Here is a 50,745-nt window from a genome sequence, read left to right on the forward strand (position 1 = left end):
GCCGTACCCCCACCCAGACCTACCGGGTTCCCCGCCACCCACTCGGTAAACCATGAAAAACGTGCTGACACGGGGAGAAAATAACAATTACTATGTAAGAATACCGTAGCGCTGTTCGGTTTGAGGGGCCAATGGCGGAAGGGATGAGCGAGGCGGAAGCCACGCGGCGCGCGTTGGAGGCGTTGCCGGAGGGCCTTCGGGTGCGCTGGGTCCAGGAGGGCCGCGGGGCCTGGGTGCTGGGCTGCCAGGACTCGAGGCCGAACCTGCACGCGCCCCGGGGCGAGGACGTGCTCATCCAGGGCGAGCTGTGGCTCTTGGGCGCGCGCTACGTGGAGGGCGCGGTGCCGCGAGGCGCCCTGCAGGTGTGGCTGCTGGAGGGCCCCGTGCGGCACGTGCTGGCCTCGCGCGTGGCGGTGGGCGGCGAGGACCTGACGCTGGGGCTGGGGCCTCCCGGGGCGCGGGTGCCGTCGGCGCGCGTGGTGTGTCAGCGCGTGGAGTGGCGGCCGTACTCGGTCGCGAACGCGGCGCCGCTGGCGGCGGCCTTCGTAGACCTGTGGCGGAGCCTGGGCCGGGGCTCGCGGCTGGAGCGGCTGGGGCTGGAGGTGGACGGCACGGTGGAGGGCTGCGCGCGCGTGTCCCCCTTCGTGGAGGTGGAGCCGGACCGCAAGGGCAACCGCCGCTCCGCGACGCGCCACCCGCTGCCCTCCTTCGAGGCCACCACGGCGGACGTGCTGCGCGACTGCCGCCTGTGGCTGCGCGCGACGGCGCATGCGCTGACCCGCGAGCCGCCCTTCCTGCGCGAGGTGTACCTGCCCTCCGGTGACGGCGAACCCCGGGCGCTCCAGGCCACGGCCGTGAGCGAATCCCTGAGCGCGCTGCTGGAGCGCCGGCTGCGCTGGGCGGAAGGGTGGCTGTCCCCGTCCGCGCTTCTGGAACTGGAGGTGTCGCGCACGGTGCCCGAGGGCGTGGGCGCCGGGGCCTGCTGGCTCACCGCGCGCTTCGAGCAGGCGCAGACGGGCGGAGCGTCCACCACCGTCACGCTGGTCGACACGCCTGGCTTCTCCTCGGAGGTGCTGGCGCTGCTGCGCGGCTGGGCCCAGGCCACGGCGCAGGGGCGCGGCGCGGTGGTGCGCGGCCTGTTGCCCGTGGAGTGACACGGGTTTCATCCCGCGGGGCTCGCGCCCGGGGGTGGGGCGCTCAGCCAGGCGGCCCTGGCATCAGGCTTCCGCGTCCACACCTTGCTCCCGTCAAACTTTCATCCGCGAAGGCGGGGGAGGCAGGGCCCATGAGCAAGGCGAATTGGAAGGCGCGGGCGGTGACGGCGGCGGTCATGACGGGGCTGTTGGGCTTCTCCGCCCACGCCAACGACGAGGAGAAGCAGCAGAAACACGAGATGAAGCAGGGCAAGGCCGTGGGTGAGGCGGCCGCCAAGCGCGTGCAGTACGTGGGCAAGCTGGCCGCCTTCAACAACCGCCAGATCAAGCTGGCGCGGCTCGCGGAGCAGCAGGCGACGGATCCGCAGGTGAAGGAGTTCGCCACCAAGCTGCGCGAGGACCATGAGAACAGCCAGAGCCAGCTGCGCACCTGGGCCGAGCAGAAGAAGATGCAGATCAGCGCCCTCAGCGACAGCAATGTCACCTCCGAGGACCAGACGGGCACGGGCGGCTCCGGCGTGCAGCAGGGCTACCAGGAGAAGATGAAGGGCACCGGCGAGAAGCTGGGCAAGGCCATCGACCAGTCGAACGAGGAGATCACCAAGCTCCAGGAGAAGGAGGGCCCCGAGTTCGACAAGGCCTTCCTGACGCGCATCGCGGAGGACCAGAAGAAGGGCAAGGAGGTCCTCAAGGAGGGCCGCAAGGAGTACAAGAACGACGCCACCTTCCTGGCGCTCCTGAGCGACACGGAGCGCGTCGTCAGCGGTAACGAGACGCAGGCGAAGGAGCTCGAGAAGCAGATGAAGAAGAAGTAGTGACCGCGTGTGTAGCGCGGTGGGCGTCGGGCCGACGGGCCGGTTGACTCGGCCGGGTCCGGCGCCTATCCCCTCGCGGATGCGTACCGCACTCGCGGCGATGGGAGTGACATTCGGGGGACTGCTGAGCGCGTGTCTGGCGTCCGCGCCAGTGGCCCACGCGGTCCCCTCCGAGGGCGTGACGCCCGCGGGCCCCTTCGTCGACGACGCGCGCACCCTCTTCGAGGGCTGTGTCCCCGTCCCGGACAGCGCCGCGTCGCGCACGTACCGCTGCGGCGCGCTCTCCGTGTGGCTGCACGAACAGCCCGGGAAGAGCGAGGCGCAGGCCGTGGACTCCGGCCGTGCCCGAGTGCATGCCCGGCTGGGCCCGGGCCTCACGGAAGCCCGGGGCGAGCTGCCGCTTGGTGGACAGCCGCACCCGTCCCTGCGCTTCGAACGGTGCTCCGGTGAGAACGCCTGCACGGTGGGCGGCTACGTCACGGCGGTGACGCCCACCGCGGGCCACGTGCGGCAGCTGGGCTGCGTGGTGCGCGACGACGTCCGCGCGGGGCTGGGCCGGTGCCTGGAGCTGTTCGCGTACCTGGCCACGCGGGGCAACCCGGAGGGCGACACGCTGTCGCCGTCAGCGCTCATCACACCGCCCCGGCTGCCGTGGCGCGTGCTGTACCTGCCGGAGGGCTGCGAGGTCGCGGACTCGACGACGCGCGCGGGGAGGATCCGCTGTGCCACGTCCACCTTCTCCTGGAGCGTCTTCGTTCCGGTGCTGCCGGGCACGGGCCAGGTGGAGCGCTGGCGCGACCGGAGCACGGAGGAGCTGCGCGACGCGCTCCCGGGCGCCAGCACGGTGGAGGTACGCGACTGCTACGTGGAGGGCCTGGCCACGCGCTGCGTCCGCTTCACCGCGCCCGGACAGGAGGGGGGCGAGGACGTCCAGGTCTGGACCGGCGGCGTGAACTACAAGGGCTGGGGCCTGTTCGCGGCGTGCAGCCTCCCGGCGAGTGCGCCCTTCCCCTTTCCGACCATCTGCAACGGCGTGTTCGCCCCGCGCTGAAGGGACGTGGCGTTCGTGTTCCTCCTGGAAGGAGTGTCCAAGCGCTTCGGTGCAGCGCAGGCCCTGCACCCGCTGGACTTGAGCCTGCCCAAGGGCGCCACCACGGTGCTCATCGGTCCCAGTGGCTGCGGGAAGTCCACGCTGCTGCGGCTGCTCAACGGTCTGCTGCGGCCCGACACAGGACGCGTCCTCTTCGACGGACAGCCCCTGCCGGAGGATGGGGACGCATTGCTCGCCGTACGCCAACGCGTGGGCTACGCGCTCCAGGGAGGAGGCCTGTTCCCGCACCTCACCGGCGCGCGGAACGTCACGCTGATGGCGCGGCACCTGCGCTGGCCGGAGGCGCGGATCCGCGAGCGATTGGCGCGGCTGATGGACCTGACGCGCTTCCCGGCGGAGGCGCTGGAGCGCTTGCCGGGCGAGCTCTCCGGAGGTCAGCGTCAGCGCGTGGCGCTGATGCGCGCGCTGATGCTGGACCCGGACGTGCTGCTGCTGGATGAGCCCCTGGGCGCGTTGGATCCGCTGGTGCGCCATGACCTCCAGACGGACCTGCGAGGCATCTTCGAGCGGCTGGGCAAGACGGTGGTGCTCGTCACGCACGACCTGGCGGAGGCCGCCTTCCTGGGGGACGGCATCGTGCTGATGCGCGAGGGCCAGGTGGTGCAGCAGGGCACGCTGGGCGACCTGGAGGCACGTCCCACGGATCCGTTCGTCACGCGGTTCATCCAGGCGCAGCGCCCGTTGCCCCTGCGGAGGCAGGGATGATGCGGGCGCTGTCGTTGGCGTGGCTGCTGCTGCTCACCGTCGCGTGCACGAGCACCGAAGGAGGCGGCGGGCCCCAGGTGCGCGTGGGGTCCAAGAAGTTCACCGAGTCCGTCATCCTCGGGGAGATGGTGACGCAGGTGGCGAACGACGCGGGCGCGCGGGCGTCGCACCGCCGCGAGCTGGGCGGCACCACGGTGCTGTGGGAGGCGCTGCGCCGGGGCGAGCTGGACGTCTATCCCGAGTACACCGGCACGCTGCGGCAGGAGCTGCTCGTGGGCCGCGCGCTGCCTGACGACGACGCGCTGAGGAAGGCGCTCGCGGACGAAGGCCTGCGGATGAGCGCGTCGCTGGGCTTCAACAACACGTACGCGCTGGGCATGAAGGAAGCGGAGGCCGAGCGGCTGGGCATCCGCCGCATCTCCGACCTGAAGGCGCATCCGGAGCTGCGCGTGGGCTTCAGCAACGAGTTCATGCAGCGGGGCGACGGCTGGCCCGCGCTGCGCGACGCGTACGGCCTGCCCCAGCGCGACGTGCGCGGCCTGGACCACGACCTGGCGTACCGGGGCATGGAGAGCGGCGCCATCCAGCTCACGGACCTGTACTCCACGGACGCGGAGATCGCCGCCTACGGGCTGCGCGTGTTGGAGGACGACCGGCACCACTTCCCCGCGTACGACGCCGTGCTCCTCTACCGCGCGGACCTGGAGACGCGAGCGCCCCGGGGGGTCAAGGCGCTGCACCGGCTGGAGGGCTCGCTGACGGAGGCGGAGATGGTGGGGCTCAACGCCCGCGCGCGGCTGGAGCACGTGCCGGAGGCTCGGGTGGCGGCGGACTTCCTCCAGGCTTCGTTCGGCCTGACCACGGAGGTGCGCACGGACGGGAGGGGTGCGCGCATCTGGCAGCGCACGCGCGAGCACCTGTTCCTCGTGGGGCTGTCGCTGGTGGCGGCCATCGCGCTGGCCATCCCGCTGGGCGTGGTGGCCGCGCGCCGTCCGCGCCTGGGGCAGGGCGTGCTGGGCCTCTCCAGCGTCATCCAGACGGTGCCGTCGCTGGCGCTGCTGGTGTTCATGATTCCGCTCCTGGGCATCGGCTCGAAGCCGGCCATCGCGGCGCTGTTCCTCTACAGCCTGTTGCCCATCGTGCGGAACACGGCGGCGGGGCTCCAGGGCATCCCGTGGGAGGTGCGCGAATCCGCGGAGGCATTGGGCCTGCCGTCCGGCGCGAGGCTGTGGCGCATCGAGCTGCCCATGGCGGCGGCGTCCATCCTCGCGGGCATCCAGACGGCGGCGGTCATCAACGTGGGCACCGCCACGCTGGGCGCGCTGGTGGGCGCGGGCGGCTACGGCCAGCCCATCCTCACCGGCATCCGGCTGGATGACGTGGGGCTCATCTTGGAAGGCGCGGTGCCCGCAGCGGTGCTCGCGCTCGCGGTCAGCGGCCTCTTCGAGGCGGTGGCGCGCGTGCTGGTGCCCCGGGGGCTGCGCGGCTGAGCGCTACACCGGCTCCACGCGGGATGCGGGCCCGGTCGCGGGCTCCAGGCGCGGCGCGTCCTCCGCGAGCCCCGCCGCGCACAGCCGCACCACGCACATCCACACGCAGTCCGCGAGCAGCAGGTGCACCAGCTGCATCGCCACCGGCGCCAGCAGCACCAGGTTGATGATGCCCGCGCACAGCTGCGCGACGTACATGCCGGTGAGCCACGCGGACGCGCGCCGCACCTCCGGCGAGGGCCGCAGCCGCGCCACCTGACGGCCGCCGAACACCAGCAGCGCGCCCATGGCCACCGCGATGGCCGGGTGGAACACGCGCAGGCGCAAGAGCACGTGCGCCGTCTCCGACAGGTCCTGCTCGAAGCCGTGCGTGAGGCTGGTGGCGGGGAAGAGCGTGTCGCCCAGCGCGGCCACCGCGCCGCTGACGCCCAGCACCAGCATGCCGGCGATGCTCCCGCCCAGGAGCGCGCCCACGGCGCCCTGGCCCTGGAACACCATGCGCGCGCGTCCCTTGGATGACCACACCACCAGCGTCTGCGCGCCCACCAGGAGGAAGGTGTTGGTCAGGTGCACGCCCATCCACACCGCGCGTCCCAGGCGCGCGTCCTGCGCCACGTACTTGAGCAGCACGATGCCCGCGCCCACCAGTCCTTCGGTGAGCATGAACACCAGCGCCCAGAACGCCGCCTTGCGGCCCGGGTGGCCCTTGGGGAACTCGCGGCGGCCCCAGACGTAGAGCGCGACGGCGAGCACCGTGGCCAGACCGCTGGTGAGGCGGTGGGTGTACTCGATGAGGGTCTGGATGGAGGGGGCGCGGGGGATCACCTCGCCGTTGCACACGGGCCAGTGGTCACCGCAGCCCGCGCCGGAGCCGGTGGCGCGCACGAACGCGCCCCAGAGGATGACGCCCAGGGTGTAGAGGAGCACGCCCTGGCTGAACCACTGGAAGCGGCGGGTGGCGGCGGTGGGAAGGGTCATCGTGCCCTCCCAGTACCGCATCCGTTCACAGGGGACCACCGCGCGCCCGTGTCCGCCTGGCCGCCGCGCGCCAATGGCTCAACACCTGCGCTTATGGGGCCACCCACGACAGTCCCCAACCCCGGGGGAAGTTGTTAGCGTCACCTCGTGCCCCGAGACCGCGAAGCGCCCCCTGCCTCCTCGCCCCCTCACGACGCGGCCGAACGCCTGCGTCGGCTGGAGGCGGCCATCGAGGAGGGACGCGCGCGCAAGGACGCGGCCCTGGAGGCGTGGGTGCGCCGGATGGGCCGCCTGCCCACCGAGAAGGAGCGCGACCGCTGGGAGCGGGAGTGGGAGCGCGGCGCGGAGCGGGAGCGCCAGCGGTGGGAGAAGCAGTGGGAGCGCGAGTCGAAGGACGCCCTGCGCCGCGCGGAGCGGCAGGCCAAACGGGACGCGTACCTCGCGCAGCAGCAGGCGCACCGGGAGGCGAAGCGCGCGGAGAAGGCGGCGCGGGAGGAGGCCTCGCGCAACCCGGTGGTGGGCGTGGGGCAGCTCGTCGTCGCGCTGGCGTGCGTGGCCACGGTGGTGCGTTTCCCGCATCAGTACTGGTGGCTGCTGTTCGTGGCGCTCGGCTTCTTCTCGGGGGCCGCGAAGCACCTGCGCCCGCGCAACAACCCCCTGCTGACGCGCGTGGAGGAGCCGCCCGCGCCGGTGCTGCCCCAGGCGAAGGTGCCGGAGGCGCCGGTGGATCCGCGCCTGACGCGCGTGGACGCCGTCTGCGAGAAGCTGCTCTCGGAGCTGCGAGCGGGGAGGGGCGTGTTGCAGGAGATGGTGCGCTCGCCGGAGCGCACCGTGCAGGACCTGCGCAAGAGCTGCCACGAACTCATCCGCCGCGAGCGCGAGCTGCGCACGGTGGCGCCGCCGGAGGACGTGCAGCGGCTGGCGGACGAGCGCAAGAAGCTGGAGACGCGCTGGGCCGCGGAGGAGGACGTGGTGGTGCGCGACCGGCTGCGCGCGGCGTTGCAGGTGCTGGATGAGCAGGTGCGCCAGCGCGCGGAGCTGACCCGGGCGGCGGACCGGCTGGAGGCCGAGTTCACGCGGCTGGCGTACACGCTGGAGAACCTCTACGCCCAGGTGCTGCGGGTGCGCTCGGCGGACGCGGCGGACGCGGACGTGGCCGGCGCGGGCCTGCGACACAGCGTGGAGCAGCTGGGCGCGGAGGTGGACGCGGTGACGTCCGCCCTGGAAGAGGTGCACGGCGCGCCCGTGGATGGCCGGGTGCGCACGCGCTGACTATTCGCCCGCGTGCTTCGACGGCGGCGGGGCGCCGGACGCGCTGGTGATGCGGACGGTCTTCGCGTTGACGAACTCGCGGATGCCCAGGTCGGCCAGCTCGCGGCCGTGGCCGGAGTGCTTCACGCCGCCGAAGGGCAGGCGCGCGTCGGAGGCGACGAGCGCGTTGACGAACACCATGCCGGCCTCGATGCCGTCGATGAGGCGGCGCTGCTCGTTGGCGTCCTGGGTCCACACGCTGGCGCCCAGGCCGAAGGGCGTCGCGTTGGCCAGCTCGATGGCGTGCTCCAGGTCGCGGGCGCGCAGCAGCGTGGCCACGGGGCCGAAGAGCTCGTCATGGAACGCGGGGGCCTTGGGCGGCGGATCCGCCAGGACGGTGGGCGGGTAGAAGTTGCCGGGGCCTCCCTGGGGCTTGCCGCCCAGCAGCAGCCGGGTGCCGGCCTTCACGCTCTCCTGCACCTGGGCGTGCAGCCCTTCGAGGATGCCGGGCGTGGCGAGCGGACCGACGTCGGTCTTTGGGTCCATGGGGTCACCGACCACCATGGTCTTCATGCGTTCGACGAAGCGGCGTTCGAATTCCTGGGCGATGGGCTCGGCGATGATGAAGCGCTTGGCGGCGATGCAGGACTGGCCGTTGTTGATGAGGCGCGCGGACACGGCGGTGTGCACGGCCTTGTCCAGGTCCGCGCTGGGCATGACGATGAACGGATCGCTTCCGCCCAGCTCCAGGACGACCTTCTTGATGGCACGGCCCGCGGCGGCGCCGACAGCGCGGCCGGCGCCCTCGCTGCCGGTGAGGGTGACGGCCTTCACGCGAGGGTCTTCGATGACGCGGTTTACTTCCGACGTCTCGATGAACAGCGATTGGAAGGCGCCTTCAGGGAAGCCGGCGGTGCGGAAGATTTCTTCGAGCGCGATGGCGCACTGGGGCACGTTGCTGGCGTGCTTGAGGAGGCCCACGTTGCCGGCCATGAGGGCGGGGGCGGCGAAGCGCACGACCTGCCAGAACGGGAAGTTCCACGGCATGATGGCGAGGACGGGGCCCAGGGGCTGGTAGCGCACGAAGGCGGTGTCGCCATCCACATCGATGGGCGTGTCGCGCAGGAGCTTCTCGGCGCGGGTGACGTAGTAGCGGCACGCGGTGGCGCTCTTGATGGACTCGGCCTTGGCGGCCTCCAGGGGCTTGCCCATCTCCTCCGTCATCATGCGGCCGAAGCGGCCTGCCTCGACTTCAAGGATTTCAGCGGCGCGGCGCATCCAGCGGGCGCGGTCGGCGAAGGACGTCTCGCGGTAGGAGCGGAACGTCTCCGCGGCCCGTTGCAGCTTGCGCTCCAGCTCCTCGGACGAGAGCACGTCGAACGTGCGCAGCATCTTGCCGGTGGTGGGGCTGATGGTGGCGATGGCCATGTGCGGGTGCCTCCCGGGGTGCGAACGTCACCGGGTGATAACAGGCCCCACACCCCTGACAATGCCTCCGGGGTCGGAGCGTCCAGGGGCGTACGCCGCTCAGGACTCCAGCAGGGTGGGCGACAGCGCATCCGACTGAAGCGCCGAGATGAAGGTGTCGAGGTCTTCCGCCAGGAAGTGGACGCTGGCCGTGCCCGGCCGGGCATGCGCGTCCCAGTAGAACACCTGGCCCGTCACGGACAGACACACCTTGTCCGCGCCCTCTGTCGTCGCGATGGGGAGCAGACCTGGAGGGATGCGATCCCGGAAGACCTCCAGGTTCCAGTCCAGGTTGCAGGACTCGACGGGGTCGTTGAGTCCGAAGAAGAAGTGGATCCGGCCGATGGGATTCCCCGGCAGCCCCTGGAGCTTGAAGAGGTCGCGCTCCGGCCGGCCTCCGTGGGTGGCGAGCAGGAATTCACGAAGTGGCAGTGGGAGCGCGAGCTCGAACCGCTGCTCGAACGCATCCAGGTCCGCGTTGCTCAGGAGTGGTCCACTCTCGGTCGTCCGCATGACCTCGGCCCCGCTTCAGCGTTCTCTCTTCTGCTCCAGTATCCTGTCGGAGGAACCATGACCTATCAGAACGAGTGGCGGCCACGATTCCCCGTTCCGCCACATACGGCCAGATACCTCGTGGAGGGCTGCCCGGTGTTGGTGGACGCCTTGCGCGTGCGCACAATGAACTTCGGCCAGCATTGGCGCACCCCGGGCGTTGTCGAAGTTCGTTACGAGGTCGTCCTGCCTGGCGCCTACGCCGTGGCGCTGCTCGAACAGGACTGGGCTGATTGGATCGAGGACTATCAGCGCTTCCCCGAGCCGAATAACCCATTGGAACAGGCGCTGCGGGCTCTGGGTTGGCCTGGACCGGCACAAGCGCTCGCTGATCCGGTGGTGGCCCCGCTGGTCCTCGACTTCGATGCTCACGAGCTGCTGCTGCGCTGGTTTGACGACGGCGTTCCCTCACTCCCTGGCTTCGTGCTCAACACCGTCGATGAGGTACGCATGGTCGGTACCGACGTATGGCTCGCGGGCCAGGCACGCCCCGAGCTCCCCGACGTGAGCTATGCCTATCAGGACTGAGGTGCGACGCATCCAGCCTGTCCGGCGCCGGTGACCGAGCCATGACCGAACCACCGGGTGCCCACGGCCAACGGCATCCCGGCCCCGTGGTTCGACTCATAGGGAGGCTGTGCATGGGAATGGCCGTGGGCGGCAGGGGCGGAGTGAAGGCGGACATCAACGTCACACCCCGGTCGACGTGGTGCTGGCGCTGCTGATCATCTTCAGGGTGGTCCGTGGAGATGGAAAAGGAGTTGGAGCAGTTCCGTCAGGCGGCGCAGTGGCTCGTTGCCGTTCCCCGAGGCGCTGCGCGCCTTCGCTACGAATGGCGCAAGGGACGCCCCGCGGGTCGCCCCCGTCCATCAGCATGTCGCCGACACGTCGCCGACGTGTCGCCGACACACCCGCCGCGCCGGGAAGAGAGGCGCTCCCCTGTGTCCGGCGCCGTGCCGGGCCGCGGGCGGAGGCGGCACGTCGCTTGCTCAAGCCCCCGGGCGCAGAGCCGGCACCGCTGCCGAACCCCTTTTCACAGGAGCCTCCCATGTCGAGAACCGCCGCCGCCCTCCGTACCCGCGTGATGGATGCCACCCAGCCCCGGCTGTTGCAGTGGCAGGACGTGCCCACGAGCCAGCTCGCCCCCTACGCCCCCTCGGACGCGTCGCTGCCGATGGTGCAGTACGCCATGCAGACCGTCATGGCCTGGGCGAAGACGCAGAGCGGCTGCATCGGCGCGATTCCGACGTGGGAGGTGGGTCAGGCCACGTGGGGCGTCATCCTCCTCCTGGAGCACCCGGCCATCTCCGTTGTCGACATCCCGAAGTCCCAGCTTCCGCCCGTCGTGCCGGAGAACCCCATCGAGGACTGGGGCGTGACGGTGATGCGCTGGGCGGTGGCCCAGGGCTACCAGCTCGGCATTCCCACGTTCTCGGAGACGGCGGACACGCGCACGGCACTGCTCTTCTCCAAGGACTACCCGGGGCTGACCTTCGTGGACGCGGACAACGCCGACCTGTTCGAGGTGATGTTCCAGCCGCGCTCGCTGATTGACTTGAGCGACACGGCCGTCTGGGCCCAGAGCGTCATGCGGCTGGCGTCCTCGCGCGGGTGGAGCGCGGGCTGGCCCACGTGGGAGTACACGACGAAGCGCGGGCTCATCGCGATGTCCGAGTTCGCGACGCCGGCGCTGCCGGACCCGACCGACGCCAACGTGGACCTGGTGCTCGCCATCCTGAAGCAGACGAACCAGTCGCTGAAGAACGTGCGGGATGACCTGCAGGGGAGCATCGTCGGCGTCTTCGACACGTTCAACGCGCCGGCGGTGACCGACCCGGCGTTGCAGATTGGCCTCGACTGCCTCTTCGGCGTCATCAACGTCGTCCTCAACGCGATTCCGGAGGTGGGCGGCTCGCTCGCGGCCCTCTTCGACACGGCGCTCACCGCGGCGCAGGACAGCGAGGCCGCGAAGGGGGCCAACGGGTCCATGACGCTCGAGGCCTACCAGAGCAACCTGGAGTCCGCGTTCGACGCGTCCCTCAACGCCGTCGGCGACCTCCACGACGCGCTGCTCAACGCGCGGGGCACCAGCGGGCTCGACGCCGTCTGGCAGCAGCTCTACACCAGCCCCCTCACGGGGATGCCGGCGCAGCTCGGGCTGCTCGCGCTCGCCTCGCCCAAGCTGCCCGACGACGAGACCTACTGGAACAACGCGGAGGAGTCGATGGCCTCCTCGTTCCTGGTCAACCTCAAGCGCCGCTTCGTCGAGCAGCTCTACCTCGCCGCGCACCGCACCTACCAGAACGCGCCGGCGGGCAAGCAGTGGTGGTACGGCACCATCGCGTCCGTCACGGCGGCGGATGGAGACCTGGCGAAGTACATCGCCGACCGCGCGGATGACCTGTCGTGCTGGTTCACCGACTTCAGCCAGCAGCCGGGCCACGCGCGCGGCCCGTACGTGACGACGACCGAGTTCTGGCTCCAGAGTAACGAGAGCGGCGGGCTGGCCGCGTACCCGCCGACGGAGCTCGTCTACAGCCTGTTCTCCAGCGATGGGTTCGGCAATACGCAGGGCTGGACCGGCCCGTACGACAAGTCCACGGTCTACAACCAGTGGTCCATCGACTGCATCGAGTTCGGCAGCGCGTCGTACCAGCAGAACTGGACCTACTCGGCCACCGGCGAACTCGTCGTCGCGACGGTGCAGTACAACGGCAATGACGTCCCGCAGCAGGCCACGGCCGGCAGCACGGATGCGTACGGCCAGCTCACGCTCAACTCGTCGAACCCCATCGTGCAGGGTGGGGCCTCGACGAGCGGCTTCCAGCAGCGGGTGATTCGCAACGACCTCTCGCCGCTGAAGTGAGCCGCTGGCTCGGTGGCGACGCAGTTCGTCCCGCGAAATGCCCAACCGCGCCGCCACCTTCACCCGCGACTCTCCGCGCTTCAGCGTATGAGGCCGGCGCGGAGGAACTGGGCGTGTCCGTGGACCCTCCCTGAGCACCTGGAGCCTGTCCGACACTCGCCGCGAAAAGCCCATGGCCAGCCCGCACCCGCTGTCTTAAGTCACGGCCATGTCACGAGGGCCATGGCGGTGGGTGTCGGGTTGGGACGTGATGGTGACGCGGCCCCTGGGGCTGCTCTTGCTCGTGGTCGCGTGCGTCCTGGGCTTCGTCGTCCTGTCCGACGAGGTCCATGAAGGCGACACGCAGGACATCGACGAGCGCATCGTCCGCTCCCTGCGCCGTGACGAGGACCCCGCGCTCCCCCGAGGCCCGTGGTGGCTCTCGGAGACCGCTCGCGACGTGACGTCCCTGGGCGGCTTCCCCGTCCTGGCGCTCCTCACCGCGGCCGTGTGCGGCTTCCTCGTGGTGGCCCGCCGCTACCGCACCAGCCTCTTCGTGCTGTCCTCCATCGTCGGAGGGTGGATCCTCAACGCGGCGCTCAAGAACCTGTTCCACCGCCCGCGCCCCTCGGTGGTGCCCCACCTCACCGAGACCATGTCCACCAGCTTCCCCAGCGGCCACGCCATGCTGTCCGCCATCACCTACCTCACGCTGGGCGCGCTCCTGGCCCAGTTCGCCGAGCACCGCCGCGTGAAGGTCTACCTCCTCGCCGTGGCCCTGGTGCTCTCCGTCCTCGTGGGCTGCACCCGCGTGTACCTGGGCGTGCACTACCCCACGGACGTGCTCGGCGGCTGGGTGGCCGGGCTCGCGTGGGCCCTGTTCGTCACCGTCGCCGCCCGTACCGTGCGCCGCCGCAGCCCCGCCCTGCGGGAAGAGGCCCAGCGCCCCGTGGAATGAGCCTTGCGCCCACGGCCCCCACGCAGGATGAAGGGGCCACCACCCATTTCGACCCGCTCCCTGTGTCCATCGTCCCCGTGAACATCCGCCACTCCCTGCCACCCGCGAGGCGCGGATGATTCAAGCGTGGCTGTGGAAGCTGGGCCTGGGACGCGGCCGGGTGCACGTCTTCTACGACGAGGCCTACCGCCTGCCCCTCAGCGGCATCGAGTCCTCCGTGGGCGTCGAGCCGCGCGGCACCGACTTCACCACCTGGTACCTGCTGGAGGCCGGCGTGGTGCGCGCCGCGGACGTGCGCCACCCCGTGCCCGTGTCCTACGCGCAGCTCGCGCGCGTGCATGGCGCCCGCTACCTGGAGTCCCTCTCCGACCCCGCGACCCTCGCGCGCATCTACGCCACCGACCCGTCCGAGGTCCCCGTGGACGCGCTCCTGGACAGCGTGCGGCTCGTGTGCGGCGGGACGCTGGGCGCGGCCCGGCTGGCGCTCGCGCGGCAGGGGCCCGTGGTCAACATGGCCGGCGGCTTCCACCACGCGCGCCCGGACAAGGGCGGCGGCTTCTGCACCGTCAACGACATCGCCGTGGCCGTGGCGGACCTGCGCGCCTCCGGCTTCGACGGCTCCGTGGCCGTGCTGGACCTGGACGCGCACCCTCCGGACGGCACCGCCGCGTGCCTCGCCGGACAGCCGAAGGTGTGGATCGGCTCCGTGTCCGGCAGCGACTGGGGCGTGCTGCCCCCCGGCGTGGATGAAACACGCGTGCCGGACGGCTGCGACGACATCACCTACGTGCAGAAGGTGAAGGACCTGCTCGCGCGGATGCCCCATTCGGACATCACCTTCGTCATCGCTGGCGGGGACGTGCTGTCCGGGGACCGCTTCGGGCGCGTGGGCATCACGCTCCAGGGCGCGCGCAAGCGCGACGTGGCCATCGCCGCCGCGCTGCGGGGAAAGGCCAGCGTGTGGCTGCCCGGTGGCGGCTACCATGCGGAGTCCTGGAAGCTGTTCGCGGGCACCGTGCTGGTGCTCGCGGGCCTGGGCCACCAGCGCATCACCGCGCGCTACGACCCGCTGAGCGCGCGCTTCCAGCGCATCGCGCACCTGTTGGATCCAGAGAAGGCCAACACCGCCGGGAAGGCGCCGCACTGGGAGCCCTTCTCGCTGGAGGACCTGGAGGGCCCGCTGCGGCTGGGGCCGGAGGTGCAGCCGCGCGTCCTGGGCCACTACACCGCGCAGGGCATCGAGTACGCGCTCTTCCGCTACGGCCTGCTGTCGTACGTGGAGCGCCTGGGCTACAGCCGCCTGCGCGTGCAGGTGGCCTCCACCGGCGGCACCGGCGACCGCATCATGGTGCTGGGCCACGCGGGGGGCCGCGAGCACCTGCTGTCGGACGCGGTGGTGGAGAAGAAGGTGCTCCAGGGCGAGACCTTCCTCTTCGCCAACTGGCTGTCCCTGCGCCACCCCCGCGCGCGCTTCAGCGACACGCGCCCGCAGCTGCCCGGCCAGGAGGTGCCCGGCCTGGGCCTGTCGCGCGAGACGACGGAGGTGCTGCTCGCCATGGCCCAGCGCCTGGGCCTGGCCGGCGTGGCCTTCCGGCCCATGTGGTACCACCTGGCCGTCGTCGCGCGAGGCCGCTTCCACTTCTCCACCCCGGAGCGCCAGGGCCGCTTCGAGGCGCTGATGCGCGACCTGTCCTCGCTGTCGCTCGTGGACGCGACGCGCGCCGTGGCCGAAGGGCGCGTGCGCCTGGACGGCCAGCCGTACCCGTGGGAGCCGGACGACATGCTCTGCCACCTGTCCCCCGTGTCCCTGGACGCGGAGGCCGTGGCGAAGGAGCGCGAGCGCTGCCACTTCACCGTGGAGCCCGCCGCGGCGCCGGAGCCCGCGTCCGGTTGAAGCCGGGCCCGTGGTAGTCAGGGCCCGTGGACCTGGACGCGCAACGCCGTGAACAACACAAGCTGCGGCTGTCGTGGATGCCGTGGCTCTACTTCAGCCTCAAGCCGCGCCACCGCGAGTGGGCGGAGGCCTGGCAGCGCGAGGTGCAGGACCGCCTGCGCGCGCTGGAGACAGTTGATATCGCCGAAGGATGTTTCATTGCTCCGGAGGCACGCATCTTCGCGGAGCCCGGCCGCACCGTGCGCATCGGGCCGGGGTGCAGCATTGGCGCGGACGCCTTCGTGCACGGACCGGTCGTGCTGGGGCCGCGCGTCAGCCTCAACGCGCGCGTCAGCCTGGACGGCGGCGCGTGCGGCATCCGCATCGGCGAGGGCAGCCGCATCGCCACCGGCGCCACGCTCTACGCCTTCGACCACGGGCTCGCGCCGGACCGCCCCGTGCGCGAGCAGCCCGTCACCTCGAAGGGCATCGTGATTGGCCAGGACGTCTGGGTGGGCGCCAACGCGGGTATCACTGACGGTGTGACCGTGGGCGACCATGCGGTGATTGGCATGGGCGCCGTCGTCACCCGCGACGTGCCCCCGTGGGCCATCGTGGGTGGCGTGCCTGCACGCCTGCTCGGGGATCGCCGTCAACGCCCACGATCCGGAATTCCCGGGGGGTGGGAGCCTCCAGACTCCGAGGGAAACCCTTGAGTCCCCGGTGGGTCCATTGACTTTGAAACATTCGAGCGCCCTATGCTTCGGGCCGCGGTGAGACGGGAAGAGGGTCGGGCCCGGACGCACCGGGCGGGTTTCCCTCCAATCCAGATTTCATTCCGTTTCATCCGTGATGAAGGAGGCCGCGGTGACGCAGGAGCAACGCGAAACGGGGAGCGCCGCTGCTCTGGGGCAGTCATCCGTGGCGAGCGACCTCGTGGACACGCGTCGCTTCCAGCGCGCCGGATCGCTGCTGCGCGAGGCGCTCTTCGAACTGGACGCGGCGGGCCGCCTCGTCCTGGCGACCCCCGCCTGGGAGCGCCTGGTCGGAGCGCCCGTGCACGCGTGGCTGGGCCGCTCGCTGGTGGAGCTGTTCCACCCGGAGGACCGGGACCAGGCGCGCGTGCTGCTGCGCACGGCGCTGGCGCGCACGGACGTGCCCTCGCGACTGGAGCTGCGCCTGTCGGGCACCCCGCAACCGCGCTGGGTGGAGCTGTCCGCGACAGGGGACCCGGAGCACCTGGGCGGCGTGCTGGGCACGCTGGTGGACGTCACCCCGCGCCGTCTGGCGGAGGAGGCCGCCGCCACGCGCGAGCGCTACCTGGGCGCGATGGTGGAGGTGCAGCGGCAGCTGCTCGCGCCGGAGGCCTCCGGGGATGTGTACAGCTCCATCCTGGAGCCCTTGGGCCGCGTCGCGGGCGCCAGCCGCGCCTACGTCTTCGAGTTCCACCGCGACGCGTCCGGCCGCATGCTCCAGTCCCAGCGCGCGGAGTGGTGCGCGCCCGGCATCTCGCGTGAGCTGGACAACCCGGACACGCAGGCGTGGCCCATTGATCAGGCCTTCACGCTGTCCCAGCTGGAGCAGCTCCATCGGGGCGAGGCCGTGCAGGGCTCGCCGGAGGACTTCGGCGCGGACAACGCGCCGGTGCTCCTGGCGCAGGGCATCCGTTCGCTGCTGGTGCTGCCCCTGGTGGTGCACGGGGAGCCGTTCGGTTTCATCGGCTTCGACAACTGCGACGACTCGCGGCCCTGGTCGCACGTGGAGGTGAATCTGCTCTCCGGCGCGGCTGGCGCGCTGTCGCTGGCGCTGGAGCAGCACACCACGGACGCGCTGCGCATGCGCACGGAGACGGCGCTGCGCCGCACGGAGGCCGGCTTCCACCTGCTCATCGAAGGGTTCCCGGACCCCGTGGTGGTGCACACCACGGACGGCATGCTCCTGTCGGTGAACCCGGCCATGGCCAACTACCTGGGCTACCAGGACCCCGCGCAGCTGCTGGGCCGGCACCTGCTGGGCCTGGTGCGGCGCGAGGACCAGGAGGTCGCGCGCCGCCACCTGGAGGAGGCACAGGACGGGGCGCTGGCGGCCCGCTCGCATGAAGTGCCGCTGGTGCGCCGCGACGGGCAGGTGGTGAGCGCGGACCTGGTGACGCTGGGCGTGCTCTTCGACGGCGTGCCCGCCCGCGTGACGGTGGCGCGCGACTTCACCGAGCGCAAGCACATGCAGGCGCAGCTCATGCTGGGGGACCGGCTGGCCTCCATGGGCATGCTGGCCGCGGGCATCGCGCACGAACTGAACAACCCGCTGTCCTACGTGCTCTCCAACCTGGAGTTCCTGCACCGCGCGCTGGGCCCCATGCCCCGGCCCCTGGGCGCCGAGGAGCTGCTGGAGTACCAGCAGGTGCTGGACGACGCGCGCGAGGGCTCCGAGCGGATGCGGCAGATCGTCCGCCAGCTCAAGGTCTTCTCCCGCGTGGACGACGCGCACGAGGAGGCGGTGGACCTGCACCGCGTGCTGGACTCCGTCGCGCAGATGGCGGCCAGTGAAATCCGGCCGCGCGCCCGGCTGGTGAAGCAGTACGGCGTCGTGCCGACGGTGCGTGCCAACGAGGGCAAGCTGTTCCAGGTCTTCCTCAACCTGGTCATCAACGCCGCGCACGCGATTCCGGAAGGCTTCACGGACGAGCACGAAATCCGGCTCATCACCCGCGTGGACGACGACGGCCGGGTGGTGGTGGAGGTGCGCGACACGGGCCGGGGCATCGCGCCGGAGCTGCTGCGCCGCATCTTCGACCCCTTCTTCACCACCAAGGCGCCGGGCCAGGGCACCGGCCTGGGCCTGTCCATCTGCGACACCATCGTGCGCGCGCTGGGCGGCACCATCGCCGCGGAGTCCACGCCGGGCCACGGCGCCACCTTCCGCGTCACCCTGCACGTCTCCGCGCGGCCCGCGCGCGTGGCCTGAGCGGGCCCGCCTTCCGCGTCCATGCGGCGGAGCGGGCAGCCCGTCCGCTGCCGCGAAATGGACTGAATCCGCCGCGCTCCCGTGTTCGAGTGTGGAGCGTCGGACGGCCGCCCTCGCGTGCGCTGCCCTCCCGGGGGTAACGGAGACACGCTGGGGTCCCGCCGCCGCCGGGGGCCTTCCCTTCTAGAAGGCCGTGGAGGATGCCATGCGCACGCTGACCGCCCGCCTCGCTCCCGTGCTCGGGTTGCTGCTGGGCTGCGTGCTGGCGCTGGGGCCGGGCGCTTCCAGCGCGCAGGAGGGAACGCCGCGGGCCCCGGCTCCAGTGGAGGCTCCGGCGAACGGGTGCGCGGGCTCGGCGAACTTCCTCATCGGCGCGGCGCGCTCGGACATCACCGGCCCCGCGGCGGAGGTGGGGATGATGGGCTACGGGCAGGTGGGCCAGAAGACGGAGGGCATCCACCTGCGGCTGTTCTCGCGGGCGTTCGTCATCGCCTCGCCCTGCAACGGCCGCCGCGTGGCCTTCGTCAGCGCGGACCTGGGCATGGTGTTCCAGGCGGTGAAGCAGCAGGTGGTGGAGCGGCTGCGCTCGAAGCTGGGCGACACGTTCTCCGACGACAACGTGCTGCTCAGCGCCACGCACACGCACTCCGGGCCGGGCGGCTTCAGCCATTACACGTTCTACAACCTGACCACCTTCGGCTTCGTGCCCCAGAACTTCGAGGCCATCGTCTCCGGCATCACGGACTCCATCATCCGCGCCAACGCGCGCCTGGCGGAAGGGTCGCTGCGGCTGTCCTCGGGCGACCTGCACGGCGCCAGCATCAACCGCTCACCGGAGGCCTACCTGCGCAACCCGGAGTCCGAGCGCGCCCGCTACCCCGACAACGTGGACACCCGCATGACGCTGCTCCGGATGACCGCCGCGGATGGGCGCGAGCTGGGGCTCGTCAACTGGTTCGCCGTGCACGCCACGTCCTTCGGAAACACGAACACGTACATCACCGGCGACAACAAGGGGCTCGCGGCGCACACGTTCGAGGTGGAGAAGGGAGGACGGACGCCCGGAGGCCCGGACACCTTCGTCGCGGCGTTCGCGAACTCGAATGAGGGTGACGTCACGCCCAACATCCTGGGCGGCACGAACGGCGGCGGCGCGAACGACTTCGAGGACGCGGCCCTGTCCGCGAAGAAGCAGTACGACTTCGCCGCGCACCTGTGGTCCACCGCCGGGATGCCCGTGATGGGCGGCGTGGACTACCGGCACGCCTACGTGAAGATGGACGCGGTGGATGTCTCGCCCGCGTTCGCGGACGGCAGCGCGCACCGCACCTGCCCCGCGGCCATCGGCCTGTCCATGTTGGCGGGCGCGGAGGACGGGCCCGGCTTCGGTTCGGAAGGGGCCACGTGCGAGAACGTGCACGACGTGTGGAGCCAGTTCACCTGCGCCGCCGTCACCACGCCCTGCCAGGGGGAGAAGCCCATCGTCCTGGAGATGGGCACCATGAAGCCCTACCCGTGGTCCCCGGAGGTGCTGCCGCTTCAGGTTGTGACGGTGGGGCCGCTGGCGCTGGTGGCGGTGCCCTTCGAGATGACCACCATGGCGGGCCGCCGGCTGCGCGACACGGTGCGCGCGCAGCTCCAAGGCGCGGGCGTGACGGACGTGGTCATCGCGGGGCCGGCCAACGCCTACTCGGGCTATGTGGCCACGCGCGAGGAGTACGCGCGCCAGGACTATGAGGGCGCGTCCACGCACTTCGGCCCATGGACGCTGGCGGCGTTGCAGCAGTCCTTCGCGGGGCTCGCGGGCAGCTTGCGCGAAGGGACGTCGGTGGCGCCCGGCCCCACGCCGCGCGACCTGCGCAAGGCGGTGGTGGGGCTGCAGCCTGGCGTGGTGTTCGACGACAAGCTGCTCTGGGTGGACTTCGGCGCCGTCGCGGAGGAGGCGAAGGCGTCCTACGCGCGGGGCGACACGGCGAGCGTCACCTTCTGGGGCGGCCACCCGCGCAATGACCTGAAGCTGGGCGGCACCTTCCTGCGCGTGCAGCGGCGGGAGGCGGATGGCACGTGGCGGGACGTGGCGAACGACGGGGACGGCGTCGCGCTGTACCACTGGCAGCGCGAGTACTGCGTGCCCACGCTCGCGTGCTCACAGGTGCGAATCACGTGGCCCATTCCCCGGGACACGCAGCCGGGCATGTACCGGCTGGTGCACGAGGGAAACTGGAAGTCCGGCTGGGACGGGCGCATCCATCCGTACTCGGGAAGCTCGCGCCCGTTCACCGTGAAGTAGCGCGTCGTCAGTCGCAGGAACCGTCCGGGTTGCAGCGCTTGTCGCACTTCTTGCAGGCCTCGCCGCCCCTGCCGCACTGGTTCTTGTTGGGTGCGGGGATGCAGCTGTTGCCATCACAGCAGCCGTTGCAGGTGGACGGGTCACAGCGGCAGAAGCCGTTGATGCACGCCAGGCCCGGGCCGCACGCGATGCCACTGAGGCCGCAGACGCACTTGCCCCCGGCGCAGCGGTTGGCGTTGAGGTCGCAGGCCGGGCCGGTGCCGCAGCCGCAGGTGCCGCGGTTGGTGCAGGTGTCGGCGCGGTCCGAGTCGCAGATTTCGCAGGCGACGCCGCCCACGCCGCAGGTGCGGAAGGTGCGGGACGTGCACACGCCGTCGCGGCAGCAGCCGTCCGGGCAGTCCACGCAGAAGGTGCCGCCGTTCGAGGCGGTCAGCCGCACGGTGACCTCCACCTCGTAGCCGTCGCGCACGGTGGCGGAGGCCTCGCCGGTGGCGACCGTGGCGTCGTTGCGCAGGCCGTCCACGCGCACGGTGGCCTGGGTGCCGTCGGCCGCGCCGTCCAGGAGGACGCGGAACGTCTCACCGTTCACGAGCGCGCGGCTGGAGTCCTCGGGCAGCAGCGAGGTGGGCACGGTGGCGCCGTCCGCGGTGGCGGCGATGCGCAGCCGGGTGAGGTTGAGGGCGGGTTCGAACTCGGCGGTGACGAAGAGCGCGGTGCCGGCCGCGGCGGCGGGGTCACGGCATGCGGACAGGGACACCAGCGCGAGCAGGCCGCTGCACAGAAGGAGCCGGGCGAGCGTCCGGCCGAGGGGTGCTCCCACGGAAGTCATGATGGCGCGAGAGGGTAGCGGTTCCGCGCCGCGACGTGGAAAGCATGGAGGGGACGGGCCCTGCGGCGTTGGACATCGGACGCTCACGCCCGGTGGGGCACCGGCCGTGTTTCTCGCATGGCACCTGGGGCGGGAAGGCCGCAGCATGGAGGAGCGCGCGAGACCCGAGGGAGGCGGCAACGGCATGGTGGTCATCGTCATGGGCGTTTCAGGCACCGGGAAGTCCACGGTGGGCCGGGCGCTCGCGGACCGGCTGGGGTGGACGTTCGTGGACGCGGACGACCTGCACTCGGTGGAGAACCGCCGGAAGATGGCCGCGGGCACGCCGCTGACGGACGTGGACCGGCAGCCCTGGCTGGAGCTCTTGCGCGCGAGGATGGAGAAGGCGCTGGAGACGGACGAGGACCTGGTGCTGGCGTTCTCCGGCCTCAAGGCCTTCTACCGGGCGAGGCTCACCGTGGACCCCGCGCGCGAGCGCTGGGTGTACCTGCACGCGCCCGCGTCCGTCATCCTCGAGCGGATCCAGAAGCGCGTGGGGCACTTCATGCCGGCGTCGCTGCTCCAGAGCCAGCTGGAGACGCTGGAGGTCCCCGACGGCGCGTTCACCGTGGACGTGACGCCGCCGCCCGGAGAAATCGTCGACCACATCGTGGCGGGGCTGGCGTTGAAGCCCCGGGCGTAGGGCTTCTTCAGCGCACGGGCTCGACGGTGGCGCCCAGGCGCTCCAGCAGCTCGCGGTACCAGGTGAAGGCGCGCTCGGTGTGCCCCTTCAGCTCCTTCGTGCCCCACAGCAGCGTGAGCGTGCGGCGCGTGGTGGCGTCCGTCTTGGTGCGCTGGGCGTCCTTCACCGCGTTGGCGCACGGGCCCTGCGCGTCGAAGAGGCACAAGAGGCCCTCCAGGTCGATGGTCTGCCCGGAGGCGTTGAAGACGTAGCGGTCGCCCTGGATGGCGGTGGAGACGCGGAACGGGGCCTGGGCCTTGTCCAGGTCCACCACGCTGATGGGCAGGCCGCTGTGCAGCGACACGGCGTTGCAGGCGTCCACCGCGGCGTTGATGGTGCCCAGGGTGCCGTCGCCGGAGGCTCGCACCAGGTACTCGGACGCGGGCTTGCCCCGGCCCGTGGGCTTGTAGCCGCCGTGGCGGAGCAGGTCGCGCACGGCGCCCCGGACGGCGTCGTCACTCTGGAGGGGCGCGGTGGCGCCGGGCTTCAGCAGGGCCTGCAGCCATTCGGGCGCGGGCAGGTCCCCCAGGGGAGCGGGAAAGGAGGAGGTGAAGGCGATGAGGTCGAGGAGGGGATGGGGGTCGACGGTCAGCACGGCGGCACTCTACGCCACACACTGATAGGGTAGGGATTGCCGCTTTTCCCTTCATCCCGCCTGGAGCCTTTGCATGCCCACCCTCATCCAGAAGCCCATCCGTGTGACGGCGGTGGGCAACAAGCCGAAGCTCATTGACGAGTACGTGGGCCGGGTGAACTCCAAGACGTCCAACATCAGCGTGGCCCACATGCGCAGCCCGGGTGGGTGGGAGGAGCCGGGCCAGACGCCCGAGTTCCGTGAAATCACCCTGGTGCTCGCGGGCACGCTGCGGGTGGAGCACAAGGGCGGGATGATGGACGTCCACGCCGGCCAGTCGGTGGTGTGCGAGCCCGGCGAGTGGGTCCGCTACAGCACCCCCGACGAAGAGGGCGCGGAGTACGTGGCCATCTGCACCCCGGCGTTCTCTCCGGGCACGGTGCACCGGGACGACTGAGGCCCGCGTTCCAAGCCGGGCGGAATCCCGGGCAGGGGCCTGCCTGCCCGGCCGCGTGGAAGGACCGGAAGCCGTTGGGGGTTCGGAAGCATCCCTCCGGCGGGCGGCTCGTGGCATAAGGGCGCGCCGCCTGATTCCCCGGGCCTTTTCGGTACGCACATGATCCGTCTCGACAACATCGGCAAGCAACACGGTCAGCAGATCCTCTTCATCGAGGCGTCGGCCGCGCTCCACAAGGGCGAAAAGGTGGGCCTCGTGGGCCCGAACGGCGCGGGCAAGACGACGCTGTTCCGGATGATGACCGGCCAGGAGTACCCGGACGAAGGACAGGTCTCCATCGACCGCGGCGTCACCATTGGCTACTTCAGCCAGGACGTCGGTGAGATGGACGGCCGCAGCGCGGTGTCCGAGGTCATGGACGGCGCGGGCCCGGTGAGCACCGTCGCGGCGGAGATGAAGCATCTGGAAGCCGCCATGGGTGACCCGGACCAGGCGGACAACATGGAGAAGCTCGTCGAGCGCTACGGCGTCGTGCAGGGCCGGTTCGAGGAGCTGGGCGGGTACGCGCTGGAGGGCCGCGCGCGGGAGATCCTCGCGGGCCTGGGCTTCAGCGAAGAGATGATGGACGGCGACGTGGGCAAGCTGTCGGGCGGCTGGAAGATGCGCGTGGCGCTGGCGCGCATCCTCCTGATGCGGCCGGACGCGATGTTCCTGGACGAGCCCTCCAACCACCTGGACCTGGAGTCGCTCATCTGGCTGGAGGGCTTCCTCAAGGGGTACGAGGGCGCGCTCTTGATGACGTCGCACGATCGCGAGTTCATGAACCGCATCGTGACGAAGGTGGTGGAGATCGACGGCGGTTCGCTGACGACGTACTCGGGCAACTACGACTTCTACGAAGGCCAGCGCGCGCAGAACGAGGCGCAGCAGCAGGCGCAGTACGAGCGTCAGCAGGCGATGCTCGCGAAGGAGATCAAGTTCATCGAGCGGTTCAAGGCCCGCGCGTCGCACGCGGCGCAGGTGCAGAGCCGGGTGAAGAAGCTGGAGAAGATCGAGAAGGTGGAGCCGCCGAAGCGCCGCTCCACGGTGCTCTTCGAGTTCCAGCCGCCGCCGCGTTCCGGTGACGACGTGGTGAACCTGAAGAACGTGAGCAAGGGCTACGGCAAGCGGACCATCTACGACGGCCTGGACTTCCTGGTGCGCCGCGCGGAGCGCTGGTGCGTGATGGGCGTGAACGGCGCGGGCAAGTCCACGTTGCTGAAGCTGGTGACGGGCACGACGCAGCCGGATGAAGGCACGGTGGCGCTGGGTGGCAGCGTGAAGATGGGTTACTTCGCGCAGCACGCCATGGACCTGCTGGACGGAGAGAAGACGGTCTTCGAGCAGCTGTCGGACGCGTTCCCCAGGGCGGGGCAGGGCTCGTTAAGGGCGTTGGCGGGCTGCTTCGGCTTCAGCGGCGACGAGGTGGAGAAGAAGTGCCGGGTGCTGTCGGGTGGAGAGAAGGCGCGTCTGGTGATGGCGCAGATGCTCTACGACCCGCCGAACTTCCTGGTGCTGGACGAGCCCACGAACCACTTGGACATGAGCACGAAGGAGATGCTGATCACGGCGCTGTCGCGCTACGAGGGCACGATGCTGTTCGTGTCCCACGACCGGCACTTCCTGGGAGCGCTCTCCAACCGCGTGCTGGAGCTGACGCCGGACGGCATCCACAAGTACGGCGGCGGCTACACGGAGTACGTCGCGCGCACCGGCCAGGAAGCCCCGGGCCTGCGCAGCTAAAGAAGCACCGGACGCCCAGAGCGTGGAGACGCTCTGGGCGTCTTTGTTTCAATGGAACCCGTCTCCGAGGTCGAGCTTCTCTTGAGGAGAGAAGGATCTGATCGCGGTCAGGAGCATCCAGCCTGTTCCTCCGTCCGCAGGGCTGGCGTGTCTGCAGCAGATGCGAAGCGCTGAGTCACTGAGGGTCCAGTCTTCGCACTGCTTACCTTCCACCACGCGGTTTGAAGAGGTGGGAGCGCCAAGAGCGGAAACTGCCTCATCGTGGAGGGCCTTGAACGCCGTTGCGCAGCCCGCTTCCCGGCGAAAGGCTGAGATCCCGAAGTTCTCAAGTTGATCGTTGGGGGAGAACTCGTAGGTCACCTTCGCCGGGTATCCGCCCAGTGTGGCGCCTTGTCCGAGCGCTTCCGCTTCGGCTCGTGCCATGCCACGGCGGAGCCGAGCGAACAGGGGGAGGGGAGAGGCTTGCGACGCATCCGGTAACGATGCTTCCGGTGCGGCTGGGCTCGCCGAGCTCATCCAATTCCCGGTCAACAAGCCTCCAGCGACTCCAGCGAGGAGAAGCCAGGACGTTCTAGGGGCCAGCATTGAAAGCCTCCTCCAGGAAGGCCGTCGCCAAGGCCTTGCCCTCCTGTTCAAGCTTAAGGGAGGAAGGCGGGCCGTAGGAAATTGCTCGAACAGCCGGCCCGCCAGTCGCACCAGGTGATGTCGCGCGAGGATGCTACTCGAACAGCTTGCTCGCGAGCCGGGCCAGGCGCTGGGCCTTGCCCCGGTAGGGCGGGAAGAAGAGGTTCGTGAAGGCCGTGCGGCCCTGACGCACCACCGCGCGCTCGTGGCTGAAGGCCTTGAAGCCCGCTTCGCCGTGGTACGCGCCCAGCCCGCTCTGCCCAACGCCGCCAAACGGCAGATGCGGGTTCACGTTGTGCAACACCACGTTGTTCACCACCGTGCCGCCCGCGCTCGTCTCCTTCAGCAGGCGCTCCACCGTGGCCTCTTCGTGGCTGAAGACATACATGGCCAGCGGCTTGCCCCCCGCGCGCACCTGCGTCACCACCTCATCCAGTGACTCGAAGCGCAGCACCGGCAGCAGCGGCCCGAAGATCTCCTCGTCCATCACCGCCGTCTCCGGCGTCACGTCCGCCAGCACCGTGGGCGCGATGTAGCGCGTCTCCGCGTGCACGCCGCCTCCCGCCACCACCCGCGCGCCTCCCGCCACGGACTCGTCCAGCAGCCGGCACACGCGCTTGTACGCGCCGTCATCCACCATCCGGCAGAAGTCCGGCGTCGCCCGCCGCGCCTCCTCCGTCTTCCCGTAGAAGCGCTCCAGCGCGGCCTTCATCCCGGACAGCAGCGCCTCCTCCTTCGACGCGTGCACCCAGACGTGGTCCGGCGCGATGCACGTCTGCCCCGCGTTCAGGAACTTGCCCCAGACAATCCGCTCCGCCGCCGCGTCCACGTCCGCGGACGCATCCACGATGACCGGCGACTTGCCGCCCAGCTCCAGCGTCACCCCCGCCAGGTGCCGCGCAGCCGCCTCCATCACCCGCCGCCCCACGCGCGGCCCGCCCGTGAAGAAGAAGTGGTCGAACGGCAGCCGGAGCAGCGCCTCGCCCACCTCCGCGCCGCCCTCCACCAGCGCCACCTCGTCCTGGGGAAAGACGTCCCGCAGCAGCTGCGCCAGGAAGCGCGCCGTGCCGGGCGTCTTCTCGCTCGGCTTGCACAGCACCGCGTTGCCCGCGGCCACCGCGGCCACCAGCGGCGACACCAGCAGGTGGAACGGGTAGTTCCACGGCGCCAGGATGAGCACCACGCCCTTGGGCTCCGGGTGCACCTCGCTCTTCGTGCCCGCGAGCAGCAGCGGCGCACCCACCTTGCGCGGCTTCATCCACGCCTTCAGGTGCTTCTGCACGTGCGCCAGCTCCAGCAGCACGGGCAGGATCTCCGTCGCCTCCACCTCCGCGGGCGGCTTGCGGAAGTCCTCGTGCAGCGCGTCCGCCAGCTCCTCACGCCGCTCCAGGAGCAGCGCCTTGAGCTTCTCCAGCCGCGCGAGGCGCTCCTTCGGCCCTGTCTTCGCCAGCTCCCAACGGCGCGCCTGGAGGCGGTCGAACACCGCCTGCAGCTCTCCCGGGACCAGGGCCTCCTCCACTGACACCACGCGCATGCCGGTTCCTCTCTCCCGCCCCGGGCCCTACTCCAGCATCCGGGTCGCCTTGGAAGCCCATTCCTGGGTCTTTCCCCGATACGGCGGGAAGAACACCGCGGCCAGCGACTTCATCCACTGGACCATCACGGCCCGCTCATGGCTGAACGTCTTGAAGCCGTAGTGCCCGTGGTAGTTCCCCAACCCGCTCATCCCCACCCCGCCAAACGGCAGGTTCGGGTTCGCCACGTGGATGAGCACGTTGTTCACCACCACCCCGCCGGACGTCGTGTGCTGGAGCACCTCCTCCACCATCTTCGAGTCCTGCGAGAACACGTACAGCGCCAGCGGCTTCCCGCCTTCGTTGATGTGCGCGTAGACCTCCTCGCGCCGCTCGTACGTCAGCACCGGCAACACCGGCCCGAAGATCTCCGCCTCCATGATGGGCATCTTCGTCGTCACCCCGGACAACACCGTGGGTGCCACGTACCGCGACGGCCCGTCCGCCGTGCCGCCCGCCTCCACCTTCGCCCCCGCGGCGACCGTGCGGTCGAGCACCTCCTTGAGCCGCCTCCACGCCGCCGGGTCCACCACCCGGGCGAAGTCCGGGCTCGCCTGACGCTCGGCCTCCGTCGCGCCGTAGAAGCGCGCCAGCACCGCCTTGAACGCCTCCAGGAACGCCTGCTGCTTCGACGCCGGCACGTAGATGTAGTCCGGCGCCACGCACGTCTGGCCCGCGTTGACGAACTTGCCCCACGCCAGCGCCTCCGCCGCCGCCTTCACGTTCGCGGACTCGTCGATGATGACCGGCGACTTGCCGCCCAATTCCAGCGTCACGCTGGACAGGAACTTCGTCGCCGCCGCCATCACCTTGCGGCCGATGTTCGGGTTGCCCGTGAAGAAGAAGTGGTCGAACGGGTGCTGGAGCAGCGCCTCCGCCACCTCCGCGCCGCCCTCGAACACCGCCACCTCGTTCTCCGGGTACACGTCCCGCACCAGCTTCGCCAGGAAGCGCGACGTGTGCGGCGTCTTCTCACTGGGCTTGATCATCACCGCGTTGCCCGCGGCGATGGCCGCGATGAGCGGCGCCGCCACCAGCTGGAACGGGTAGTTCCACGGCGACAGGATGAGCACCACGCCCTTCGCCTCGAAGCGCACGTGGCTGGACGCGCCCTTGAGCGTCAGCGGCGTCGCCACCCGCTTGGGCTTCATCCACGACTTCAGGTGCTTCACCGTGTGGTTCAGCTCCTCCAGCGTCGGGTGGATCTCCGTCAGCTCCACCTCCATCGCCGGCTTGCGGAAGTCCTGGTGGATGGCCTCCGCCAGCTGCTCGCGCCGGGCGATGATGGCCTCGCGCAGCTTGCGCAGCCGGGCGATGCGCTCCGCGGGAGTGCTGCGCGACAGGTTCCAGCGGTTCGCGCGCTGCGACTCGAACACCGCGCGGATGCGGTCCACTTCAACCGAGGCCTGGGGAAGGAGGGACGCGACGGCTTCCAGCATGACGAGCTCCGTTTCAGGAAAGACGCAAAGGTCAGCGGGCCTCGAGCCCGCGAAGAAGGGTGGTGATGGCCGCCGTCAGCTCGGCGGTGAAGTCCACGCGCAGGGGCGCCATGTGCGGCAGCGTCAGCACCTCGCGAGCCACGGGGGCGATGTCCGCCATCTGCCGCAGGCCCGTCATCAGCGCGTGCACGTGGCGGATGAGCTGGACCGCGGACTCCGGCGTGAGGAAGGGCAGCCGCGCCTGGAGCAGCGCCGCCGTCGTCCCCATGGACACGAGCACGCGCTCCTTGAACGCCTGGGCCTGCGCCACCGCGACGTTCTGCTCCAGCACCGTCTGCGCCCGCGCCAGGAGCCGCGTGAAGGTCTCTTCACCCTCCAGCGACTCGGCCACCGCGCGCGCCAGCTGGTGGCCCGTCCACGTGCCGGCTTCGGCCAGGCGCCCGTTCAGCTTCGCGAACCACGCGGCGAGCAGGTCGTCCAGGAGCGCCAGGAACAGCGCCTCCTTCGTCGGGAAGTAGAGGAACACCGTCCCCTTCGCCAGGCCCGTGCGCGCCGCGACGTCCGCCATCTTCACCTCGGCGAACGACGTGGCCTCGAACAGCGCCCGCGCCGCGTCCAGTAGCTCCCGCCGCCGCGCTTCCTTGTCCTCGTCCCGCCGCGCCCGCAGCGGCACGACCCGCTTCTCGGCCAGTGCTCCCGCCATGACCCGGAGTTAAATGACCACCGGTCATCGGTCAAGCCGGTGCATGGGTCTTCTTCCACCGCAGGACGTTCGCGAGGGGTGGGGGTTGGTATCATGTAATCCTGTGTGCGACGCTGGGTGACATGATGAGGCCCATCGACGCGGAGCTGCTGTCGGGGAGCGCGCTGTACCAGGAGGTGGTGCTGCGCAAGCTGGCCCACGCGCGCGAGTCGGTGTGGATGGCCACCGCCAACGTGAAGGCCATGTACGTGGAGCGCTCGAAGGGGGCGTTCGTGCCGCTCCTGGAGGTGCTGGATGGGCTGGCCGCCCGGGGCGTGGCGCTGCGGCTGTTACACGCGGAGCTGCCCAGCCGGCCGTTCCGGGCGGCTTTCGACGCGCGCTCCCGGCTGGTGAAGGGCGGGCTGGAACTGAAGGTGTGCCCGCGCGTCCACTTCAAGGCGGTGGTGGTGGACGGCGCATGGGTCTACCTGGGGAGTGCCAACCTCACCGGCGCGGGCCTGGGCGCCAAGGGCGACGATGTCCGCAACTTCGAGCTGGGTTTCGTGACGGAGGACTTCGACACCATCGACCGGACGACGGCCCTCTTCGAGGCCGTGTGGAGCGGCGCCGAGTGCCGGGGATGTCGGCTTCGCGCGGTGTGTCCTGACCCCATCTTGCCCTCCGGCGGCGGACAGGCGAAGAAACGGGGACGGGACGCGGTGCGTTTGGGGAAGTCCCGCCGGCTGCGACGTCCACGGGAGGACTCGACATGACGCTGCACTTCGCGCCGCGCCACGCGCCCTGGGGGACCAGCGCGGGGTGACGCCTCCAACCTCCAGTGCGTGGGACGACGCGAACGCGGATGTCCGGGCCCGCCGTCGGGTCCGGCGGCGCACGTATTGGTGGTGCGCACTGATCATCACGCTGGGCTCGCTGGCGCACCCGCTGGTTCTGGGCGGCTTCCGCGCGGACTTCCTCGCGGCGCACCTGGCCTGGGCCGTGGCGTTCCTCGCGCTGGGGACCGCGGTCGGCGCGGGGTGGCTGCGACCGCCCTTCAGCGGCATCGCGGCAGGCACCGTCAGCCTGACGGCGCTCACCGTGAGCATCCAGCTCACCGGAGGCCTGGAGAGCCCGCTGTTCCCCGCCTTCTACACGGTGCCCCTCCTGGTCACCGTCTTCGTCCCGGGCCAGCGCCTGCCGGTGTGGTTCTCCATCGGAGGCACGCTGGTGGCGGTGGGGCTGATGACGTGGCTGTCGCACGTGCCCTGGACGGTGTTCCTCAGCCAGTGCCTCAGCCTCGTCTTCGTGTTCGCGGTGTCCGCGCATGGCGCGGAGGCCTTCCGCAAGCTGCGCACGGCCGAGCGCAACGCGCACCTGGAGCGCGTGGAGGCCCTGCGCCAGCTGGCGGAGAGCGAGTCGCGCCGCGCACGCGTGGAGCGCCAGCGCGCGGAGGTGGAGCGGCTGGTGGTGGTGGGGCAGCTGGCCGCGGGCGTGGCCCATGAAGTGAACAACCCGCTCGCGTACGTGAAGTCGAACCTGCGCTACCTCCAGGAGGAATGGGCGCACGGCGCGCCCGATGACCTGGAGGACGTGCGGCGCGTGCTGGACGAGACGCAGCAGGGCGTGCTGCGCATCCAGCAGATTGTCACCGACCTGCGCCTGTTCTCCCGCGAGGCCCCCGACGAGCTGGAGTCCTGCGACGTCGCGCAGGCGCTGGCCGAGGCGCAGCGGCTGGCCTCGGTGCGCCTGCGCAGCCTGGGCGTGGTGGAGCGCGACGTGGCGGAGGAGCTCTCCCCCGCGCGCGTCACGGCCCGCCACCTGGTGCAGGTGCTGGTGAACCTGCTGCTCAACGCCGCGGACGCGCTGGAGGCCGCCCGCTCCAGCAAGCCCGCGCACGTGCTGCTGCGCGCGCGCATGGAGGACGGCCGCGTGCGGGTGGAGGTGGAGGACAACGGGCCGGGCATCCCCGAGGCCGCGCTGCCGCGCCTCTTCGAGCCCTTCTTCACCACGAAGCCGCCCGGCAAGGGCACCGGCCTGGGCCTGGCGCTCTGCCGCGACTACGTGGCGCGCGCGGGAGGCACCCTGGACGCGGAGAACCGCGCCGAAGGCGGTGCGCGCTTCATCCTCCGGTTGCCCGTCTCCGGTACCGCATCCCCCCCTGTCCACCGCGAAGCGCCAGCGCCCGTGGACGCGAACGCGGAGCCCGCGGCCGAGTAGCCCCTCTCTTTCAGCGCCTCATCGCTCCAGCGCGTGCGCCACCTGCCCCAGCAGGCGCAGGCGCGGGGAATCCAGCTTGCGCACGGTGCGCATCAGGCGCCGCACTTCGGGACGCTCACGGTACTCCGGCGGATCCTCCGCGAGCTGCGGCGCGCCGTCCTCCGTCACCGCCGCCGTCGCGCTCAACCCGAGCAGCACGTCCGACGAGCAGCTCAGCACGAGGCAGAGCTTCCGCAACGTCCGCACGCTGGGCAGCATGTGCCCGCGCTCCAAACGGCCGTACACCTCGGTGGCGATGCCGACGCGCTCGGCGACATCGGCCTGCGTCAGCTCCAGCCGCTGCCGGGCCACTCGCACCGCGTTTCCAATGAGGGTTGCCAGTCGCTGTTCCATGGCGTGCAAAACCTGTCGAAAGAGGAGCTTCTCCCCCCGCTTTTCAGACGGAGAGGTACCGGGGAGAAGTCGCTGCCTTGCGTGACCTCGTGAGACACAGATTACGAGTGGGGTCTGACATCCCCGGGCGTTCGGACAGGGCCCGCAAACCCTCGACAATCCGCCGTTTCCGCCGTTCTCGCGCATGCGTTTGGCAAGGCTTCCCGGGTGTTTTTCCTGGCGCGTCACGCGCGCCGAACCGGGGTGGTAGGCGGGCACGCCTCCGCCCCTCCCAAGACGTCACGGGAAGGCCTTGAGAGGTCGCCCGACGTGCCAGGTTGCTTCGTGCGATTCACGACGGCTTCGCGGGTCCGGGGAGACCGCGCGCTTCCGGCGGAACGCGGCCGGAAGCGGGGCTCGATACCCGGGGGCTTCAGTGCTGCTTCAGGATTCGGACGGCAGCGCGGCGCGGGCTTCGGAGTACTCGCGCACCATGCGTTCCACGACGGTGGCGGCGGGCAGCACGTCCTTCACGAAGGCCACGCCCTGGCCCGCGCTCCAGGTGTCCTTCCACGCCTTGCCCTGGCCCGCGCGGAAGCGCTCCAGCGCGCTCTTGATGAAGTTGCCGTGCACGCCCGTCACCTCCTTCGTGTACTCCAGATCCTCGGGCCCGGAGTCCACCAGCGCCTGCTTGTAGTCGGGCGCGGCGCCCGCTTCTTCCGTGGCCAGGAAGCGCGTGCCCACGTACGCGCCGTCCATGCCCAGCGCGAGCGTGGCGGCCAGGTGGCGCCCCGTGGACAGCGCGCCCGCGAGCACCACCGGCACGCCCAGCTCCGCCTTGAGCCACGGCCCCAGCACCATGGGGCTCAGGTTGCCCGCGTGGCCGCCCGCGCCGCTGCCCACCGCGACGAGCGCGTCCACGCCGGCCTTCACGGCCTTCTCCGCGTGGCGCAGTGAAATCACGTCGCTCCACACCTTGCCGCCGTACGCGTGCACGCGCTCCACGATGGGCGTGGGGTCTCCCAGGCTGGTGATGACCAGCGGCACCTGGCGCTCCACCGTCGCGGCCACGTCCTCCTCCAGGCGCTCGGCCCACTTGAGGATGAGGTTCACGCCGAAGGGCACGTCCTTCGGGAACGTGTTCAGGAAGTCCCGGTACGCCTGCGCGGTGCGGTAGTTGAGCGACGGCACCGCCCCGATGGCGCCCGCGCGTCCGGCGGCCTCCAGGAGCGCCGCGTTGGACACCAGGAACATGGGGGCGGCGATGATGGGATAGCGGATGCCCAACATCCGGGTCACCGCGGTGTCGATGCGCGAAGGGGCCATGCGCGCATTGGAGCATGCGTGCACGCGGGCGCGAGGCCGAAAAATCGGCCTGGGCGGCGTTGTCAATCACAGCGTGCCCCGGCAGGGGAAAACCCCTGGTGTTTCCGTGGTTTACGTAGCACGTAGGGCTGACATAAGGTGCCCGCCCCGGCGGCGAGCCGGGAAACCGGGGAGTCCCTTCGGTGAAGCGAACCGGGGAGCGCCGCCGAGCGCCTTCGCGGGGAGGCCAGAGCCAGTCGTGAGTGACGAGCGTCCGGACGCGCTGCTCAAGAGCGCACTCGAAAAGATCGTCTACTTCGAGGCCCGTGCGCAGCAGTTGCATGGCGAGCTGGCGTCCGCGCGCGACGAGCTTTCGCACCTGAAGGAGGACCTGGCGGCGGGGCACCAGCGTGAGCTGGACCTGCGCCGGGAGGTGGCGTCGCTGGAGGTGAAGAGCGCCCGCGCGCAGGCCGAGCGCGAGGAGCTGTCCCGGCTCAACCACGCGCTGCGGCTGGAGCGCGACCAGCTGATGGCGAAGCTGCTGGACGCGAGCCGGATCCACTCGTCCGGGCAGGCGCGCGCGATGGCGGAGGACGATGCCGACGAGCTGGGGTTCGACCTGGCGTCGTTCATCTCCCAGCTGCGCAGCGAGGTGATCCTCCGCGGGGACGTGCCCGCGATGCGCGCGCCCTTCAACGGGCCGGCGGTGCCGCTGAAGGCGTCCGAGCCGAGCGTGCCGTGGACGGAGCGTCCCGCGCCGGCCATTCCGCTCCGGGCTTCGACGGTGGCGTCGGGCACGACGGATTCGGGGCTGTCGCCGGTGGCGCGCGAGGCGCAGCGGCTTCAGAGCGAGGGCCGGCTGCGGGTGAGCCCGGAGCAGATGGCGGAGCTGTCCGGGCACGCGGGCAGCACCACGGACGAGACGCTGTTCGGCTTCTCCGTGCGGGAGCTGTCGGCGGCGGACGCGGCGGCGCGGGTGCGGGCGGCGGAGCGGCTGAAGGCGCTGGCGCATCCGGCGGCGGCGCCCGCGCTGGCGGCGGCGCTGCACGCGGAGACGGACGCGACGGCGCAGGTGGCGCTGGTGCAGGCGTTCGCGGGGCTGTGCCGGGAGGAGGGCGCGTCGGTGGTGTCGCCGCTCCTGGCGTCGCCGGTGCCGGAGGTGCGCATCGCGGCGTTGAAGGCGCTGCTGGTGCTGGCGCCGAAGGACGCGGCGCCGCACCTGGCGCAGGCGATGAAGGATTCGGACCGGTCGGTGCGCCGGCGCGCGTCGCTGTTGGCCCTGGGGTTGGAGGGGGAGACGGCGCGGCGGCTGGGCGAGGACGCGATCCACGACACGGATCCGGAGGTCCGCGCGCTGGCGGCGCTGGCGCTGGGCGCGGGCCGGGGCGAGAACGCCCGGACGCTGCTGCTGGGCGCGCTGGACGACGGCGAGGCGCGCGTGCGCAAGGCGGCGGCGCAGAGCCTGTCGCGCATCCTGGGGCACGACGTGTCCGCGGTGGTCGCGCTGGATGATGCGCACCGGCGCCGGGAGATACGCCGGCTGGCGACGCTGCCCGTGAAGCCCGTGCGCGCGACGCTGGAAGTGAAGCCCGTGCCCGCGGCCCCCGTGGTCGCGGAGGTGACGCAGCCGGTGGCCGCGATGGCCGCGCCGCAGGTGGGCGCCCCGGTCGCGGTGCCACAGGCCATCCCTTCGATTCCCGAGCACACGGCCGTGCCGGTGTCGCTCGCGGACGTCGCCGCGAACACCTCGCAGTGGACCGCTACGCCCATGGCCGCCCCCGCGCTCGCGGTGGCCACCGTGGGCGCGGCCCGTTCGGCACCGGCCGCGATGCACGGTGCGGCTCCCGCGCCCGCCCGGGTCGCGAACGGGGGACCCGTGTCCTTCGCTTCGGGCCCCGCTGCGCCGCCTTCGCGCCCGGTGGCCTCCACTTCGCCCGCTCCCACCGCGCCGCCTGCCGCGCCAGTGCCGCCTGCCGCGCCCGCGCAGCCCGCCGTGCGGCGGACGCCCGTGCAGGCCGCGCTGGTCGCCATGGGCGCGCCTCCTCCCGCCCGGGCTCCGGCGCCTTCCGCCGCGCCGCCGGTTCCTCCCAAGCGCGGGCCGTCTCCCGTGGAAGCGCTGTGTGGGGCGATGTTGCAGGAGGTGCGGGTCGCTGTCCGAGGACGCTCGCTCGCCGAGCTGACGTCCGGGCTGTCCGCTCCGGCGGAGCTCGCCCAGGAGGCTGTTGCCCTGCTGGTGGCCCGAGGGGCCATCGTGCGAAGGGGGCACAAATACTTCGCTGCTTGAGGCAAGGTGGGACTCGCCCAGGCCTCACACGTCATCCGAAGGGTCGTTCATGGAAGCGCCGACGTACAGCTCGAAGCAGGTAGCCGAGATGCTCGGCGTGACTCCGAAGTCCATCCCCGCGGAGCTGCGCAAGGACGCCTACGGCCCGGAAGACGTGTGGGAGCTGCGCACGACGCTCAACAAGTTCCCGCCCACCGCGGGCCTGCGCAAACAGCTCTTCCTCAACTTCAAGGGCGGCACCGGCAAGACGTCCCTCTCCACGTCCTACGCGTGGCGCCTGGCGGAGCTGGGCTACGCCGTCCTCCTCATCGACCTGGACAGCCAGGGCCACGCCACCAAGTGCCTGGGCTACGAGGGCGAGGACTTCGAGAAGACGCTGCTGGACGTGCTCGTCCGCAAGACGCCGCTCGCGCAGGTGGTGCAGAAGTCCACCCTGCCCAACCTGGACTTCATCCCGTCCAACCTGAGCATGTCCACGGTGGACCTGGCGCTGATGCCCATGGCCGGCCGTGAGTTCAAGCTGCGCAACGCGCTCAAGGACGTGGAGGCGCAGTACGACTTCATCGTCTTCGACGCGCCCCCGTCCTTCGGCCTGCTCAACCTCAACGCGCTGATGGCCGCGAACGACCTGTTCGTGCCGGTGCTCGCGGACTTCCTGTCCTTCCACGGCCTCAAGCTGCTGTTCGAAACGGTGCAGAGCCTGGAGGAGGACCTGAACCACGTGCTGGACCACGTGTTCATCGTGGTGAACTCCTTCAACGCCACCTTCAAGCTGGCGAAGGAGGCGCTGGAGGCGCTCCAGACGCACTACCCCGAGTACCTGCTGCCCACCATCATCCGGCAGTGCACCAAGTTCGCGCAGGCCTCCAGCGAGGGCCGCCCCGTGTTCGTGGCGGACCCCACGTCCAAGGGCGCCAACGACATCCAGGCCATGCTGGACAACGTGCTGCCGCGCCTGGTGGCCGCGCACGCCGCGGCGGTGAAGGCCGGCACCGCGACGAAAGCCGGCTGAGATTTCCCCATGAAGAAAGCCTTCGAACAGAACGTGTCCCGCGCGAAGCCGCGCCTCCGCCTGGGGGCGCTGACGGGTGCCCTCGACCCGGCCGACCCCACGGGGACCGCCGCCGCCACGCCGGAGCCCGCCGCGCCGGAAGCGCCCGCGCCCGTCGCGGAGTCGCCGGACCTGTCCTCCGAGGTGCGCTCGCGCATCGAGCGCCGCGCCGGCCCGCGTCCCACCGCCGCCGAGGCGATGGAGGCCGCGCTGAACGCCCCGCCCAGGCACGCCGCGCCGTCCCCCGCCGCGCAGGGGCTGCCGGCGGTGACGGCGCCCTCGTTCTCGCCGGTGTCCCACGCGCTGTCCGCGCTGGTGTCCCCGGAGGCCGCGCGCGTGGAGGAAGAGGCTCCGTCCACGCCGTGGATGGATCCGGATTCGCAGGAGACCGCGCCCGGCTGGAACGTGGCGCAGGAGTCCGCGCCGGAAGAGTCCGTCTGGGACGCGGACGCGGTGCCGCCGGTGTCGCACCGCGAGGTGGCGGAAGCCGTCGCCGCGTCCGCGTGGAACGTGACCGTCGCGCAGCAGCGGGAGTCCGTGGTCGAGGCCTTCGGACGGGAGCCCCTGGGCGCCGAGCCGACGCCCACGCACGTGGAGCCGCCTCCGCCCCCCGCCGCGCGCTGGGATGCGCTGACGGCGCGTCCGGAGGCCGCCACGCACGTGGACCCGACGCGCGTGGCGCCCCTGGCCCACTCCGTGACGCACACCGAAGCGCTGCGCGCCGAGGTCGCCCGCATGGAGCCCCCGGCTCCGGCCGCTCCGCGTGCGGAGGCCGCCGCGCCGGTCACGTTCGCCTCGCCGCCCCCGGCGATGGCGCAGGCGGAAGCCCCCCGGGGCATGCCGGCCACCTTCGCGGGCCCGCCTCCCGGAGTACAGTTCGATGGACGGATGGGCGTTCAGGCCCTCCGCATGCCTTCCGAGGCCGAGCCCATGACGACGTACGCTGCCGTCCAGGCCTCCACCGTCACCACCACCGAGACGGTGGCCCGACAGGAAGCCGCGCCCGCCCCCGTCGAGGTGCAGACGCCCGCGCCTCCCCGCGAGGACGACTCCGAATCCCGCCGTGAGAAGCTCAAGGCCCGCCTCAAGGCCGTGCGCGAGAACCCGCGCCCGGAGCCGCTGCCCGCCACCGTCGCGGAAGCCGGCCAGCGCGCCGTGGAGCGCATCACCCACCTCCAGGCGGAGCTCACCAAGGTCAAGGCGGCCAACCTCACGCTCACCCAGGACCTCGAGGTCGCCCGCCGCCAGGCGGAGAAGGCCACCGAGGAGGCCCGCCTGCGCATGGACGAGGCCCGCCGCCTGTCCGCGGAGATGGAGGGCCGCGTGAAGCTGCTCGCCGACCTGGAGCGCGAGCTGGCCTCCCTGGAAGGCGAGCGCGACGAAGCGCTCCTGTCCCTCCAGGAGTCCCGTCAGGCCCTCCAGGCCGCCGCGAAGGAGCACGAAGCGCTGGAGCAGGTCGTGACCAAGGGCAAGCTGGCCCTGGCCGACAGCCTGGCGGAAGAGGAGCGCCTCGCCGTGGAGCTGGAAGGCGCCAAGGACGAGTCCGCCTCCCTGCGCCGCGCCGTGGAGACGCTCCAGGGCGAGCGCGACGTGCTGGCCCAGCAGGTCGCGTCCCTCACCGCCGAGCGCGCCGAGCTGCTGGAGGCGCGCAAGGCCCTGGAGTCCGTGCACCGCGCCTTGAGCCAGGCCACGGTGCGCTGAAAGACCCTTCGCCTACTTCGCGTCCTTCGCCACGCCCGTGGGCTTCTTCCCGGGCCCCACGGTGGCGGTGAAGGACGCGGGCAGGGCAGGGCGCTGGAGCGACGCGACGTCCACCCGCGCGAGCGGATCCGCGTTCTCCCGCCGCGCCTGGAGCAGGTCGGCGATCCGCTCCTGGCGCTCCTCCTTCCTCGGGTGGTTCTCGAAGAAGCCGCCGCCTCCGGACGTCCGCTCAAGCAGGCGCGAGAACTCCCTGGGGTCGTAGCCCGCGGACAGCAGCAGCTCCACCGCGAGCGCGTCCGCCGCCAGCTCCTCGTCCTTGCGGTGGCCCTTGCCGAAGGCGTCCACGGTCCCTTCGACCATCTCCCCCATCAGCCCCGTGTCCGAGTCCAGGTCCAGCCGGCCGTCCGCCAGGCTCGCGTTCTTCAGCTTCGAGGCCACCGTCGACACCACGGCGCCCGTCACCGCGGCGCCCTTGCACGTGCTCACCTTCACGGAGACGTACTGGTGCAGCGCGTGCTTGAGCACGACGTGGGCAATCTCATGCGCCAGCACGCCCGCGAGCTGCGCCTCGTTCTCCACGCCCTGGAGCAGCCCGTGCGTGACGAACACGTAGCCCGCGGGCGCGGACAGGGCGTTGAAGCGCTTCGCGTCCTTGAGCACGCCGAACGTCCAGCGCAGCTCCGGCCGGGGGGACTGCATCGCCAGGTTGCGGCCCACCGTGTTGACGTAGGTGTTCAGCTTCTCCTCCGCCGCGTCCGACAGCATCAGCCCGCCGCCCTGCTGCGCCCAGTGGATGGCCAGCGCGCTGCCCAGCGCGTACTCCTCCTGGATGGCCGGCTCCACCTTCAGCTTGTCGCAGGACTGCACCTTCTCCGCCGCGGCCGCCACCCGGTTCGCGTCCTCGCCCAGGTTCGCGGCCCTCAGGCCCTTCGCCACCTGGGTACAGGACGTGAGGCTCAGCCCCAGGCCCGCCGCCGCCAGCATTCCCATGCGCGAGCGCATCACTTCACCGCCTTCTTCTGGGGGCCCAGCTTCGTGTCGGGCGCCACCACCGGGAACAGCCCGGCCTGCTTCGCGTGCGCGTCGATCTCCACGGGCGTGACCTTGAGGGCCAGGCCCTCCAGCTTCTTGATTTGCGCCACCGCGTCCGCGTAGCCGCCGCCCTTCTCCTTGCCGTACTTCTCAGCGCCCGGGCTCAGCGCCTTCACCGCCGCGCCGCTGGACACGAAGGCGGCAGGGTCGATGGTGCGCGTCTTGCCGTCCTTGGACACCAGCTCCATGTCGGGCGGCTTCGTGGACAGGTTCGTCTGGAACACGAAGCCGGCCTTGCCTCCGGGCTCCGTCACCTGATGCCACTGCGCGTTCTTCGGGTCCGCGCCCTTCCACGTCACCTGCTGTCCGGGCTGGAGCACCGCCACCACGTCCGACGTGGGCACCGCGCTCTTGAGCACGCGCGTGTTGCGCGCCTTCACGTAGAGCTTCTCGTCCTTCTTCACCGCCCACGCGGCCGTCGCTGGCAGCCCCAGCGCCAGCAGTACGACGCTCCAGGTCCATCGTCTCATCGTCATCCTCCCCAACCTGATACGCCGTCACTTCTCCAGATTCGCGACGCCATCGAACTTCGCCGGAGGCGTCTCCAGGTATTCGCGGCAGCGCTCCAGCAGCTTCGCCGTGGGTCCGTCCTCCGGCGAGCGGGCGGCCTCCGCCTCCAGCACCGTCGCGGCCTCCGCGAAGCGGGCCTCGCGGTACAGCCCCAGGGCGTGGTGGTAGCGCGACACCGTGCGCCGGGTGGACGCGTCCAGCTGGCCCTTGAGCGCGAGCAGCTCGTACACCGTGACGGCCTCCGTCTTGCCCGCCACCCGCACCCGGTCCAGCTCGCGCACCTCGATGTGCTCCTTCGCCAGCTCGTACGTGCGCGGGCCAATCATGATGACCGACCCGTAGGCCTTGTTCGCGCCCTCCAGGCGCGCGGCCAGGTTCATGCCGTCGCCAATGGCCGTGTAGCTGAAGAGCTGGTCGCTGCCGAAGTTGCCCACGAAGTTCACCGCGCTGTTCACGCCGATGCGCGTGTACACGTCCGGGAACCCCTTCTCGCGGAAGTCCACGCGCAGCGCGTCCACCGCCGCCTTCGCCGCCAGGGCGCCCCGGCACGCGCGCACGGCGTGGTCCTCCTGGGCCATGGGCGCGCCGAAGAGGCACACCACCGCGTCGCCAATGTACTTGTCCAGGCACCCGCCCTCGCGCAGCAGCGCTCCGCTCACCGCCGTGAGGTACGTGTTGAGGATGCGCACCAGCTGGCGCGGGTCCTCCTTGAAGCGCTCGCTGAAGGTGGAGAAGCCGCGGATGTCGCTGAAGAACGCGGAGATCTCCTTGTTCTCCCCATCCAGGCGCGGCAGCTGCCGTGAGCGGATCATCTGCTCCACCAGCTTCGGCTCCATGAAGCGGTGGAACGCCTGCCGGATGAACTGCGTCTCGCGGTTGGCCACCAGGTGGTTGAACGCCAGCGCCGCCACGCTGGAGCCCACGCCCGCCAGCGCGGGCATCGCCATCAGCACGTGCGTGTGCGCCGTCTTGAGCAGCAGGCCCATGAGCACGTGCAGCCCGAGCACCAGCGCCACCGGCCAGGCCACCTCCAGCGGCGTCCAGCGCGCCGTCATGAGCAGCCCCGCGGACAGCAGCGCCACGAAGAACGTCAGGCCCAGGTCCACGGCCAGGGGCGCGCGGGTGATGAACGTTCCCGCCAGCAGCGTGTCCACCACCGTGGCCTGCTTCACCAGCCCGGGCTCCGCGGCGGAGAAGGGCGTGGCCTTGATGTCGTTGAGGCCCACCGCCGTGCCGCCAATGACGACGACCTTGCCCTGGAAGGTGTCCGCGGGCACTTCCAGGGGCTCACCCCTGGAGCGGTGGATCCAGTCGTTCAGCACGTCGAAGAGGGACACCATCTTGAAGCGCTTATCCAGCGGACCGCCGTAGTCCAGCGCGGCGCTCCCGGTGTCGTCCACGTGCCACGTGCGCTCGCCCAGGCGGAGGGTGCGGCCAGAGAACGTGACCTCCTTCGCGCCCAGCAGGTCCGCCATCATGCGCACGGGAAGCGTCACGTAGGTGTTGGTGCCGTCCGTGTACGCGAAGCGCGTGCGGCGCATGGAGCCATCCCCATCCGCCTCCATGTCCACCAGTCCGACCCCGTTCACCGCGCCCACCAGCGCGGGCGTCGGAGGCACCGGGTAGCGGAGACTCGATGCCTTCTTCGATGGCGTGTCCCCGAGCTTGGGCAGTGCTCCCCCATCCGTCCGACGCGCGGGGAATGCGAGCGCCCGCGCCAGGGCCTCGCCGGTCAGCACGGGCGTGGCCCGGGCCGGTGCGTCCTCGAACTCCTCGGGGAAGGAGTCGTCCTGCGGCGGGCTGGTGGCGGGAGCGGCCTCGGGAGCGGTCAGCGGCACGGGGGCCTGGAAGTCCGCGCGAGCCAGCGGCTTCGCCGAGGCGCTGCTCGCCATGCCCACGTAGAAGGGGAGACCTGTCTCACGCAGCACCTGCGCGAAGCCCAGGTCGACGGACTCGTCGGCCGTCCGCTCGTCCATCACCGCGTCGAACAGCACGGCCCTGGCTCCCGCGGCCTTCAGCTCCTGCGCGATGCGCGCCCACAGCGTGCGCGTGTACGGCCAGTTGCCAAAGTTGATCTGGAGCTGCGCGTTCTGGCTGATTTCATCGATGGAGCCCTGGTCGATGGCCACCACGACCACCTGCCTGGACTCTTCCCGGCCGCCGGTGAACCGGACCAGGGCCTCGTCGTAGGCGATGTGCTCCGTGCTCTCGAGGCCCCCAGCCCACTCGCATGCCCACGCGGCGAGTGTGGCCACCAGCGCGATCCCCATCATCACGCGTCCGTGATGGCGCCAGCGCTCCTGGATCATCTTCCACGGCTCACCCGCCACGGCCCCTCCCCACGAGGTCGACGGCGAGACGCTACTCCGGGAAACGCCCTCGCGGCACGCGCAAGGGGGGACGGAATTGGACCTCCATCCAGGAGGCTCCAGAGAGGACCGCGAAGCAGGCGGCCCTGCGAGCCGTCGCAGCCCCTCGCGTCCGCCAACCGACGCCTGCACGTCTGTTGCCGTTGGGAGAAGCCCCCCAACCTTGATGCCCATGGGACCCGAGGCGGTGATGGCCACCGTCCGCGTTCACAGCCTGTCCCTGCCTTGAGGAGTCACCCCGTGGCCCTGGACCTGTTCAAAGAAAAAGGCGTCCCCGTGGAGCGCCAGTCCTTCACCTGGAAGGACATGGTGCGGCGGCCCTACAGCAAGATGGACGATGACGCGTTCACCCGGACGCGCGTCATCCTGATGAACGGCATCGAAGCGGACGCCCTGCGCATGAAGCACATCTTCGCGCGGCTCAACCTGGAGCTGCGTCCGCATCTGGCGCTGGTGCGCCGCGCGGAGCACCACCAGCAGACGCTGGTGAACTGGCTCACGCCGCCGGACCAGAAGGTCATCGAGACCACGCTCGGCTTCGAGCAGCTCGCCATCGAGGTCACCGCCAGCGTGGCCATCCACGAGCCCGACCCCTATCTGGCCCAGACGTACCGGTTCGGGATGCTGGAGGACTTCGACCACCTGTACCGCTATTCCGCGCTCTATGACCGGCTGGAGGGCCAGGACCCCAACAACATCACCCAGTCCTATACGGACATCATTCCGGGCCGCCCCACGGCCGTGGAGCACCGCCATCCGCTGGATGACCTGCGCCGTCCCTACGACTGCAAGACGGCGGATCCGCTGTCCAAACTGCACGCGATGACCATCACCGCGTCCGAGTTCCAGACGCACGACTACTACATGACCGTGGGCCCCACGTTCACGGACCCCGTCGCGCGGCAGCTCTACGCGGAGATCGCCTCCATCGAGGAGCAGCACGTCACCCAGTACGGCTCGCTGATGGACCCCGGCGAGTCCCTGCTGGAGAAGTGGATGCTCCACGAGGCCATGGAGGTCTACAACTACTACTCGTGCCTCGCGTACGAGACGAACCCGCGCATCAAGGAGGTGTGGCAGCGGTTCGTGGACTACGAGCTGGGACACCTCCACTACGTGATGGAGCTGTTCAAGACCCTGGAGCAGCGTGACCCCGCGGAGGTGCTGCCCCGCACGCTGCCGGAGCCCATCGCGTTCAAGGAGCACCGCGAGTTCGTGCGCAAGGTCCTCTCGCAGGAGGTGGACATGCGCTCCGACGGCACCGAGTACGTGGACAAGTCGCAGCTGCCGCCGGACCACCGCTCGCTCGTGTACCAGACCCAGCTGAACTCGGAAGGGTCGCCCTCGGAGACGGCGGCGGCTGGATACAAATGGAGGCCGGGCACGGAGCTCGCCGCGAAGGCGGAGCGCATGGGCTCGGTGCTCGAAGGGAGGAGGCTGCAATGAGCAAGGAAAACATCGCCGACGTCGGCGCGAACCGCACTGGCATCAAGACGTCGCCCATCGACAGCAAGGACATCATCGCCCAGGCGCAGAAGGCCGAGCCCAGCAGCCCGGGTGACGCGCAGGCCATCGCGGAGGTGCGCAAGCAGTACACGCGAGAAGCCGCGGACGGCCTGGGCAGCGTGCCGCCGCCCGCGAGCCTCAAGGGCATGGCGAAGACCGCGGTGGACATGCTCAAGGGCGGCAAGCCCACCGTGCTCATCGACAAGCTGGGGGAGCGGCTCGCCTTCGAGCGCAGCGGCGTCCGGCTCTACGAGGGCGCGCTCTCCAAGCTGGAGGTCTTCGGCAGCTGGGAGGGAGGGCCTTCGCGGGAGCTGCTCACGAAGATCCTCGAGGACGAGCTCGGCCACTTCGCGCTCCTGACGGAGGCCATGGAGAAGCTGGGGGCGGACCCCACGGCGATGACGCCGTCGGCGGACCTCACCTCGGTCATCTCCATGGGCGTGCCCGCGGCCATCTCCGACGCGCGCACCAACCTGCGGCAGGCCATGCAGGCGCTGCTGGTGGCGGAGCTGACGGACAACGCGAGCTGGGAGCTGCTCATCGACCTGGCTCGCGGCCTGGGCCATGACTCGCTGGCGGACCGCTTCCAGCTGGCGCTGGACGCGGAGGCCGAGCACCTGGCCCTCGTGAAGGGATGGCTCGCGGCGGGCGTGGCCACGGAGGCGCGCGCGCCCATGGACGCCGCGGCCGTTCCCGCGCAGCCCTGAGCAGACAGCCGAGCAGGCAGGCGGACATGGCAGGCCGTTGTGCGAGGACACAGCTTGTGGGCTCGCACAACGGCTTCGTCACGTCTGGAGGAACGACATGCAGCTCAGCGAGCTGGGAGGCTCCGAGGGCCTGGAACACAACGCCACGCTCAACCGTGAATCGCTGGTGGCGCTGGGTGCCTTCAGCGCGCTCACCGCGGGCGCGGTCTTCCTCAACGCGCGCAGCACCCGCGAGGCCGTGAATGGCCGCTGGTACAAGCACTTGAAGAAGCCGCCCTACCAACCGCCGCGGCAGGCCTTCGGGCCAGTGTGGACGGCGCTCTACGGGCTCATCGCCGTCTCGGGCTGGCGCATCTGGGGCTCGCCCGCGGGAGCGGAGCGCTCGCGCGCGCTGGGCCTGTGGTTCATGCAGCTGGGGCTCAACACCGCGTGGTCCCACCTGTTCTTCCGCAAGCGCCAGCTCAAGGCCGCCGCGGTGGAGAACTGGGCGCTCCTGGGCAGCATCGCGGCGTATACCGCCGCCGCCAGCCGCGTGGACCGCAAGGCGCCGTGGTTCATGGCGCCGTACCTGGGCTGGGTGTCCTTCGCCAACGTGCTGTCGACCGACATCGCCCGGCGCAATGCCTGACGCCGGGCGCTCCCTCCTCGCGCGCTAGTTGCGCATGCGCGAGGGGGGAACCGCGTTGTTGAAGGACAGCACCGCGGCGAAGTAGCGCGCCTGGTTCTCCGAGGTGCAGCGCACTTCCTGGATGCGTCCGCCGACCTTCACCCGGACGATCCACCCGTCATTGTCCTGGCTGACAGGGGACTCGCTCGTCATCGTCATGTTCTCCATGGCTCTTCTCCCTCCCGTGCACCCGGGTAGAGCAGGGGGCGTGCCAGGGCCTATGAGCGTGGGATTCCAGCCCTTTGCATGGAGCCTTCGTCGGGGGCGGAGAGGCGGGGCTGAAGTTCTTTCAGGTGGGGGGCGACCGCGGCTTCAGTGAAGGTGGCGATCAGGCCACACCTGCGGGAGGGCGGGCCGCACGGAGGCGAGTGTCGGCAGCGCGACGTAGAAGGTGGACCCCCGGCCCGGCACGCTCTCCACCCAGATGCGGCCGCCGTGGCGCTCCACGATGTCGCGGCTGATGTAGAGGCCCAGGCCCAGCCCGCCGTAGGAGCGGGTGGAGGCGTTGCGCGCGCGGAAGTAGCGGTCGAAGAGCTGCTGCTGCTGGTCCTCCGGGATGCCGATGCCCGGGTCCGTCACGGAGAGCACCGCGACGTCGTCCGTCAGGGACAGCCGCACGCGGATGGTGCCGCCGTCGGGGCTGTACTTGAGCGCGTTCTCCAGCAGGTTGGAGATGACCTGCTCCAGCCGGAACGTGTCGCCGTGGACGGAGATGGGCTCCTGGGGGGGGCGAAGTCGAAGGTGTGGTTGCCCTTCTGGCCTTCCATGCCGGCGAGCGTGTGCTCCACCAGCAGGTCTAGGCGGGTGGACTCCGGGTGCAGGGCCAGCCGGCCGGCCTCGATGCGCGAGGCGTCCAGCAGGTCGTTGATGAGGCCGGTGAGGCGCGTGAGCTGGTGGCGTGCGTGGCGCAGCACGCTGGGGTCCAGGTTCTCGCCGCGCTCCAGGCGGCGCTCCAGCGTGGCCAGGCGCAGGCTCAGGGGCGTCAGCGGCGTCTTCAGCTCGTGGCTCGCGATGGAGAGGAAGTCGTCGCGCACGCGGATGGCCTCCTGGGCCTCGCGGTACAGGTGCGCGCGCTCCTCCTCCGCGCGCCTGCGCTCGGTGATGTCCTCGATGAGGACGCCCACGCCCAGGACGCGCCCGTCGGGGGTGCGCACGGGATAGAAGCTGCCCCGGAAGCAGCGCCGGGGGCCGGGGACGCCCAGGTCCTCGTCGGAGACGGACTCCTGCTCCACCAGCGGCTCGCCGGTGCGCAGCACCTGGCGGGGCCCCTGCTCCGCGATGGTGCCCGGCTCTCCGAGCAGCTCCGGCAGCGTGCGGCCCGGGTGGTCCTCCGCCGGGATGCCGTTGATGCGCGCGAGCGTTTCGTTGACGCGCACGTAGCGCAGGTTCGTGTCCAGGAAGCCGATGCCCACCGGCGCGCTGCGCACGAGCAGGTCCAGCTGGGCCAGGTTCTCCTCGCGCTCGGCCTCCACGCGGCGGCGCTCGGTGATGTCCTCCACGATGCCGACGCCGCCCTCCACGGTGCCGTCCTCGGCGTAGCAGGGGGCGAAGCGGATGCGCACGGGGATGACCTTGCCGGTGGTGAGCGCGCGGTAGTCGCCTTCGTAGTCGCAGGGCCGGCCGGCGAGCGACTCGCGCACGCAGGTCATGATGCTCTCGTCGCGCAGCGTGAGCAGGTGCAGGCCCACCAGGTTGCGCTTCGACGTGCCGATGAAGTTCGAGAAGAGGTTGTTGCACGCGGTGATGACGGGGGTGCGGTCGAAGTGGAAGATGCCCAGGGGCGCGTTCTCCACGAGCAGCCGGTAGAGCCGGTCCACCGTCTCCTGATGCGAGGCCGGGCGGGGGCCGCCGGGGATGCGCTCCACCGGCTCCTCCAGCGAGTCGACGACCTCATGCATCCGGCGCAGCGTGAAGACGATGCGCTCATCCCCGTCCAGGCCGGTGGCGCCCACGGTGACTTCCACCTGTAGCTCCACGCCGTCCCGCCGCCGGGCGAAGACGCGCGTGGGCCGCCCGCCGAGCGCCTTGCGGCGCGACAGCAGGTAGCGCGGCAGGCTGAGGCCGTGGAAGCGGTGCAGGCGGGGCGGGAAGAGGTCGGTGATGGGCCTGCCCACGAGCTGCTCGCGGTCCCAGCCCAGCAGCCGCTCCGTGGCCGCGTTGATGTGCAGGATGCGCTCATCCGGACCACACGCGATGAAGGGGTCCACCGCGGCGTCCAAGATGGCTTCCAGCTCCCGTGCGGCTCCTCCGGCCATGCCTCGCTCCTGGTGGGAACCGGCACGCGCTCTTTTCGCCGCGTGGCCGGCCCTGCCGGGCGGTGGGGGCTCCCCGGCGTTGGCGGGCGCGCGTCTTGGCGCCCGTGCGCGTTCCCTTTGCCTACAGGTACACACTGTGGGCCGGAGCGGCGCGGTGATGCCGGGGACCGGGTGATGACAGCACCCCTGGAGGCCGGGCGGGCGGACGGGTACAGGAGGGGGCATGCGCGAACCCCGAACCGCCGCCGTGCTGCTCGCCGTGTCCTTGCTGGGGATGGGTTGTGCCGGCACCCGGGGCACGCCTCAGGCGGTGCCAGGCCCGCTCGTCTACAAGAGCGAGGCGGTGGGCGCTCCGAAGCCCGAGGCGCTGCTCGTGGCCCTGCACTTCTCCGGGTCCACGCCCGCGTTCTGGGACGCGCCCGTCCAGTCGCTGGGCATCCCGGTGCGCACGCTGCTGCCCCAGGGGCCGAGGCCCCGCCGTGACGGCTTCACGTGGTTCCAGGCCGACCACGAGGAGAAGACGTGGGAGGGGAAGACGGAGGACGTGGAGCGCATGGCGGAGCGGCTCGCGGAGCTGATTCGCGAGGTCCGGGCGGCGCATCCGGAGCTCCGCCGCGTCGTGGTGACGGGGTTCTCCTACGGAGGAGACCTGGCGTGGATGCTGGCCATCCGGCACCCGGAGCTGGTGGACGCGGCGGTGCCCATGGGGACGCGGCTGCTGGGCGACCCGGGCCAGGAGCAGCCTGCGTCGCGGAAGGTGCGGGTGCTCCAGGGAGAGCAGGACGCCATCATCCCCGTGCAGCACACGCGCGAGCGGGTCACGGAGCTGCAAGGCCAGGGCGTCCCCATCGACCTGCGGACCTACCCGGACCTGGGCCACGACGTGTCGCCCGCGTTGCTCGAGGACTGGCGCGTGTTCCTGCGCCAGTCATTGCAGGGGCAGACCGACTGAAGCCGCTGAGGCTCAGCGACGACGCTTGGGCGGCGTGCGGCCGCGCTTCGCTGCTTGCTTGCGCACGGGCTTCCGCGTGGGGGCGGCCGGCTGCGCGTTCAGCGTGAGCGTCTCCAGCTTCTCGCGCAGGGTGCGCGTCTCCTGCTTGAGCGCGTCCAGTTCCTCTCGCAGCGAGGCGACTTCACGGGCCTGGGGCGCGCCTTCGCGCAGGGCGCGCACGGCCTCGCGGGCGTAGCGGCGGGTGCGCGGGTCGCTGAAGGTCGTGCCCTCCAGCGCGGGCAGCAGGCGGCGGTCGCCCAGCGTGGAGGCCGCGTCGCAGACGGCCAGCTGCACGCGGAACTGCGGGTCACGCAGGAGCTGCGCGAACAGGTCCACCGCTTCGCGCTTGCGGTTCGCCACCTCCGCCAGCTTCGCCACGGTGCTCACGGCCGCGCGGCGCAGGAACGCGGGCTGGCCGTACGCGGTGCGTGCCACGGCCACCGGGAACGCGGCGGGGTCCTGCGTCTCCGCGAGCCCGTCCATCGCGCCCGCGCCGATGACGTCCTGGAACGACGGCCTCGCGGTGGCGGCCTCCAGCAGGGGCAGCGCATCCGGCGCGCGCACGCGGCCCAGGGCCCGGGCGGCCTCCGCCTCCACGAAGTAGCTGGCGTCCCCGGCCTCCAGCAGCGCGCGCAGGCTCCCGGCCGCCTCCACGTCGTGGCGGAACTCGCCCAGCGCGGCGACGGCGGCGCGGCGCACGCGCGGGTGCTCGGTGGCGACCGCGTCCAGCAGGAGCGCGCGGGCCTCCGGCGTGCGGATGCGGCCCAGGGCCTTCGCGCACGCGGCGCGGGTGGCCCAGAACAGCTTCGCGTCCTTCAGCGCGCGGCCCAGCGCCTCCACCGAGCGCAGGCCTCCGTCCTTGCCCAGCGCGTGCGCGGCCTCCGTGCGCGCGCGGGCCTCCGGGGCATTCGCCAGCTCCTCGCGCCACAGCCCCACGGCCTTGTCCACGTCCAGCGTGCCCAGCACGTCGCGGCGCGGATCCACGCGCACCTGTGTGGGCGCGGCGGGGCAGGGCAGGTGGAAGCGGTGCTCCGCGTCCGTGAGCTCCAACCGGTGGCGCGTGTCCTCGCCGTTCACCGTGACGGCCACCTCCAGCGGCAGGCGGAAGACGGGCGTGCCCGAATCCGTGCGCTGCGTCTGGCGCACGGTGATGCGCAGGCGCGCGTCGTCCGCCTCGTAGCGGACCTCCACCTTCAGCTCCGGGTGACCGGGGGAGAAGACGTACTGGTCGAAGACCGGGTCCAGGTTGTGGCCGGTGGCTGCTTCAAAGGCGCGCGCCAGGTCCACCGTCTCCACCACGCCGTGGCGGTGGGACGCGACGTAGTGGCGCAGGGCGCGCAGGAAGAGGTCCTCCCCCACGCGGCGGCGCAGCTCGTGGAGCACCAGCCCGCCCTTCTCGTAGAGGTGGCGGTCGAACAGGTCCATGGGCGCCTGGAACTTCCGGGCGACGATGGGGCGCGCGTAGCGCTCGCGCGTCTCGGAGAGGTAGGCCTCCAGGTCGAGCGCCCGGTGGTGGTCGGCCTCGTCCCGGTTGTCGCCGCGCTCCTTCCAGAGCACCTCGAAGTAGGTGGCGAAGCCCTCGTTGAGCCAGCCGTGGGGCCAGTCGCGGCAGGTGAGCAGGTCGCCGAACCACTGGTGCGCCAGCTCGTGGGAGATGAGCGGCTCGGCGTTGTAGTCCAGGTGCGCCCGCGCGTCGTGCAGCACGGTGTCCACCAGCGTGGTCGCGGTGGTGTGCTCCATGCCGCCCAGGATGAACTCCGTGACGAACACCTGCGCGTAGCCGCTCCACGGGTAGGGCTCACCGGTGATGGACTCGTACGCGGCGATCATTTGCGGCGTGCGGGCCACGCACCGGAGCGCGTCCTCGCGGCGGCCCTTGGGGAACAGGTAGCGCAGCGGCGTGGGGCCGGCGGTGTCGGTGGCCTCGTCGAACTCGCCCACCACCAGCGTGACGAGGTAGGGCGCGTGCGGCTGCGCCATGCGGTGGTGCTGGGTGCGCCGCTCGCCGGTGGTGACGTCGCTGACGAGCACGCCGTTGGACAGCGACGTCATGTGTGCCGGGAAGGTGGCGATGACCTCCGACGTGGCCTTCTGCGCGGGCGTGTCCAGGCAGGGGAACCAGCAGCGCGCGTCGATGTCCTGCCCTTGAGTCCATGCCTGGAGCGGGCGGTCGGGGTAGCCCGCGTCGGGGCCCCAGAAGTAGAGGCCGCGGCGGGGGCGGGCGCGGTAGGTGAGCGCGACGTCACACGCCTGGCCGGCTTCGAGCGCGCGGGGCAGCTCCACGCGCACGTGCGCGCCGGAGTTGGAGAAGGGGACGGAGCGGCCGTCGACGCGGGCCTCGGTGACGTCCAGGTCCACGGCGTCGAAGGTGACGGTGGACACGGTGCGGACGGCGGACACGCGGGTGGTGCAGGTGCCGGCCAGGGCGCGCTGGGCGAAGTCCAGGTCCAGCTCGATGCGCACGTGCTCGGCGCGCACGGGGCGGGGCGCGGCGTAGTGCTCGGTGGCGCCGGGGAGGCTGAACGGATGCGGGTCGGAGGACCCGGCGGCGGCAGGGGCGTGGCGGTGGCAGCAGCGCATAGG

Annotated in this window: 42 protein-coding genes; 25 read left to right on the top strand and 17 right to left on the bottom strand. The window is 71.1% G+C overall.

The features are described 5' to 3' along the window. Window positions 1-143 precede the first annotated feature (143 nt). From D7V80_RS14185 to D7V80_RS14205, 5 genes are all read left to right on the top strand, one after another. Window positions 144-1,154 carry a hypothetical protein gene (locus D7V80_RS14185; RefSeq protein WP_147447100.1) on the top strand — a complete coding sequence of 337 codons (1,011 nt, stop codon included), beginning with the start codon at window positions 144-146 and terminating at the stop codon, window positions 1,152-1,154. Window positions 1,155-1,285: 131 nt separating this feature from the next. Next, a complete protein-coding gene (locus tag D7V80_RS14190; RefSeq protein WP_120588668.1) occupies window positions 1,286-1,969 on the top strand; it encodes a DUF4142 domain-containing protein in 684 nt (227 codons plus the stop codon). A 79-nt stretch (window positions 1,970-2,048) separates the two neighbouring features. Next, entirely contained in the window at window positions 2,049-3,020 is a 972-nt protein-coding gene (locus tag D7V80_RS14195; RefSeq protein ID WP_120588669.1) for a hypothetical protein, read from the top strand. Between the two features lie 15 nt (window positions 3,021-3,035). Then, window positions 3,036-3,785 carry an ATP-binding cassette domain-containing protein gene (locus D7V80_RS14200; protein WP_120588696.1) on the top strand — a complete coding sequence of 250 codons (750 nt, stop codon included), beginning with the start codon at window positions 3,036-3,038 and terminating at the stop codon, window positions 3,783-3,785. After that, a complete protein-coding gene (locus tag D7V80_RS14205; protein WP_370452491.1) occupies window positions 3,782-5,275 on the top strand; it encodes a glycine betaine ABC transporter substrate-binding protein in 1,494 nt (497 codons plus the stop codon). Before D7V80_RS14200 ends, D7V80_RS14205 begins: the two co-directional genes overlap by 4 nt. 3 nt (window positions 5,276-5,278) lie before the next feature. Here the strand turns inward: D7V80_RS14205 and D7V80_RS14210 are convergent, their stop codons facing one another. After that, window positions 5,279-6,253, bottom strand: a complete 975-nt coding sequence (locus tag D7V80_RS14210) for a COX15/CtaA family protein (protein ID WP_120588697.1) — start codon at window positions 6,251-6,253, stop codon at window positions 5,279-5,281. Between the two features lie 147 nt (window positions 6,254-6,400). On the opposite strand from D7V80_RS14210, the gene D7V80_RS14215 reads away from it, so the two are divergent. Further along, window positions 6,401-7,525 (top strand): hypothetical protein, encoded by a 1,125-nt coding sequence (locus D7V80_RS14215; RefSeq protein ID WP_120588671.1) that lies wholly within the window; start codon window positions 6,401-6,403, stop codon window positions 7,523-7,525. Here the strand turns inward: D7V80_RS14215 and D7V80_RS14220 are convergent, their stop codons facing one another. Together D7V80_RS14220 and D7V80_RS14225 are read right to left on the bottom strand one after the other, a co-directional pair. Continuing rightward, window positions 7,526-8,932, bottom strand: a complete 1,407-nt coding sequence (locus D7V80_RS14220) for an NAD-dependent succinate-semialdehyde dehydrogenase (protein WP_120588672.1) — start codon at window positions 8,930-8,932, stop codon at window positions 7,526-7,528. A 99-nt stretch (window positions 8,933-9,031) separates the two neighbouring features. Next, window positions 9,032-9,484 (bottom strand): SMI1/KNR4 family protein, encoded by a 453-nt coding sequence (locus D7V80_RS14225; RefSeq protein ID WP_120588673.1) that lies wholly within the window; start codon window positions 9,482-9,484, stop codon window positions 9,032-9,034. A gap of 57 nt (window positions 9,485-9,541) precedes the next feature. On the opposite strand from D7V80_RS14225, the gene D7V80_RS14230 reads away from it, so the two are divergent. The 7 genes from D7V80_RS14230 (at window position 9,542) to D7V80_RS14260 (ending at window position 20,453) form a co-directional block, all read left to right on the top strand. After that, window positions 9,542-10,051, top strand: coding sequence for a hypothetical protein (locus D7V80_RS14230; RefSeq protein WP_120588674.1), 510 nt, complete (start codon window positions 9,542-9,544; stop codon window positions 10,049-10,051). Between the two features lie 520 nt (window positions 10,052-10,571). Continuing rightward, window positions 10,572-12,389 (top strand): hypothetical protein, encoded by a 1,818-nt coding sequence (locus D7V80_RS14235; RefSeq protein WP_147439386.1) that lies wholly within the window; start codon window positions 10,572-10,574, stop codon window positions 12,387-12,389. Between the two features lie 208 nt (window positions 12,390-12,597). After that, window positions 12,598-13,326: a phosphatase PAP2 family protein gene (locus D7V80_RS14240; RefSeq protein ID WP_120588676.1), complete on the top strand. Its 729-nt coding sequence runs from the start codon at window positions 12,598-12,600 to the stop codon at window positions 13,324-13,326. Between the two features lie 115 nt (window positions 13,327-13,441). Beyond that, window positions 13,442-15,220, top strand: coding sequence for a histone deacetylase (locus tag D7V80_RS14245; RefSeq protein ID WP_120588677.1), 1,779 nt, complete (start codon window positions 13,442-13,444; stop codon window positions 15,218-15,220). 26 nt (window positions 15,221-15,246) lie between these two features. Beyond that, window positions 15,247-15,915 carry an acyltransferase gene (locus D7V80_RS14250; protein ID WP_043320952.1) on the top strand — a complete coding sequence of 223 codons (669 nt, stop codon included), beginning with the start codon at window positions 15,247-15,249 and terminating at the stop codon, window positions 15,913-15,915. A 205-nt stretch (window positions 15,916-16,120) separates the two neighbouring features. Next, complete coding sequence (locus D7V80_RS14255) at window positions 16,121-18,163, top strand: ATP-binding protein (protein ID WP_233585340.1); 2,043 nt, start codon at window positions 16,121-16,123, stop codon at window positions 18,161-18,163. Between the two features lie 205 nt (window positions 18,164-18,368). Next, window positions 18,369-20,453 (top strand): neutral/alkaline ceramidase, encoded by a 2,085-nt coding sequence (locus tag D7V80_RS14260; RefSeq protein ID WP_120588678.1) that lies wholly within the window; start codon window positions 18,369-18,371, stop codon window positions 20,451-20,453. Between the two features lie 7 nt (window positions 20,454-20,460). Here D7V80_RS14260 and D7V80_RS14265 read toward each other — a convergent pair whose 3' ends face one another. Beyond that, entirely contained in the window at window positions 20,461-21,273 is an 813-nt protein-coding gene (locus D7V80_RS14265; protein WP_233585342.1) for a cadherin-like beta sandwich domain-containing protein, read from the bottom strand. Between the two features lie 193 nt (window positions 21,274-21,466). On the opposite strand from D7V80_RS14265, the gene D7V80_RS14270 reads away from it, so the two are divergent. Beyond that, window positions 21,467-21,964, top strand: a complete 498-nt coding sequence (locus D7V80_RS14270; protein ID WP_120588699.1) for a gluconokinase — start codon at window positions 21,467-21,469, stop codon at window positions 21,962-21,964. Between the two features lie 7 nt (window positions 21,965-21,971). Here the strand turns inward: D7V80_RS14270 and D7V80_RS14275 are convergent, their stop codons facing one another. After that, the gene (locus D7V80_RS14275; protein ID WP_120588680.1) at window positions 21,972-22,598 is read right to left on the bottom strand and encodes a phenylalanine--tRNA ligase beta subunit-related protein; all 627 of its coding nucleotides are present in this window, start codon (window positions 22,596-22,598) and stop codon (window positions 21,972-21,974) included. A gap of 73 nt (window positions 22,599-22,671) precedes the next feature. Between D7V80_RS14275 and D7V80_RS14280 the strand changes: the two genes are divergently transcribed. After that, window positions 22,672-23,034 carry a cupin domain-containing protein gene (locus tag D7V80_RS14280; protein ID WP_120588681.1) on the top strand — a complete coding sequence of 121 codons (363 nt, stop codon included), beginning with the start codon at window positions 22,672-22,674 and terminating at the stop codon, window positions 23,032-23,034. 159 nt (window positions 23,035-23,193) lie between these two features. Beyond that, complete coding sequence (locus tag D7V80_RS14285) at window positions 23,194-24,816, top strand: ABC-F family ATP-binding cassette domain-containing protein (protein ID WP_120588682.1); 1,623 nt, start codon at window positions 23,194-23,196, stop codon at window positions 24,814-24,816. Between the two features lie 718 nt (window positions 24,817-25,534). Here D7V80_RS14285 and D7V80_RS14290 read toward each other — a convergent pair. The 3 genes from D7V80_RS14290 to D7V80_RS14300 are packed head-to-tail and all read right to left on the bottom strand — an operon-like array spanning window position 25,535 to window position 29,156. Further along, the gene (locus tag D7V80_RS14290) at window positions 25,535-26,974 is read right to left on the bottom strand and encodes an aldehyde dehydrogenase family protein (RefSeq protein WP_120588683.1); all 1,440 of its coding nucleotides are present in this window, start codon (window positions 26,972-26,974) and stop codon (window positions 25,535-25,537) included. A gap of 27 nt (window positions 26,975-27,001) precedes the next feature. Next, window positions 27,002-28,453, bottom strand: coding sequence for an aldehyde dehydrogenase family protein (locus tag D7V80_RS14295; RefSeq protein WP_120588684.1), 1,452 nt, complete (start codon window positions 28,451-28,453; stop codon window positions 27,002-27,004). A gap of 31 nt (window positions 28,454-28,484) precedes the next feature. Next, complete coding sequence (locus tag D7V80_RS14300) at window positions 28,485-29,156, bottom strand: TetR/AcrR family transcriptional regulator (protein WP_120588685.1); 672 nt, start codon at window positions 29,154-29,156, stop codon at window positions 28,485-28,487. A gap of 125 nt (window positions 29,157-29,281) precedes the next feature. On the opposite strand from D7V80_RS14300, the gene D7V80_RS14305 reads away from it, so the two are divergent. Further along, window positions 29,282-29,908: a phospholipase D-like domain-containing protein gene (locus tag D7V80_RS14305; protein ID WP_043322562.1), complete on the top strand. Its 627-nt coding sequence runs from the start codon at window positions 29,282-29,284 to the stop codon at window positions 29,906-29,908. A 46-nt stretch (window positions 29,909-29,954) separates the two neighbouring features. Next, window positions 29,955-31,352, top strand: coding sequence for a sensor histidine kinase (locus D7V80_RS14310; RefSeq protein WP_120588686.1), 1,398 nt, complete (start codon window positions 29,955-29,957; stop codon window positions 31,350-31,352). An 18-nt stretch (window positions 31,353-31,370) separates the two neighbouring features. On the opposite strand, the gene D7V80_RS14315 is transcribed toward D7V80_RS14310, so the two are convergent. Together D7V80_RS14315 and D7V80_RS14320 are read right to left on the bottom strand one after the other, a co-directional pair. Then, entirely contained in the window at window positions 31,371-31,745 is a 375-nt protein-coding gene (locus D7V80_RS14315; protein WP_014393392.1) for a helix-turn-helix transcriptional regulator, read from the bottom strand. A gap of 423 nt (window positions 31,746-32,168) precedes the next feature. Beyond that, window positions 32,169-33,050: a nitronate monooxygenase family protein gene (locus D7V80_RS14320; RefSeq protein WP_120588687.1), complete on the bottom strand. Its 882-nt coding sequence runs from the start codon at window positions 33,048-33,050 to the stop codon at window positions 32,169-32,171. Between the two features lie 238 nt (window positions 33,051-33,288). Between D7V80_RS14320 and D7V80_RS14325 the strand changes: the two genes are divergently transcribed. Genes D7V80_RS14325 through D7V80_RS42740 form a run of 3 tightly spaced genes read left to right on the top strand, consistent with a single transcriptional unit; the run spans window position 33,289 to window position 38,065 of the window. After that, the gene (locus tag D7V80_RS14325) at window positions 33,289-35,313 is read left to right on the top strand and encodes a HEAT repeat domain-containing protein (protein ID WP_120588688.1); all 2,025 of its coding nucleotides are present in this window, start codon (window positions 33,289-33,291) and stop codon (window positions 35,311-35,313) included. Window positions 35,314-35,362: 49 nt separating this feature from the next. Then, window positions 35,363-36,325, top strand: coding sequence for a ParA family protein (locus D7V80_RS14330; RefSeq protein ID WP_014393395.1), 963 nt, complete (start codon window positions 35,363-35,365; stop codon window positions 36,323-36,325). Between the two features lie 9 nt (window positions 36,326-36,334). Continuing rightward, window positions 36,335-38,065, top strand: coding sequence for a hypothetical protein (locus tag D7V80_RS42740; protein WP_233585343.1), 1,731 nt, complete (start codon window positions 36,335-36,337; stop codon window positions 38,063-38,065). A gap of 12 nt (window positions 38,066-38,077) precedes the next feature. Here D7V80_RS42740 and D7V80_RS14340 read toward each other — a convergent pair whose 3' ends face one another. The 3 genes from D7V80_RS14340 to D7V80_RS14350 are packed head-to-tail and all read right to left on the bottom strand — an operon-like array spanning window position 38,078 to window position 41,997. Further along, the gene (locus tag D7V80_RS14340) at window positions 38,078-39,067 is read right to left on the bottom strand and encodes a M48 family metalloprotease (RefSeq protein ID WP_233585345.1); all 990 of its coding nucleotides are present in this window, start codon (window positions 39,065-39,067) and stop codon (window positions 38,078-38,080) included. Continuing rightward, a complete protein-coding gene (locus D7V80_RS14345) occupies window positions 39,067-39,627 on the bottom strand; it encodes an SH3 domain-containing protein (protein ID WP_120588701.1) in 561 nt (186 codons plus the stop codon). Before D7V80_RS14345 ends, D7V80_RS14340 begins: the two co-directional genes overlap by 1 nt. A 27-nt stretch (window positions 39,628-39,654) precedes the next feature. Then, on the bottom strand, window positions 39,655-41,997 hold the full coding sequence (locus D7V80_RS14350; RefSeq protein ID WP_120588689.1) for a CHASE2 domain-containing protein: 2,343 nt from the start codon (window positions 41,995-41,997) through the stop codon (window positions 39,655-39,657). A 279-nt stretch (window positions 41,998-42,276) separates the two neighbouring features. Between D7V80_RS14350 and D7V80_RS14355 the strand changes: the two genes are divergently transcribed. The 3 genes from D7V80_RS14355 to D7V80_RS14365 all read left to right on the top strand — a co-directional run bounded on the left by D7V80_RS14355 (window position 42,277) and on the right by D7V80_RS14365 (window position 44,877). Further along, window positions 42,277-43,482 carry a hypothetical protein gene (locus tag D7V80_RS14355; RefSeq protein ID WP_120588690.1) on the top strand — a complete coding sequence of 402 codons (1,206 nt, stop codon included), beginning with the start codon at window positions 42,277-42,279 and terminating at the stop codon, window positions 43,480-43,482. Beyond that, complete coding sequence (locus tag D7V80_RS14360; protein ID WP_120588691.1) at window positions 43,479-44,249, top strand: ferritin-like domain-containing protein; 771 nt, start codon at window positions 43,479-43,481, stop codon at window positions 44,247-44,249. The genes D7V80_RS14355 and D7V80_RS14360 overlap by 4 nt, the downstream gene beginning before the upstream one ends. A gap of 97 nt (window positions 44,250-44,346) precedes the next feature. Next, on the top strand, window positions 44,347-44,877 hold the full coding sequence (locus D7V80_RS14365; RefSeq protein WP_120588692.1) for a TspO/MBR family protein: 531 nt from the start codon (window positions 44,347-44,349) through the stop codon (window positions 44,875-44,877). A 24-nt stretch (window positions 44,878-44,901) separates the two neighbouring features. Here the strand turns inward: D7V80_RS14365 and D7V80_RS14370 are convergent, their stop codons facing one another. The 3 genes from D7V80_RS14370 to D7V80_RS14375 all read right to left on the bottom strand — a co-directional run bounded on the left by D7V80_RS14370 (window position 44,902) and on the right by D7V80_RS14375 (window position 47,171). Further along, entirely contained in the window at window positions 44,902-45,084 is a 183-nt protein-coding gene (locus D7V80_RS14370) for a hypothetical protein (RefSeq protein WP_120588693.1), read from the bottom strand. 144 nt (window positions 45,085-45,228) lie between these two features. Further along, window positions 45,229-45,630, bottom strand: coding sequence for a cell wall metabolism sensor histidine kinase WalK (locus D7V80_RS42745; protein ID WP_233585351.1), 402 nt, complete (start codon window positions 45,628-45,630; stop codon window positions 45,229-45,231). Further along, window positions 45,519-47,171 carry a PAS domain S-box protein gene (locus D7V80_RS14375; RefSeq protein ID WP_233585347.1) on the bottom strand — a complete coding sequence of 551 codons (1,653 nt, stop codon included), beginning with the start codon at window positions 47,169-47,171 and terminating at the stop codon, window positions 45,519-45,521. Before D7V80_RS14375 ends, D7V80_RS42745 begins: the two co-directional genes overlap by 112 nt. Before the next feature lie 223 nt (window positions 47,172-47,394). On the opposite strand from D7V80_RS14375, the gene D7V80_RS14380 reads away from it, so the two are divergent. Then, the gene (locus D7V80_RS14380) at window positions 47,395-48,123 is read left to right on the top strand and encodes an alpha/beta hydrolase (RefSeq protein WP_120588694.1); all 729 of its coding nucleotides are present in this window, start codon (window positions 47,395-47,397) and stop codon (window positions 48,121-48,123) included. 12 nt (window positions 48,124-48,135) lie between these two features. On the opposite strand, the gene D7V80_RS14385 is transcribed toward D7V80_RS14380, so the two are convergent. Next, window positions 48,136-50,745 (bottom strand): M1 family aminopeptidase (locus D7V80_RS14385; RefSeq protein WP_233585349.1); only part of this gene is annotated, 2,610 nt, incomplete at its 5' end.

Origin of the sequence: Corallococcus sp. CA054B (assembly GCF_003611625.1) — a bacterium.
Lineage (GTDB): Bacteria > Myxococcota > Myxococcia > Myxococcales > Myxococcaceae > Corallococcus > Corallococcus coralloides.

Coding starts and splice junctions, on each gene's coding strand:
- D7V80_RS14185 (WP_147447100.1), top strand. CDS start 144: ATGAGCGAGGCGGAAGCCACGCGGCGCGCGTTGGAGGCGTTGCCGGAG.
- D7V80_RS14190 (WP_120588668.1), top strand. CDS start 1,286: ATGAGCAAGGCGAATTGGAAGGCGCGGGCGGTGACGGCGGCGGTCATG.
- D7V80_RS14195 (WP_120588669.1), top strand. CDS start 2,049: ATGCGTACCGCACTCGCGGCGATGGGAGTGACATTCGGGGGACTGCTG.
- D7V80_RS14205 (WP_370452491.1), top strand. CDS start 3,782: ATGATGCGGGCGCTGTCGTTGGCGTGGCTGCTGCTGCTCACCGTCGCG.
- D7V80_RS14210 (WP_120588697.1), bottom strand. CDS start 6,253: ATGACCCTTCCCACCGCCGCCACCCGCCGCTTCCAGTGGTTCAGCCAG.
- D7V80_RS14220 (WP_120588672.1), bottom strand. CDS start 8,932: ATGGCCATCGCCACCATCAGCCCCACCACCGGCAAGATGCTGCGCACG.
- D7V80_RS14225 (WP_120588673.1), bottom strand. CDS start 9,484: ATGCGGACGACCGAGAGTGGACCACTCCTGAGCAACGCGGACCTGGAT.
- D7V80_RS14230 (WP_120588674.1), top strand. CDS start 9,542: ATGACCTATCAGAACGAGTGGCGGCCACGATTCCCCGTTCCGCCACAT.
- D7V80_RS14235 (WP_147439386.1), top strand. CDS start 10,572: ATGTCGAGAACCGCCGCCGCCCTCCGTACCCGCGTGATGGATGCCACC.
- D7V80_RS14240 (WP_120588676.1), top strand. CDS start 12,598: ATGTCACGAGGGCCATGGCGGTGGGTGTCGGGTTGGGACGTGATGGTG.
- D7V80_RS14245 (WP_120588677.1), top strand. CDS start 13,442: ATGATTCAAGCGTGGCTGTGGAAGCTGGGCCTGGGACGCGGCCGGGTG.
- D7V80_RS14260 (WP_120588678.1), top strand. CDS start 18,369: ATGCGCACGCTGACCGCCCGCCTCGCTCCCGTGCTCGGGTTGCTGCTG.
- D7V80_RS14270 (WP_120588699.1), top strand. CDS start 21,467: ATGGTGGTCATCGTCATGGGCGTTTCAGGCACCGGGAAGTCCACGGTG.
- D7V80_RS14280 (WP_120588681.1), top strand. CDS start 22,672: ATGCCCACCCTCATCCAGAAGCCCATCCGTGTGACGGCGGTGGGCAAC.
- D7V80_RS14285 (WP_120588682.1), top strand. CDS start 23,194: ATGATCCGTCTCGACAACATCGGCAAGCAACACGGTCAGCAGATCCTC.
- D7V80_RS14290 (WP_120588683.1), bottom strand. CDS start 26,974: ATGCGCGTGGTGTCAGTGGAGGAGGCCCTGGTCCCGGGAGAGCTGCAG.
- D7V80_RS14295 (WP_120588684.1), bottom strand. CDS start 28,453: ATGCTGGAAGCCGTCGCGTCCCTCCTTCCCCAGGCCTCGGTTGAAGTG.
- D7V80_RS14300 (WP_120588685.1), bottom strand. CDS start 29,156: ATGGCGGGAGCACTGGCCGAGAAGCGGGTCGTGCCGCTGCGGGCGCGG.
- D7V80_RS14305 (WP_043322562.1), top strand. CDS start 29,282: ATGAGGCCCATCGACGCGGAGCTGCTGTCGGGGAGCGCGCTGTACCAG.
- D7V80_RS14315 (WP_014393392.1), bottom strand. CDS start 31,745: ATGGAACAGCGACTGGCAACCCTCATTGGAAACGCGGTGCGAGTGGCC.
- D7V80_RS14320 (WP_120588687.1), bottom strand. CDS start 33,050: ATGGCCCCTTCGCGCATCGACACCGCGGTGACCCGGATGTTGGGCATC.
- D7V80_RS14330 (WP_014393395.1), top strand. CDS start 35,363: ATGGAAGCGCCGACGTACAGCTCGAAGCAGGTAGCCGAGATGCTCGGC.
- D7V80_RS42740 (WP_233585343.1), top strand. CDS start 36,335: ATGAAGAAAGCCTTCGAACAGAACGTGTCCCGCGCGAAGCCGCGCCTC.
- D7V80_RS14340 (WP_233585345.1), bottom strand. CDS start 39,067: ATGCGCTCGCGCATGGGAATGCTGGCGGCGGCGGGCCTGGGGCTGAGC.
- D7V80_RS14345 (WP_120588701.1), bottom strand. CDS start 39,627: ATGAGACGATGGACCTGGAGCGTCGTACTGCTGGCGCTGGGGCTGCCA.
- D7V80_RS14360 (WP_120588691.1), top strand. CDS start 43,479: ATGAGCAAGGAAAACATCGCCGACGTCGGCGCGAACCGCACTGGCATC.
- D7V80_RS14365 (WP_120588692.1), top strand. CDS start 44,347: ATGCAGCTCAGCGAGCTGGGAGGCTCCGAGGGCCTGGAACACAACGCC.
- D7V80_RS14370 (WP_120588693.1), bottom strand. CDS start 45,084: ATGGAGAACATGACGATGACGAGCGAGTCCCCTGTCAGCCAGGACAAT.
- D7V80_RS14375 (WP_233585347.1), bottom strand. CDS start 47,171: ATGGCCGGAGGAGCCGCACGGGAGCTGGAAGCCATCTTGGACGCCGCG.
- D7V80_RS14380 (WP_120588694.1), top strand. CDS start 47,395: ATGCGCGAACCCCGAACCGCCGCCGTGCTGCTCGCCGTGTCCTTGCTG.